This window comes from Actinomadura monticuli, from assembly GCF_041463655.1.
Lineage (GTDB): Bacteria > Actinomycetota > Actinomycetes > Streptosporangiales > Streptosporangiaceae > Spirillospora > Spirillospora monticuli.
This window is the reverse complement of record NZ_JAXCEI010000023.1, coordinates 56,868-109,300: the sequence shown is the minus strand read 5'-3', so window position 1 is coordinate 109,300 and position 52,433 is coordinate 56,868. Positions and strand designations below refer to the sequence as shown.

56 protein-coding genes and 1 tRNA gene (1 of these 57 only partly in view) are annotated in these 52,433 nt (G+C 72.7%); 21 read left to right on the top strand and 36 right to left on the bottom strand.

Going from position 1 to position 52,433, the window contains the following annotated elements; all coding sequences use genetic code 11:
* The first annotated feature begins 131 nt into the window (after nt 1–131).
* Nucleotides 132–377: a GntR family transcriptional regulator gene (locus SM611_RS34395; RefSeq protein WP_371954512.1), complete on the top strand. Its 246-nt coding sequence runs from the start codon at nt 132–134 to the stop codon at nt 375–377.
* Between the two features lie 34 nt (nt 378–411).
* Here the strand turns inward: SM611_RS34395 and SM611_RS34390 are convergent, their stop codons facing one another.
* The 14 genes from SM611_RS34390 to SM611_RS34325 all read right to left on the bottom strand — a co-directional run bounded on the left by SM611_RS34390 (nt 412) and on the right by SM611_RS34325 (nt 9,923).
* The gene (locus SM611_RS34390; protein ID WP_371954511.1) at nt 412–1,041 is read right to left on the bottom strand and encodes a hypothetical protein; all 630 of its coding nucleotides are present in this window, start codon (nt 1,039–1,041) and stop codon (nt 412–414) included.
* 94 nt (nt 1,042–1,135) lie between these two features.
* Entirely contained in the window at nt 1,136–1,780 is a 645-nt protein-coding gene (locus tag SM611_RS34385; protein WP_371954510.1) for a DUF2637 domain-containing protein, read from the bottom strand.
* Nucleotides 1,777–1,992 carry a hypothetical protein gene (locus tag SM611_RS34380; RefSeq protein ID WP_371954509.1) on the bottom strand — a complete coding sequence of 72 codons (216 nt, stop codon included), beginning with the start codon at nt 1,990–1,992 and terminating at the stop codon, nt 1,777–1,779. Before SM611_RS34380 ends, SM611_RS34385 begins: the two co-directional genes overlap by 4 nt.
* Nucleotides 1,980–2,234: a hypothetical protein gene (locus tag SM611_RS34375; protein WP_371954508.1), complete on the bottom strand. Its 255-nt coding sequence runs from the start codon at nt 2,232–2,234 to the stop codon at nt 1,980–1,982. The genes SM611_RS34380 and SM611_RS34375 overlap by 13 nt, the downstream gene beginning before the upstream one ends.
* Complete coding sequence (locus tag SM611_RS34370; protein WP_371954507.1) at nt 2,231–2,677, bottom strand: hypothetical protein; 447 nt, start codon at nt 2,675–2,677, stop codon at nt 2,231–2,233. The genes SM611_RS34375 and SM611_RS34370 overlap by 4 nt, the downstream gene beginning before the upstream one ends.
* A gap of 9 nt (nt 2,678–2,686) precedes the next feature.
* Nucleotides 2,687–3,589 (bottom strand): tyrosine-type recombinase/integrase, encoded by a 903-nt coding sequence (locus SM611_RS34365; protein WP_371954506.1) that lies wholly within the window; start codon nt 3,587–3,589, stop codon nt 2,687–2,689.
* 132 nt (nt 3,590–3,721) lie between these two features.
* A tRNA-Val gene (locus SM611_RS34360) sits at nt 3,722–3,793 on the bottom strand.
* 51 nt (nt 3,794–3,844) lie between these two features.
* Nucleotides 3,845–5,023, bottom strand: a complete 1,179-nt coding sequence (locus SM611_RS34355; RefSeq protein ID WP_371954505.1) for a geranylgeranyl reductase family protein — start codon at nt 5,021–5,023, stop codon at nt 3,845–3,847.
* A complete protein-coding gene (locus SM611_RS34350) occupies nt 5,023–5,658 on the bottom strand; it encodes a dienelactone hydrolase family protein (protein ID WP_371954504.1) in 636 nt (211 codons plus the stop codon). Before SM611_RS34350 ends, SM611_RS34355 begins: the two co-directional genes overlap by 1 nt.
* Nucleotides 5,655–6,074 (bottom strand): CBS domain-containing protein, encoded by a 420-nt coding sequence (locus tag SM611_RS34345; protein WP_371954503.1) that lies wholly within the window; start codon nt 6,072–6,074, stop codon nt 5,655–5,657. Before SM611_RS34345 ends, SM611_RS34350 begins: the two co-directional genes overlap by 4 nt.
* Nucleotides 6,075–6,126: 52 nt before the next feature.
* Complete coding sequence (locus tag SM611_RS34340) at nt 6,127–7,035, bottom strand: proteasome assembly chaperone family protein (RefSeq protein WP_371954502.1); 909 nt, start codon at nt 7,033–7,035, stop codon at nt 6,127–6,129.
* 79 nt (nt 7,036–7,114) lie between these two features.
* Entirely contained in the window at nt 7,115–8,065 is a 951-nt protein-coding gene (gene cbbX / locus SM611_RS34335; protein ID WP_371954501.1) for a CbbX protein, read from the bottom strand.
* Nucleotides 8,062–8,490 (bottom strand): ribulose bisphosphate carboxylase small subunit, encoded by a 429-nt coding sequence (locus SM611_RS34330; RefSeq protein ID WP_371954500.1) that lies wholly within the window; start codon nt 8,488–8,490, stop codon nt 8,062–8,064. Before SM611_RS34330 ends, cbbX begins: the two co-directional genes overlap by 4 nt.
* Nucleotides 8,490–9,923, bottom strand: a complete 1,434-nt coding sequence (locus SM611_RS34325; RefSeq protein ID WP_371954499.1) for a form I ribulose bisphosphate carboxylase large subunit — start codon at nt 9,921–9,923, stop codon at nt 8,490–8,492. Before SM611_RS34325 ends, SM611_RS34330 begins: the two co-directional genes overlap by 1 nt.
* A gap of 199 nt (nt 9,924–10,122) precedes the next feature.
* On the opposite strand from SM611_RS34325, the gene SM611_RS34320 reads away from it, so the two are divergent.
* Nucleotides 10,123–11,028 (top strand): LysR substrate-binding domain-containing protein, encoded by a 906-nt coding sequence (locus tag SM611_RS34320; RefSeq protein WP_371954498.1) that lies wholly within the window; start codon nt 10,123–10,125, stop codon nt 11,026–11,028.
* Here the strand turns inward: SM611_RS34320 and SM611_RS34315 are convergent.
* Nucleotides 10,985–11,161, bottom strand: a complete 177-nt coding sequence (locus tag SM611_RS34315) for a hypothetical protein (protein WP_371954497.1) — start codon at nt 11,159–11,161, stop codon at nt 10,985–10,987. The two genes, SM611_RS34320 and SM611_RS34315, sit on opposite strands and share 44 nt — an antisense overlap.
* A 167-nt stretch (nt 11,162–11,328) precedes the next feature.
* Here SM611_RS34315 and SM611_RS34310 point away from each other — a divergent pair, with 167 nt between their 5' ends.
* Nucleotides 11,329–12,561, top strand: coding sequence for a saccharopine dehydrogenase family protein (locus tag SM611_RS34310; RefSeq protein WP_371954496.1), 1,233 nt, complete (start codon nt 11,329–11,331; stop codon nt 12,559–12,561).
* On the opposite strand, the gene SM611_RS34305 is transcribed toward SM611_RS34310, so the two are convergent.
* Nucleotides 12,533–13,702 carry a GAF domain-containing sensor histidine kinase gene (locus SM611_RS34305; RefSeq protein ID WP_371954495.1) on the bottom strand — a complete coding sequence of 390 codons (1,170 nt, stop codon included), beginning with the start codon at nt 13,700–13,702 and terminating at the stop codon, nt 12,533–12,535. The two genes, SM611_RS34310 and SM611_RS34305, sit on opposite strands and share 29 nt — an antisense overlap.
* Nucleotides 13,699–14,355, bottom strand: coding sequence for a response regulator (locus SM611_RS34300; RefSeq protein WP_371954494.1), 657 nt, complete (start codon nt 14,353–14,355; stop codon nt 13,699–13,701). The genes SM611_RS34305 and SM611_RS34300 overlap by 4 nt, the downstream gene beginning before the upstream one ends.
* A gap of 180 nt (nt 14,356–14,535) precedes the next feature.
* Here SM611_RS34300 and SM611_RS34295 point away from each other — a divergent pair, with 180 nt between their 5' ends.
* Nucleotides 14,536–15,486 carry a phosphoribulokinase gene (locus SM611_RS34295; protein WP_371954493.1) on the top strand — a complete coding sequence of 317 codons (951 nt, stop codon included), beginning with the start codon at nt 14,536–14,538 and terminating at the stop codon, nt 15,484–15,486.
* 122 nt (nt 15,487–15,608) lie between these two features.
* Here SM611_RS34295 and SM611_RS34290 read toward each other — a convergent pair whose 3' ends face one another.
* From SM611_RS34290 to SM611_RS34265, 6 genes are all read right to left on the bottom strand, one after another.
* Complete coding sequence (locus tag SM611_RS34290; RefSeq protein WP_371954492.1) at nt 15,609–16,667, bottom strand: potassium channel family protein; 1,059 nt, start codon at nt 16,665–16,667, stop codon at nt 15,609–15,611.
* A 146-nt stretch (nt 16,668–16,813) separates the two neighbouring features.
* Nucleotides 16,814–17,185, bottom strand: coding sequence for a hypothetical protein (locus tag SM611_RS34285; protein ID WP_371954491.1), 372 nt, complete (start codon nt 17,183–17,185; stop codon nt 16,814–16,816).
* A 70-nt stretch (nt 17,186–17,255) separates the two neighbouring features.
* Nucleotides 17,256–17,735, bottom strand: coding sequence for a peroxiredoxin (locus SM611_RS34280; RefSeq protein WP_371954490.1), 480 nt, complete (start codon nt 17,733–17,735; stop codon nt 17,256–17,258).
* Between the two features lie 17 nt (nt 17,736–17,752).
* Nucleotides 17,753–18,181: a DUF3052 domain-containing protein gene (locus tag SM611_RS34275; protein ID WP_371954489.1), complete on the bottom strand. Its 429-nt coding sequence runs from the start codon at nt 18,179–18,181 to the stop codon at nt 17,753–17,755.
* A 208-nt stretch (nt 18,182–18,389) separates the two neighbouring features.
* A complete protein-coding gene (locus tag SM611_RS34270; protein ID WP_371954488.1) occupies nt 18,390–18,797 on the bottom strand; it encodes a YjbQ family protein in 408 nt (135 codons plus the stop codon).
* A gap of 197 nt (nt 18,798–18,994) precedes the next feature.
* Nucleotides 18,995–19,192: a DUF1918 domain-containing protein gene (locus SM611_RS34265; RefSeq protein WP_371954487.1), complete on the bottom strand. Its 198-nt coding sequence runs from the start codon at nt 19,190–19,192 to the stop codon at nt 18,995–18,997.
* A 318-nt stretch (nt 19,193–19,510) separates the two neighbouring features.
* On the opposite strand from SM611_RS34265, the gene aceE reads away from it, so the two are divergent.
* Nucleotides 19,511–22,291 carry a pyruvate dehydrogenase (acetyl-transferring), homodimeric type gene (gene aceE, locus SM611_RS34260; protein ID WP_371954486.1) on the top strand — a complete coding sequence of 927 codons (2,781 nt, stop codon included), beginning with the start codon at nt 19,511–19,513 and terminating at the stop codon, nt 22,289–22,291.
* Nucleotides 22,292–22,550: 259 nt separating this feature from the next.
* On the opposite strand, the gene SM611_RS34255 is transcribed toward aceE, so the two are convergent.
* Together SM611_RS34255 and SM611_RS34250 are read right to left on the bottom strand one after the other, a co-directional pair.
* A complete protein-coding gene (locus SM611_RS34255) occupies nt 22,551–22,925 on the bottom strand; it encodes a VOC family protein (protein WP_371954485.1) in 375 nt (124 codons plus the stop codon).
* Between the two features lie 712 nt (nt 22,926–23,637).
* Nucleotides 23,638–24,063 carry a MarR family winged helix-turn-helix transcriptional regulator gene (locus tag SM611_RS34250; protein ID WP_371954484.1) on the bottom strand — a complete coding sequence of 142 codons (426 nt, stop codon included), beginning with the start codon at nt 24,061–24,063 and terminating at the stop codon, nt 23,638–23,640.
* Nucleotides 24,064–24,163: 100 nt separating this feature from the next.
* Here SM611_RS34250 and SM611_RS34245 point away from each other — a divergent pair, with 100 nt between their 5' ends.
* Nucleotides 24,164–25,585 (top strand): MFS transporter, encoded by a 1,422-nt coding sequence (locus SM611_RS34245; protein WP_371954483.1) that lies wholly within the window; start codon nt 24,164–24,166, stop codon nt 25,583–25,585.
* Between the two features lie 48 nt (nt 25,586–25,633).
* Nucleotides 25,634–26,047: a hypothetical protein gene (locus SM611_RS34240; protein WP_371954482.1), complete on the top strand. Its 414-nt coding sequence runs from the start codon at nt 25,634–25,636 to the stop codon at nt 26,045–26,047.
* A gap of 516 nt (nt 26,048–26,563) precedes the next feature.
* Here SM611_RS34240 and SM611_RS34235 read toward each other — a convergent pair.
* From SM611_RS34235 to SM611_RS34225, 3 genes are all read right to left on the bottom strand, one after another.
* A complete protein-coding gene (locus SM611_RS34235) occupies nt 26,564–26,980 on the bottom strand; it encodes a VOC family protein (protein WP_371954481.1) in 417 nt (138 codons plus the stop codon).
* Between the two features lie 151 nt (nt 26,981–27,131).
* A complete protein-coding gene (locus SM611_RS34230) occupies nt 27,132–28,367 on the bottom strand; it encodes an HNH endonuclease signature motif containing protein (RefSeq protein ID WP_371954480.1) in 1,236 nt (411 codons plus the stop codon).
* A 1,204-nt stretch (nt 28,368–29,571) separates the two neighbouring features.
* Nucleotides 29,572–30,552, bottom strand: a complete 981-nt coding sequence (locus SM611_RS34225) for an aldo/keto reductase (protein ID WP_371954479.1) — start codon at nt 30,550–30,552, stop codon at nt 29,572–29,574.
* Between the two features lie 121 nt (nt 30,553–30,673).
* On the opposite strand from SM611_RS34225, the gene SM611_RS34220 reads away from it, so the two are divergent.
* Entirely contained in the window at nt 30,674–31,366 is a 693-nt protein-coding gene (locus tag SM611_RS34220; RefSeq protein WP_371954478.1) for a TetR/AcrR family transcriptional regulator, read from the top strand.
* 56 nt (nt 31,367–31,422) lie between these two features.
* Here SM611_RS34220 and SM611_RS34215 read toward each other — a convergent pair whose 3' ends face one another.
* Both SM611_RS34215 and SM611_RS34210 read right to left on the bottom strand, forming a co-directional pair.
* The gene (locus tag SM611_RS34215) at nt 31,423–32,130 is read right to left on the bottom strand and encodes a helix-turn-helix transcriptional regulator (protein WP_371954477.1); all 708 of its coding nucleotides are present in this window, start codon (nt 32,128–32,130) and stop codon (nt 31,423–31,425) included.
* Nucleotides 32,131–32,396: 266 nt separating this feature from the next.
* Entirely contained in the window at nt 32,397–33,347 is a 951-nt protein-coding gene (locus SM611_RS34210) for an alpha/beta fold hydrolase (protein WP_371954476.1), read from the bottom strand.
* Nucleotides 33,348–33,408: 61 nt separating this feature from the next.
* On the opposite strand from SM611_RS34210, the gene SM611_RS34205 reads away from it, so the two are divergent.
* Nucleotides 33,409–34,593, top strand: a complete 1,185-nt coding sequence (locus tag SM611_RS34205; protein ID WP_371954475.1) for a tannase/feruloyl esterase family alpha/beta hydrolase — start codon at nt 33,409–33,411, stop codon at nt 34,591–34,593.
* Between the two features lie 4 nt (nt 34,594–34,597).
* On the opposite strand, the gene SM611_RS34200 is transcribed toward SM611_RS34205, so the two are convergent.
* Nucleotides 34,598–35,626 (bottom strand): PHP domain-containing protein, encoded by a 1,029-nt coding sequence (locus SM611_RS34200; protein ID WP_371954474.1) that lies wholly within the window; start codon nt 35,624–35,626, stop codon nt 34,598–34,600.
* Nucleotides 35,627–35,656: 30 nt separating this feature from the next.
* On the opposite strand from SM611_RS34200, the gene SM611_RS34195 reads away from it, so the two are divergent.
* The 7 genes from SM611_RS34195 to SM611_RS34165 all read left to right on the top strand — a co-directional run bounded on the left by SM611_RS34195 (nt 35,657) and on the right by SM611_RS34165 (nt 41,976).
* Nucleotides 35,657–36,064, top strand: coding sequence for a hypothetical protein (locus SM611_RS34195; RefSeq protein WP_371954473.1), 408 nt, complete (start codon nt 35,657–35,659; stop codon nt 36,062–36,064).
* Between the two features lie 2 nt (nt 36,065–36,066).
* Nucleotides 36,067–36,993, top strand: coding sequence for an alpha/beta hydrolase (locus SM611_RS34190; protein ID WP_371954516.1), 927 nt, complete (start codon nt 36,067–36,069; stop codon nt 36,991–36,993).
* A 75-nt stretch (nt 36,994–37,068) separates the two neighbouring features.
* Nucleotides 37,069–38,244 (top strand): PucR family transcriptional regulator, encoded by a 1,176-nt coding sequence (locus SM611_RS34185; protein ID WP_371954472.1) that lies wholly within the window; start codon nt 37,069–37,071, stop codon nt 38,242–38,244.
* Between the two features lie 141 nt (nt 38,245–38,385).
* Nucleotides 38,386–39,300 carry an ACP S-malonyltransferase gene (locus SM611_RS34180; protein ID WP_371954471.1) on the top strand — a complete coding sequence of 305 codons (915 nt, stop codon included), beginning with the start codon at nt 38,386–38,388 and terminating at the stop codon, nt 39,298–39,300.
* A complete protein-coding gene (locus tag SM611_RS34175; RefSeq protein WP_371954470.1) occupies nt 39,297–40,265 on the top strand; it encodes a beta-ketoacyl-ACP synthase III in 969 nt (322 codons plus the stop codon). Before SM611_RS34180 ends, SM611_RS34175 begins: the two co-directional genes overlap by 4 nt.
* 55 nt (nt 40,266–40,320) lie before the next feature.
* On the top strand, nt 40,321–40,584 hold the full coding sequence (locus SM611_RS34170; RefSeq protein WP_371954469.1) for an acyl carrier protein: 264 nt from the start codon (nt 40,321–40,323) through the stop codon (nt 40,582–40,584).
* 84 nt (nt 40,585–40,668) lie between these two features.
* Nucleotides 40,669–41,976 (top strand): beta-ketoacyl-[acyl-carrier-protein] synthase family protein, encoded by a 1,308-nt coding sequence (locus SM611_RS34165; RefSeq protein ID WP_371954468.1) that lies wholly within the window; start codon nt 40,669–40,671, stop codon nt 41,974–41,976.
* 214 nt (nt 41,977–42,190) lie between these two features.
* Here SM611_RS34165 and SM611_RS34160 read toward each other — a convergent pair whose 3' ends face one another.
* Nucleotides 42,191–42,685, bottom strand: a complete 495-nt coding sequence (locus SM611_RS34160; protein WP_371954467.1) for a DUF3145 domain-containing protein — start codon at nt 42,683–42,685, stop codon at nt 42,191–42,193.
* Nucleotides 42,686–43,015: 330 nt separating this feature from the next.
* On the opposite strand from SM611_RS34160, the gene SM611_RS34155 reads away from it, so the two are divergent.
* Genes SM611_RS34155 through SM611_RS34140 form a run of 4 tightly spaced genes read left to right on the top strand, consistent with a single transcriptional unit; the run spans nt 43,016 to nt 47,740 of the window.
* A complete protein-coding gene (locus tag SM611_RS34155; RefSeq protein ID WP_371954466.1) occupies nt 43,016–44,224 on the top strand; it encodes a S8 family peptidase in 1,209 nt (402 codons plus the stop codon).
* Between the two features lie 38 nt (nt 44,225–44,262).
* Complete coding sequence (locus SM611_RS34150) at nt 44,263–44,787, top strand: RNA polymerase sigma factor (RefSeq protein WP_371954465.1); 525 nt, start codon at nt 44,263–44,265, stop codon at nt 44,785–44,787.
* Nucleotides 44,784–45,233, top strand: coding sequence for a hypothetical protein (locus SM611_RS34145; RefSeq protein ID WP_371954464.1), 450 nt, complete (start codon nt 44,784–44,786; stop codon nt 45,231–45,233). The genes SM611_RS34150 and SM611_RS34145 overlap by 4 nt, the downstream gene beginning before the upstream one ends.
* A complete protein-coding gene (locus SM611_RS34140; RefSeq protein WP_371954463.1) occupies nt 45,230–47,740 on the top strand; it encodes a CHAT domain-containing protein in 2,511 nt (836 codons plus the stop codon). Before SM611_RS34145 ends, SM611_RS34140 begins: the two co-directional genes overlap by 4 nt.
* 27 nt (nt 47,741–47,767) lie before the next feature.
* On the opposite strand, the gene SM611_RS34135 is transcribed toward SM611_RS34140, so the two are convergent.
* The 3 genes from SM611_RS34135 to SM611_RS34125 all read right to left on the bottom strand — a co-directional run bounded on the left by SM611_RS34135 (nt 47,768) and on the right by SM611_RS34125 (nt 50,479).
* Nucleotides 47,768–48,598: a sulfurtransferase gene (locus tag SM611_RS34135; RefSeq protein ID WP_371954462.1), complete on the bottom strand. Its 831-nt coding sequence runs from the start codon at nt 48,596–48,598 to the stop codon at nt 47,768–47,770.
* Between the two features lie 71 nt (nt 48,599–48,669).
* Nucleotides 48,670–49,809, bottom strand: coding sequence for an alkaline phosphatase family protein (locus SM611_RS34130; RefSeq protein ID WP_371954461.1), 1,140 nt, complete (start codon nt 49,807–49,809; stop codon nt 48,670–48,672).
* A gap of 88 nt (nt 49,810–49,897) precedes the next feature.
* Nucleotides 49,898–50,479 (bottom strand): DUF5998 family protein, encoded by a 582-nt coding sequence (locus tag SM611_RS34125; protein WP_371954460.1) that lies wholly within the window; start codon nt 50,477–50,479, stop codon nt 49,898–49,900.
* 86 nt (nt 50,480–50,565) lie between these two features.
* Between SM611_RS34125 and SM611_RS34120 the strand changes: the two genes are divergently transcribed.
* Nucleotides 50,566–50,871, top strand: a complete 306-nt coding sequence (locus SM611_RS34120) for a hypothetical protein (RefSeq protein ID WP_371954459.1) — start codon at nt 50,566–50,568, stop codon at nt 50,869–50,871.
* Here the strand turns inward: SM611_RS34120 and SM611_RS34115 are convergent.
* Nucleotides 50,868–52,433 carry the 3' portion of a bifunctional acetate--CoA ligase family protein/GNAT family N-acetyltransferase gene (locus tag SM611_RS34115; protein ID WP_371954458.1) on the bottom strand. The gene runs 873 nt beyond the window's last position, so only the last 1,566 of its 2,439 coding nucleotides appear in the window; its start codon lies off the right edge, out of view; the stop codon is at nt 50,868–50,870. The two genes, SM611_RS34120 and SM611_RS34115, sit on opposite strands and share 4 nt — an antisense overlap.

Below are 52,433 nucleotides of genomic sequence, written 5' to 3'. Positions count from 1 at the left end.
ACCGGCCACCGAACCGCGCAGGTTGTCTCACAACCCCACACGCTGCCCGTCCCGCAGATCCAGGACCAACCCGACGCACCGATCACCCCCAAAGATCCACATGTGCGGAAAACGGGGCTAGCGTCTGATGGGTGGGAGGAATCGACTTCGAGGGACCGGACCCCCTCTACGTGCAACTGGCGAACCTGATCAGGTCGCGCATCCAGAACGGCACGTACCCGCTCGATCGCCGCATTCCGTCCGTCGCCGAGCTGGTGCAAGAGACGGGCCTGGCCAACACCACCGTGCAGCAGGGCCTGCGCATCCTGAAGGACGAGGGCATCCTGCGGGCCGTCCCGGGACGCGGCACCTTCGCGGTCAAGCCGGACGACGACTGAGATTGGTGTGGCCAGGGGGGTTAAGCGGTATCCGTCAAGGTGATCCGCTGCTCCTCCGTCGATTGGCCCGGCGGTATTCGCGGTACACGCTCACGGAGACCCCGATCGTGGCGACGACGCCGATCACGCAGAGGCTGTAGGTCGCCGTTGCCGACTTGGCCAGCAGTTCGGGGATGCCGCTGAGCAGGATGCCCCAACCGATCACTGGGAGCGCCCGGCCATCCACCCGGGCTTCGGAGGCTTCCATCTGCCGGATGAGAGAGCGCAGCTCCTGGAACCCGGCCTCGTGCTTGCGGGTCACCTCTTCGAGGGCCTTCTTGGTGTCCCTCTCGTGCTTGGCCAGGTCCACCCCCAACTTCCCGACCTTGTGTTCCACGTCGGTGAGCCATCCACGGATGCGCTTCAGTTGCTCCTTTGTCGGCAAGTCTTCCGGCCAGGAGCGGACGGGGATCATGTAACCGGCTGCGGACATCGTGCCGGTACCACGCAGGGTTGCGCTGCCACTGTGGTGCTCACGACGCCAGAAGGTGGCCCGCCTCCATGTCCAGCGGACGAACCAGCGTGTTCCGTCCGGGGAGACGACCAGGGCCCCGATCAAGGCCACCGCGACCCCTGTGCCCTTGTTCACCCATGTCAGGAACGCCGTATCTAAGAGGATGCTCACGTCAGCATCGTACGAACCGGGAGCGTCCACGCAGGGCTTGAAGACGAAGGGCCTGACCCGCCAGTTCGCGGACCAGGCCCCCGCCTCCCCTGTCTCAGGCGGTGCGCAGCTCCCTCAAGACCGAGCTGGCGGTATTGGTCGAGACTCCGAGCGCGACCCGCAGCTTGTCCCGGGAAATGTGCTTCCCGTACTTGTGGCGGTGTTCCTCGTCGGCCGTCTGCGCCAGGATCAGCAGCTCCGCCAGGGACTTGGGGGGCTTCTGACTGGCGGGCTTGCGGGCCTTCTTCTTCGGGGCCTTCCTCACCGGCTCGGGCTCGATCACCGGCTCCTCGTCCTGGACAGGCTCACTGACCTGCTCCTTCTCAGCCGCCTCCGCACTCGCCGGCCTGCTCCCCCGACGCTCGATCAGGGCCACCGCGAGTAGGAAGGCACCGGCCGGAACGCCCGCGCAGATGCGCCCCCAGACGGTCGGCTGGGCCTCGGCGAGGTTGGCCCCGAGCGTGAGGCAGATCGCCCCCGCCAGGACGAGGGTGGGGATGGTGCTCCTCTTGTCCATGCGCTTGTCCCTCCTGATCTCCCCCGCAGCCACGACGGCCAGCAGGTCGATGCACACCGCCGTGGCGTAGCTCATCCAGCCCGTCTGGCCGGACCGCTCCGCCAGGTGGGCGATGTGGCTGAAGCTCCCGCAGGCCGCGATGACGGCCAGCACCCCGATGGGCAGGTGGTCCAGGATCCTCACTGCTCCTCCAGGATCTTGCGGGCGACGGTGTACAGCTCGCTGTCGGAGGCCCCCATCAGGGCCGCGTGCAGGTGCTCCAGCCCCTCCATCGGGATCCACGACGTGCGCAGGACGGCACCCAAGAGGGCCTCGTCCATCTCGGCCACGAAGGCGGGCTCGTGGCCCTTCAGGGCGAGCCGGACGGCCCGGCGCAGCTCGGTCACCTCCCGCACGGGCACCTCCCGGCCTGCTGGCAGGGGCAGTCCAGAATCCGGTCGGTGACCGAGTAGACGGCCTGAGCGAGCCTGAGAAGCCCCTCACCCATCGAGGGGTGCCCGGAGTACCCGGCCGGGCTGGCAGGCCGCCTGTGTCCCGCCGTCTCGACGAAACGGGGCCGGTACTCCTGGACGAGCAGGCCGCCCATCAAGGCGATGCCCGCCAGGTCGCAGATGAGGGCGAGGTAGACGAGGATCACCGGCCCTCCTCCTCGTCGTCGGAGTCGTCCCCGAAGCTCGGGCACGGGCCCTCGTGCGGGTGCGCGCACAGGCCACTCTCGTCGTCGGCCTCGGTGAAGTCGGTGCACCCGCAGGCCGGGCACCGCAGGCCCTCGGTGTGGTCCACCGAGCGGTGGGTGCAGGTGGCGCAGACCGCCGACCGGGAGATGGGGGCGGTCAGGTCCAGCTCGGTCTGCTCACCCTCCTGCGGGAGGCGTCCCATGCTCTGGATCAGGGCCTCCCTGGCGAGGTGGATCGCGACGGACGCCTCGTCCAGGTAGGCCGCGATCTCCGGGCCGTCGCTCAGGTCGCCGACCAGGAACCAGTCGGTGTGGTTCACGGCCTTGGTCAGAGCATGCTGCGCCCGGACGATCTGGCGGCGCAGCGGCGGCTGCCTGTCGGGCCGGGTGTGCCTGTTCGTCATGGAGCCTCCTCAGATCCGGTCGCCCAGCGACAGCCGCTGTCCGGCTACGCGAGCGCGTTGATCAGCGGCGGAGGCCCCGTAACGGTGGGCCATGGAGACCGACTTCCACCCGGCCAGGCGCATCAGGTCGTCCACCGACCCGCCGTTCAGCCGGAAAAAGTGCGACCAGGTGTGGCGGAGCATGTGCGGGAACAGCTCCCGGATGCCCGCGTCCTGACCCCTGCGCTGGATCATCTGGAAGATCCCGCTGGCGGTCAGGTGCGAGCCCTGCGTCCCGAGCCAGAGCCAGTCCAGGTGCGCGAGCCGCTGCTTCTTCCTGGCCTTGAGGTAGCGGTCGAGGGCCCGGCAGGTGACGTGGCCGAACGGGATGGTACGGGCACGGCGGCCCTTCCCGAGGACCTTGACCTCGCGGTAGTCCAGATCGATGTCGTCGAGCTTCAGGGCCGCCAGCTCGCCCCTCCTGAGTCCGGCGTCCATCAGCAGCATGAGGATGGCGGTGTCGCGGAGCTGGACGAAGGTGCGGCCCTCCGTGCTCTTCAGCAGCCCCGCGAGCTGCTCCTGGGTCAGCACGGGGATGGGCTGCTCGGGGACCATCGGGGGCTTCAGGCCCCACATCGGGTTGGGCATGCCGTACTCGCCGTGCCACCACCTGAAGTACTGCTGGACGGCCCGGTACAGGTTGTTGGCGTAGCCAGCCGAGCGGGTGTCCAGGATGTGGATCGTGAAGTCCTGGACGTCGCGTCCCTCGACGTCCTCCCAGTCCTGGCAGTCGGTGTGCTCCACCAACCACCGGGCGAACTTGGTGACCGCACCCACGTAGATCTCGGTGGTGCGCTGGCTCTTGTTCTCCGCCCGCAGGTGCCTGCGGAAGCTGTCGATGTCGGGCTGGTACGTGCTGGTCGTGCTGTGCAAGGTGACGTCCTTACTGCTAAGGAGTCACCCTCTGTGCGGCCTTCTCGGGTAAGAAGCGACGTCTGTCCAGACGTCATGCACAGCGGGTCCTCCCTGCGGAGAGGACGTCCCCGCAGGTCAGACCGGCTGTCGTGGGCGCGGACGGTTTCGAACCGCCGACTCCTCGCTTGTAAGGCGAGTGCTCTACCCCTGAGCTACGCGCCCGCGTTGCCGGGAAAGCGTACCCGGTTCGTGGGGGCTACCGCGAAACGGTATTCAGGAGGCGGGGGTGAGGCGGGTCAGGGCGGCGGCCAGGCGGTCGGAGGCGGTGGGGACGGGGGCGGGGGGCATGCCGCCGGCGAGGGTGAGGGCGAAGCGCATGAGGGCCGGGCGGGTGAGGCCGTGGTGGGTGGCCAGGCGCATCACGCGGGGGTCGTCCATGGCGCGGGTGAGGGCGCGGCCCAGGGTGAAGGGGGCGCCGTTGGCCCGGCGGACGGCGGCGGGGTAGGAGCGGAGGATCTTCTCCGGGAAGGGGCCGTGGTAGGCGGCGGTGATCACCTCGGCGGCGAGGCGGCCCGCTTCGAGGGAGTAGGCGATGCCCTCGCCGGAGAACGGGTTGACCATGCCGCCGGAGTCGCCGGCGAGCAGGAGGCCCGGGAGGTAGTGGGGGCGGCGGCTGAAGCCCATGGGGAGGGCGGAGCCGCGCAGCGGGCCCGTGGCGTTGTCGTCGGTGAGGCCCCAGCTCGCGGGGAGGCGCCGCAGCCAGTGGGTGAGGAGGCGGCGGTAGTCGGGGTGTTCGGTGCGCAGAAGGGCGACGCCGACGTTGCAGGTGCCGTCGCCCATGCCGAAGATCCAGCCGTAGCCGGCGGGGGCGAGGTCCAGCCAGATCTCGAGGTAGGGGTCCTGGTGGCGGGGGCTGCGGTAGTAGCGGCGGCCCGCGATGCCGATGGGGCGGTCGCGGCGGGGGTGCAGGCCGAGGGCGACGGACAGGCGGGACGAGGCGCCGTCGGCGGCGACGACCAGGCGGGCCGGGTGCGTCCCGGTGGCGGTGCGGACGCCGGTGACGCGGCCGCGGGAGCTGAGGGGCGCGGTGACCTTGGTGTTCTCCTGGAGGGTCGCGCCGGCGGAGACGGCCTGGCGGATGAGGAGTTCGTCGAGGTCGGTGCGGGTGCGGGTGAGGCCGTGGCCGGACGGCCAGGGGAGTTCGAGGCCGCGGCCCGCGGCCCTCAGGCGGACGCCTTCGGTGCGGAACCAGCCGGAGAGGTCGATGTCGAGGGAGCGGAGCTCGTCGACGGCGCGGGGCGTGAGGCCGTCGCCGCAGATTTTCTCGCGCGGGAAGGACGTCTTCTCCAGGACGAGGACGTCCAGGCCGGCGCGGGCCAGGTGGCAGGCGGCGGACGCGCCGGCGGGCCCGGCCCCGACCACGATGACGTCGTGCGTCACGGTGTCCGCCATCACAGGGTCCGGTTGAACCAGTCGGCGGCCTGGGTGGTCACCTCTTCGAGGGCGCCCGGCTCCTCGAAGAGGTGGGTGGCGCCGGAGACGATGTGGATCTCGGAGTTTTCGAGCTGCCTGTGCGCCTGCTCGTTCAGCGCCAGGACCTCCGGGTCGGCGCCTCCGACGATCAGGAGGACGGGGGCGTGCACGCGCGGCAGGGACGGGCCCGCGAGGTCGGGGCGGCCGCCGCGGGACACGACGGCGCCGATCCGGGGGCGGGCCGCGGCGGCGGCGAGCGCGGCGGCGGCGCCGGTGCTGGCGCCGAACAGGCCGATGGGGAGGCCGGCGGTGTGCGGGGCGGACTCCAGGCCCTCGGTGAGGCGGTCGATCACGCCGATCAGGCGGAGGGTGAGGAGTTCGATGTCGAAGCGCAGGGCGGCGGTGACGCGGTCGACCTCGTCCTCGTGCCGGGTGAGCAGGTCGATGAGGAGCGTGCCGATGCCGGCGGCGTTGAGGCCCTCGGCGACGGCGCGGTTGCGGGGGCTGAGCCGGGAGCTGCCGCTGCCGTGCGCGAAGAGGACGACGCTGGTCGCGCCGTCCGGTATCGCCAGGTCGCCGGCGAGTTCGGCGTCCCGCAGCCGCAGTGTGATCATGTGTTGGGCGGTTCCGCGCTGATGTCGGCGAGGGCGGAGTGCTCGTTGCGCAGGACGGCCAGGTCGCCGATGGACACCATGCCGATCGGGCGGTCGCCGTCCACGACCGGGAGGCGGCGGACGGCGTTCTCGCGCATCAGCCGCACCGCCGCGTCGGCGTCCTCGCCGGGCGCGACCGTGACGATGTTGGTGCTGCAGATGTCGGCGACGGTCGTGCCGGATATGTCCCGCTGCGCGGCGACGGCGCGGACGACGATGTCGCGGTCGGTCACGAGGCCGCGGAGCCGGCCCTCGTGGACGACGAGGACGTCGCCGATGCCGTGCTGCCGCATGAGGTCCCCGACCTCCACCAGGGACGTGTCCGGGGACACGGCCACGGGCACCGGCGTCATCACCTCGTTCACCTTCTGGGCCATGAGCTGACCTCCCTCCTCGGGCGGTCGCCTACCCAGCGGCGGACGGGATATGTCAGCCGGCGGAGTCGGGTCCGTCCTGCTCGGCGAGGAACCGCTCGAACTGGGCGCCGAGCTCGTCCGCGGTGGGCATGTCCTGCGACTCGGCGAGGAGGTTGTCGCGCTCGGCGGCGCCGGCGAACGCGTCGTACTGCTGCTCCAGGGCCCGGACGACCTTCTCGACCTCATCGTTGCCGTCGACCTGCTCGGCGATGTCGGCGTCGGTGGCGGCGGCCGCCTCGCGGAGCCGGTCGGCGGGCAGCACGAGGCCGGTGGCGGAGACGATCGCCTCCAGCGCGGCGACGGCGGCGGCCGGGTAGGCGGACTGGGCGAGGTAGTGCGGGACGTGCACGGCGAACCCGACGGCGTCGTGCCCGGCCTCGCCGAGCCGCAGCTCCAGCAGCCCGGCGGCGCTGCCGGGGACCTGGACCTTGTCGAACCACGAGTTCTTGCTGATCAGCTCGGGCCGGGTGGCGTGCGCGGTGGTGCCGACGGGGCGGGTGTGCGGGACGCCCATCGGGATGCCGTGGAAACCGACGACGACGCCCACGCCGAGCTTCTCGACCAGATGCACGACGGACGAGGTGAACCCCTCCCACAGCCGGTCGGGCTCGGGCCCGGACAGCATCAGGAAGGGGCTGCCGGCCTCGTCGCGCAGCAGCCGGACGACGAGTTCGGGCGCCTCGTAGGACGACCAGTGGTCGCGGTCGAACGTCATCGGCGGCCGGCGGGCCCGGTAGTCGATCAGGGAGTCGACGTCGAAGCGGGCGATCACGCGGTGCTCAAGGGACTCCAGGAGGTGATCGCGCACGAGCTGCCCGGTGGATCCGGCGTCCACGAAGCCGTCGAGGCTGTGCAGCAGCACCGGACCCGTCATCTCCGGCAGGTCGGCGTCGAGCTCGTACAGATCCTCAGGGTTAAGCAACTTCTCCCCCACCTCTACATGTCGTAAGCCCAACATTAGGACATGCGGAGGCTCATCCCCGGATCGGACGTGACTCGGGTCACCCGAAGACGCGGCTGGCGAGGAAGTCGTCCGGGTGGAGGGTGGTGAGGTCGTCGCGGCCCACGTCGCCGCCGGCCGCGAGCAGGCGGTTGGCGTGGCGGAGGCGGGCCCGTTCGACGGCGTTGCGGACGGAGCGGGCGTTGGCGAAGCGGGGCTGCGCGCGGCGCCGGGAGAGGTAGTCGCGGAAGACCGCCTCGGTCTCGGGGGCGAGGACGTAGCCCTCGCGTTCGGTCATCAGGCGGCCGATGGCCTCCAGCTCGTCCGGCTCGTAGTCGGGGAAGTCGATGTGGTGGGCGATGCGGGAGCTCATGCCGGGGTTGGACGCGAAGAAGGAGTCCATGCGGTCCTTGTAGCCGGCGAGGACGACGACGAGGTCGTCCCGCTGGTTCTCCATGACCTGGAGGAGGATCTCGATGGCCTCCTGCCCGTAGTCGCGCTCGTTCTCGGCCCGGTACAGGTAGTACGCCTCGTCGATGAACAGGACGCCGCCCATGGCCCGTTTCAGGACCTCCTTGGTCTTGGGCGCGGTGTGCCCGACGTACTGGCCGACGAGGTCGTCCCGGGTGACGGACACGAGGTGGCCGCGGCGGACGTAGCCGAGGCGGTGCAGCAGTTCGGCGAGCCGGACGGCGACGGACGTCTTGCCCGTCCCGGGGCTCCCGGTGAAGCACATGTGGAGGTTGGGACGTCCCGAGTCGATGCCGAACCGGGCGCGGACCCGGTCGACGAGCAGCAGCGCGGCGATCTCCCGGATGCGGGTCTTGACGGGGGCGAGGCCGACCAGTTCGGTGTCCAGCGCGTCCAGGACGGAGTCCACCTGGGAGTCGGCGCGCTCCTTGGCGAGGTCGATGCGGGCTCCGGGCGGGAGCGGCTCCCCGGTGGCGGGAGCTTGGGAGGAGTCCACCGGGGAGCCGTTCTGGCGCATCCCGAAGCCGGGGCGTTCGCTCAACGTCCCGCCCCGTAGCGGTCGCCCTCGGGGCGGTCGAGCGCGTACGGGTGGAGCGTGTAGCGGATGCGCCGGTCGGACGTCTCCTCGCGGTCGAGCCGGAAGCCGGGCTCCTCGGCGGGACGCTGCACGATGAACTGGAGCGCGGTGGTCTGCCGTCCGTAGCGGGCGTCGTAGGCGTTCAGCCGGATGTAGCGGTCGGGGTACGCCTTGCGGCACTCGTTGATCTCGTACAGGACGCCGGCGGGGTCGGCGAGGTCGAACATCGGCAGGCCCCACATCTCCCAGTAGGAGTTGCGCGGGTGCGGGTCGTCGGTGAACTCGACCGAGCACGGCCAGCCCTGGCCGAGGGCGTAGGCGACCTGCTTGGCGATCTCGTCGTCGGTCAGTTCGGGCAGGTAGGAGAAGGTTCCTTGCGTGATTCGCATCAGACGCTCACCGGGGTCTCGACAACGTCGGGGGTGTCCGTGGACTCGTACGTGAAGGTGATGTCGCCCCAGGTGGACAGGGCGACGTCCAGCTCGCGGCTCTGCTTGGCGGCGGCGCGCAGGATGTCGGGGCCCTCGGCGAGGTAGTCGCGGCCCTCGTTCCGCGCCTTGATCATCGCCTCGAGCGCGACGCGGTTGGCGGTGGCGCCGGCGGCGATGCCCATCGGGTGGCCGATCGTCCCGCCGCCGAACTGGAGGATGGAGTCCTCGCCGAGGTAGTGCAGGAGCTGGTGCATCTGCCCGGCGTGGATGCCGCCGGACGCGACGGGCATCGTCCCCGGCATCGACGCCCATTCCTGGTCGAAGTAGAGGCCCTTCACCGGGTCGGCCTCCACCTTGTCCAGGCGCAGGGTGTCGTAGTAGCCGCGGACGCTGTTCGGGTCGCCTTCCAGCTTGCCGACGACCGTCCCGGCGTGGATGTGGTCGACGCCCGCGAGCCGCATCCACTTGGCGATGACGCGGAAGTTCACGCCGTGCGACTTCTGCCGCGTATAGGTGGAGTGCCCCGCGCGGTGCAGGTGCAGGATGACGCCGTTCCTGCGCGCCCAGTTCGCCATCGACTGGATCGCCGTGTAGCCGATGGTGAGGTCGATCATCACGATGACGCTGCCCAGTTCCTTGGCGAACTCGGCGCGCTCGTACATGTCCTCCATCGTCGCGGCCGTGACGTTGAGGTAGTGGCCCTTCACCTCGCCCGTGGCGCCCTGCGCCCTGTGGACGCCCTCCATGCAGTAGAGGAAGCGGTCGCGCCAGCGCATGAACGGCTGGGAGTTGATGTTCTCGTCGTCCTTGGTGAAGTCGAGGCCGCCGCGGAGGGCCTCGTAGACGACGCGTCCGTAGTTGCGCGCCGAGAGCCCGAGCTTAGGCTTGACCGTGGCGCCCAGCAGCGGGCGCCCGAACTTGCCCAGGTACTCGCGTTCCATGACGATGCCGTGCGCAGGCCCCTGGAACGTCCTCACGTAGTGGGTCGGGATGCGCATGTCCTCCAGGCGGAGGGCCTTCAGCGCCTTGAACCCGAAGACGTTGCCGATGATGGACGACGTCAGGTTCGCGATCGACCCCTCCTCGAACAGGTCGAGGTCGTAGGCGATGTAGGCGATGAACTGGTTCTCCTGCCCGGGGACGGGCTCCACCTTGTAGCACTTGGCCTGGTAGTTCTCGTAGGCCGTGAGGCGGTCCGTCCACACGACCGTCCACGTGGCGGTGGACGACTCGCCCGCGACGGCCGCGCCGGCCTCCTCCGGCGGCACGCCGGGCTGCGGCGTGATCCGGAAGGCGGCGAGGATGTCGCTGTCCTTCGGCTCGTAGTCCGGACGCCAGTAGCCCATCTCCGCGTAGGGGATCACGCCCGCCGACCATCTGCCCGAGCCCATCGCCGCTCCTTCCCGGACGGCAGGGACGCGGCGCTCCGCCCCAGGTGAAGGACGGCATGTCCCAGGGGATCGGAGCGGAGCACCGCGTCCCGGCCGCGTGCAACCGTGACGCCTCGAAGCTTCGCCTCCCGACACTTGCGATGTCCATCAAGTGTTCTACGGTGACCATTAAGCATTCACTTGATTGAGGAGGCCGGGCATGACGGAGGCGCGGCTGCGGACGTTCGTCGCGCTCGCCGACACCGGGTCGGTGCGGGCGGCGGCCCGGCGGCTGTACGTGACGGAGTCGGCGGTGTCGGCGGCGGTCGCGGCGCTGACCCGCGATCTCGGGGTGCCGCTCGTCCAGAAGGTGGGCCGCGGCATCCGGCTGACCCCGGCCGGAACGGTCTACGCCGGGTACGCGCGGCAGGTGCTCGGGCTGCTGGAGCAGGGGCGGGCGGCGGCGCGCGGCGCGGCCGACCCGGGGCGCGGGCCGCTGCGGCTGGCGGCGGTGACGACGGCCGCCGACCAGATCCTGCCCGACCTGCTCGCCTCGTTCCGGGCCCGCTGGCCGGAGGTGGAGCTGGCGCTGGAGGTCGGGCCGCGCCGCCAGGTGTGGAGCAGCCTCGCCGCGCACGAGGCCGATCTGGTGCTGGCCGGGCGCCCGCCCGCCGAGGTCGCGGCGACCGTGCTGGCGAGGCGTCCGAACGAGCTGGTCGTCGTGGGCGCGCCCGGCCTCGCGGACGGTTTCGCGCTGGCCCGCACGCCCTGGGTGATGCGGGAGCCGGGCTCGGGGACGCGGGCGACCGCGGACGCCTACCTGGCCGAACGCGAGGTGGCGCCGCCCCGGCTCGTGCTCGGCTCGAACGGCGCGGTCGTCGCGGGCGCGGCGGCCGGGCTCGGGGTGGCGCTGGTGTCGCGGGACGCGGTCGGCGCCGAACTGGACGCCGGGCGCCTGACGGTGATCGACGCGCCGGACATGCCGCTCGACCGCCCCTGGCACGCGGTCGCCGGCGCCGCCCCCACGGCGACGACGCTGCTGTTCGTCCGGCACCTCCTGGACGCGCCGGGATGGGAGCCCGCTAGGGCAGGCTCCACAGGGGCACCGACAGCAGCCCCAGGCTGACCGCGATCAGCACCATGGCGACCGAGCGTCCGCCCTCGTCGGCGTGCGGGCTCCTCCCCCGCGTCAGCAGCACCACGAAGAACGCGAGGAACCCGGCGGCGACCACGTCCATCGCCACGGCCAGCCCCGTCACGACAGCACCGGCCTTGTCACGACACCACCCGCCTTTGTCACGACACCACCAATCCCGTCATCGAAGCAACCCTAGAGGAGTGCGGTCCCTCACATCGGCGGTCCACCGTGCGTTTCGGGTCGCGAACACGCGACAGAATCGAGTTCGGAACCGTGGAGAGGGGCATCATGACCGCCGACCGCTCGTACGACCCTGCTCGCCCACACGACCCTGCTCGCCCACACGATCCTGCTCGCCCGTACGACATCGTCCTGTTCGGCGCCACCGGATTCACCGGCGGCCTCACCGCCGAGTACCTGGCGGAACACGCCGCCACGGGGACGCGCTGGGCGCTCGCCGGACGCAACCGGGCCAAGCTCACGGCCGTCCGCGACCGGCTGGCGGCGATCGATCCGGCCTGCGCCGACCTGCCGCTGCTGCAGGCCGACACCGCCGACACCGCCTCGATCGACGCCATCGCCGGATCGGCGCGCGTCGTCATCACCACGGTCGGCCCCTACGTCCAGCACGGCGAGCCCCTGGTCGCGGCGTGCGCGCGTGCCGGAACCGACTACGTCGACCTCACCGGCGAGCCCACGTTCGTCGACCGCATGTACGTGAAGTACCACCAGGAAGCGGTGCGCAGCGGGGCGCGGATCGTGCACGCCTGCGGGTTCGACTCGATCCCCCACGACCTCGGCGCCTACTTCACGGTCAAGCAGCTTCCCGAGGGCGTCCCGCTGCACGTCGAAGGGTTCCTGCGGATCCGCGCGGACGCGTCCGGCGGCACTCTGCACTCGTTCATCGGGATCTTCGGGGACCCCGCGGGCATGAGGCGCGCCGAGCGCGAGCGCCGCGCCCTGGAGGAGCGACCCGCCGGCCGCAGGGTGCGCATCGCGCGCGGCCCCGCGCCGAAGGCCCGGGTCGGGGACGGCTGGACGCTGCCGCTCCCCACCATCGACCCGCAGATCGTCGCCCGGTCGGCGGCGGCCCTCGACCGCTACGGCCCCGACTTCTCCTACGGCCACTACCTCGCCGTCAAGCACCTCGCCACCGCGGGCGCGCTGGCGGCCGGCTCGGGCGCCGTGTTCGCCCTCGCCGCGCTGCCGCCGACCCGCAGCCTCCTGCTCCGGCTCCGCGCGCCCGGCGAGGGCCCGTCGCCGGAGCGGCGCGCCCGCAACTGGTTCAGCGTCAAGTTCGTGGGCGAGGGCGGCGGCCGGCGCGTCGTCACCGAGGTCGCGGGCGGCGACCCCGGCTACGGCGAGACGGCCAAGATGCTCGCCGAGTCGGCGCTGTGCCTGGCCCACGACGACCTTCCCGCGACGTCCGGGCAGGTCACGACCGCGACCGCGATGGGCGACGCGCTGATCGACCGGCTCGTCAAGGCCGGCATCACCTTCCGGGTGCTCGACTCGCGCTGACGCGGCGGTGCCCGGGGATCGGGATGACGGCCTCCACGATCGTCCCGGCGCCGGGCCTGCTCTTCACCGCGACGCGCCCGCCGAGCAGCTCGGCGCGCTCCCGCATGCCGCGCAGCCCGTAGCAGTCGGGGCGCACCCCCTTGACCAGGCCCCCGGCGAGGACGTCCCGGACGGAGAACCCGGTCCCGTCGTCGGCGACCCGCAGCCGGACACGGTCGAGGGAGTGCTCCAGCAGCAGGTCGACGCAGGTCGCGGACGCGTGCCGCAGGGTGTTCCCCACCGCCTCCTGCGCGATCCGGTACAGGGCGGTCTGCACGTGGTCGGGCAGCTCGTCCTCCAGCTCGCCCTCGACGGTCACCGTCACGTCGATCGCGCCGGACGGGCCGGGCCCGTCGCCGGCCTCCCGGGCGAGGGTGGCGAGCGCCGCCGACAGGCCCAGGTCGTCCAGGACGGGCGGGCGCAGCCCCCCGATCGCCGCGCGCGTCTCGGCGGCGGACAGCTCGCACAGCCGCCGCGCCATCATGATCTGCGCCAGCGCCTCCGGGTGGTGCTCGGGCAGCGCCCGCTCGGCGGCCGACAGGTGGAAGCCGAGGCTGGCGAGCCGCTGCGCGATGCCGTCGTGGATCTCGCGGCTCAGCCGGGACCGCTCCGCCTCCTGCGCCTCGACGGCCCGCTCGGCGAACCGCTCGGCCGCGTGCTCGCGCTCGCGCGCGGTGCGCAGCCGGCGGCACGACGACAGCACCGGCGCGAACAGCCCGGCGAGGGCGGTGACGAGCGCGAGGTCCTCGGGGGGCGTGGGGCCGGCGGACCGGACGTCCATGACCGCGATCACGCCGCCGTCGCCGTGCACGGGGATCGCGGCGCCGCGCCCGTCGGGGTGCGGGCGGGCGCGGCCGTGCGCGGCGACCCAGCCCGCGTCGCCCTCCCCCAGCGGGACGGGCGGGCCCGACCATTCGAGGGCGCGCTCCTCCTCGTCCAGGACGTACACGTCGCAGAACGTCAGCGCCCGCGCGGACCGGACGACGAGCCCGGCCAGCTCCTCGGCCATCCGCGGCAGCTCGCGGTCGGAGCAGGCCACGGCCACGACGCGCACGAGCAGGTCGGTGCCGCGGCCGGCGAGCAGTTCCAGCGGGGACGTCACCGGAACAGGCCCTCGCGGAGCGCGACCGCGATCGCCGCCGACCGGTCGGTCACCTCCAGCTTGCGGTAGAGGGCGCGCAGGTGGCTCTTCACGGTCTCCTCGCTCAGCACGAGCCGCGCCGCGATCGCCTTGTTCGACAGGCCGCCGACCAGCAGCGACAGCACCTCGCTCTCGCGCTGGGTGAGGCCGCGGTTGGCGCCCGGCCAGAACTCGCCGCGGGTCAGCCGGGCCGCGGTGACGGCCATCCGCCCGGCGAGCGTCGAGTCGACGACGGTCTCGCCGCGGGCGACCTCCTCCAGCCGCCGGACGAGTTCGGGGCCGTCCACCCGCTTGAGGAGGTAGCCGCCGGCCCCGGCCCGCAGCGCCTCGAAGACGTACTGCTCGTCGTCGTAGACCGACAGGAACACGACCCGCGCCTCGGGGACCCGCCCGGTGATCAGGCGGCACAGGTCGAGGCCGCTCTCCGGGCCGAGCCGCACGTCCAGCAGGACGACGTCCGGGCGCAGCGCGGTCACCAGCCGGGCCGCCTCGTCCCCCGTCCCCGCCTGCCCGACGACGCGCACGCGCCCGGCGAACCCGGCCAGCATCGCCTGCAGCCCGGCGAGGATCATCTCGTGGTCGTCGACCAGGACGACGCGTACGGGGGCGCTCATCCCGGCACGATAACAACCGGAAGCTACTCATCAGTAGCCCCCCGCGGAGAGCGCCTCCGGCTTTTCACCCCCGCTCTCCCCTGATTGGGGGACGAACCCCCGCCGAACCCCCCGTACTCTCCTGTACGAAAATTGAATTCCGCAGGACGGAGGAGCAAGGTGCCCCATCGGATCGTGCATATGCTCCGGGCGCGCGGAGCCGGCCGGCGCCCCGTCATGCTCGCCATCGCGGGGGACAGCGCGGCGGGCAAGACCACCCTGACCAGGGGGCTTGTGCAGTGTCTGGGGGCCGACCGGATGACCGCGGTCTGCGTGGACGACTACCACCGCTACGACCGCTCCGAACGGGCCGGCAAGCCGTTCACGGCGCTGCACCCCGACTGCAACCACGTCGACATCATGGAGCAGCACCTCCAGCTGCTGTCGATGGGCGAACCGATCCTCAAACCCGTCTACGACCACTCGACCGGCGAGCTCGTCCGGCCGGAACTGGTCGAGCCCCGCGACTTCGTGATCGTCGAGGGCCTGCTGCCGCTGCACACCCGGATGGCGCGGGCCTGCTTCGACATCACCGTCTACCTCGACCCGCCCGAGCCGCTGCGGCACTCCTGGAAGGTGCGCCGCGACTGCGACAAGCGCGGCTACAGCCCCGATCAGGTCATGGCCGAGCTGGCGCGCCGCGAACCGGAGAGCGCCGCCTACATCCGCCCGCAGCGCAAGCACGCCGACATCGTCGTCCGGTTCGCGCCCGTCGCCGGGCGCCTCGACCCGCCCGGCACGCCGCTGTCCGCCGAACTGCTGCTCCGCCCGACGATCGACCACCCCGATCTCGCGGACGTCCTGGACGGCGGCGCCGGCGACGCCGAGACCGCCATGCACCTGCGGCTGCACCGCGACACCGACGGGCGCCCGGTCGACGCCCTGCACGTGCACGGGTACGTTTCGCCCGAGGAGTCACAGGTCGTCAAGAAGGCCATCTGGGAGCGCCTCGGCCCGCGCGCCGGCGCCGCGCTGCCGGCCCCGGACGCGCTCGGCCGCCTCGGGGACGCCGGCACCAGCGACCCCTTGGCGATCACCCAGCTCCTGCTGCTGTACCACCTGCTCGACGCCGACCACCGCCAGGCGGCGTGAGAGGTTGAACTCCGCGTGCGCGCGGGGAGGCCCCGAGGCTTCGGACCTGTGCCTCGGGCCGCGCGCAGGCGGCAGCCGGGAGGGCGCCCAAGCAGGCGCGCGGGCGCCCTCCCGGCAACTCCTCAGAGCTCCCCCCACGGGATCACCGGGCGGTCGGGGGCGACCACGGCCAGCGACTGGCCGCCGCGGATCATCTCGTCCGGCGCGGCCGTGAGCCGGAACCGGGCGTTCGGACGGTGCGACTCCCCCACCGCGAGCAGCGTGCTGCCCCGCCGGAGCAGGAAGATCGCCACATCGACGCGGGACCATTCCCCGGCGTCCGCCGGGACGTCCACGCGGTAGAGGGTGCCGTCGGTGTCCAGCGTGCTGGCCAGATTGTGGTAGATCGCGGCGACGCCCGGGTTGCGGATCGCGACGGCCACCACCGCCGGGTCGTCGATGTCGACCGGCTCGATGTCCGCGCTGACCAGGCTCAGCGCCTCGGTGATCTCCGCGCGGCGGCCGCCGTCGCGCAGCCCCGCCAGCAGGTGGACGGGCGGCTCCCCGTTGCGCCGCAGGTAGGCCGACACGCCCAGCATCACGCGCACCGTCTCGTCGTCGGAGCGCGCCACCACGAGGGCGGTCCGGGCCCTCTGCAGGCACGCCCGCTCGTACGCGGTGTCGTCGTTGGCGACCACGTCGTAGAGGCCGGGGTCGGGGTTCTCCCCCTGCAGTTCCTCCGGCCAGAAGAGCGCGACGACGGGCGTCTTCACGAACTGGGGGTCGGCGCGCAGCTGGCTGACGATGGCCCGCAGCGCCTCGCGCTCGTAGCCGATGACCACGACATGGCCCCGCTTGTGCAACTGCGCCCGTCCGTTGGCGATCATCGCCCTGCCCTTCCCCATCCAGAGCGTCAGCTCGGCGAACATCACGAGCCCCGCGGTGAGCCCCGCCACGACGATGATCACGCCGCCGATCCGGCCGCCCGTCGTGGCCGGGGACAGATCCCCGTACCCGGTGGTGGTGCCGCTGACGATGAAGTACCAGGCGTAGTCGAGCGGGTGCTTGATCTCCGCGCCCGGCTCCTCGAACACCGCGATCAGCAGCCAGCCCGACAGGAAGGCGGCGGCGAGCACCAGCGCGGGCATGCGCCAGGACCGCCCGGTGATCCGGTTGACCAGGCGCATCAGCACGATCGGCATCCGCGCAGCGTTGCAGTGGACAAATCCGGACGTCAACCCGCGAAAACCCGGAACCACCGTTACACTGCGTGACGACCCCGGCCGGACACGGGCCACAGGCCACGGCCCGTGGCGCAGGCGCGCGGGTCAGTGGGCCGGGCCGCGCTTCAGTGGGCCGGGCCGCGCTTCAGGACGCGCGACAGCGCCGCCGCCACCTCCTCCGAGAGGCCGCCGTCGGACGGCCGGTCGGCGCCGGCGGCCGGACGCTCCGCGACGGAGTGCACCAGATCGACACCGCCGGGGTCGTCCCGGACGGCGTCGCGGGTGTGCCCGCAGTCGCGGCACTCGACCTCGCCGAGCCGGCACACCAGGGCGGCCGAGCCGCAGGCCGAGCAGCGGTCCAGGTCGTCCGCCCAGCCGTGGGCGGCCTGGCAGCCGGGGCAGACCAGAACCTGGTGGTCCGCCCGGACCCCGCGCCGCCACGGGCTCGCGCCGCGCGCGGGATCGGTCTGCCGCGCCCCGCAGCGGAAGCAGGGCATCACACCTCCAGAGGTGCGGGGACCGGTTCCGGCCATCCGTCTCGGACGCGCCGGAACCGGTCCGTTTCGCTCAGAGCCCGGCGAGCGCCTTGCGGTACTCGTCGATGTCGCGTGCGTCCGGGATCGCGTTCACGACCTTCCACCGGACCACGCCCTCGGTGTCGATGACGAAGGTGCCGCGCAGCGCCAGCCCCTTGGCCTCGTCGAAAACGCCGTATCGCCGTGCCGTTCCGCCATGCGGCCAGAAGTCCGAAAGCAGCGGGAACCAGAACCCCTCCCGGTCCGACCAGGCCCGCAGCGCGAACATCGAGTCGACCGAGACGGCGAGCACCTGCACACCGCCGTCACCGCCGGCGTCACCGCCACCGCCGGCACTCCGGAACTCGTCCCTGAGCAGGGTCAGCTCCCCGGTGCACACGCCGCTGAACGCCAGCGGATAGAAGACGAGAAGGACGTTATTCTCGCCGCGGAACCCCGACAGCCGCACCGGGGTGCCGTGCTGGTCCGTCAGCTCGAAGTCCGGCGCCTCGGCGCCCACGTCGACGGTCACGTGGCTACCGTCCCCGGCTACTTGCGGACCTTGGGTGCGACCAGCCGCGTGCCTGACCACTCCTTGGCGGCGCTGACGCTGCTGGTCTGCGAGAGCCCGGCCGTCTGCGCGGCCTCGCCGATGTCGCTGGGCTCCACGTGCCCGTCCCGGCCCGCCTTGGGCGTCAGCAGCCAGATGTTGCCGCCGCCGGTGAGCGGGATCATGGCGTCGGTCAGGCCTTCGAACAGGTCGCCGTCCTCCTCGCGCCACCACAGCAGCACGATGTCGACCACGTCTTCGTAGTCCTCGTCGACCAGCTCGTTCCCCGTAAGTTCCTCGACGGATCGACGAAGCTCCTCGTCGACGTCGTCGTCGAAGCCGATCTCCTGCACCACCTGGCCCGCCTTGAGGCCGAGCCGTTCGGCCAGGCTGCGCTCAGACTGCGCCTGACCCGCGGTCGCGCTCACGAAAGTCCTCCCATTGTCGTCAGTCCGCACGGTGCCGTGCTGTCTTTCCCAGCCCCCCGGGACGGGTGGCCCGCCCGCACCTGTGCGGTGTTTGCGGGACAGTCCACACAAGTGAGGGCCCCTAGCGCAAGTGTCTTCCCGGCTTTTGGTGGGCTCATTGGCCCGAATACGCAGATCGGCGTGACCGGGACTCCACGTAGCGTGACCCTCATCCCGCGAGAAAGGACAGGCGGACCTGCCGGTCGGGATTGTCCACGTTGAGGTCGACGAGGGCGACCGACTGCCACGTCCCGAGGGCGAGCCGCCCGCCGACGACCGGCAGGGTCGCGAACGGCGGGACGAGGGCGGGCAGCACGTGCGAGCGCCCGTGCCCCCTCGCTCCGTGCGCGTGCTTCCAGCGGTCGTCCGCGGGGAGCAGGTCGCGCAGCGCGGCCAGCAGGTCGTCGTCGCTGCCGGCCCCCAGCTCGATGATCGCCACGCCGGCGGTGGCGTGCGGGACGAAAACGTGCAGCAGCCCGTCGCCGCCCGCCGAGGCGGCGAACTTCTCGCATTCGGCCGTGATGTCGTGCACGACCTCACTCGTACCGGTGGCCACCCGGACCACGGTGCTCTCCATGATCCCGTGTCTACCCCATCCGCGGCCCCGGACGCGTCCGCTCCCGCACGGATCTGCCCGCACGGATCTGCCCGCGCGGGATGACCGCACGCGCTGATCGCACGCGCTGATCGCACGGTCCCACCGCACGACCGGGCGGATCGCACGGGCGTCGCCGCGCAGAGGTCGCCGCACGGGCCCACGGGCCGGGTGCTCGGCTAGTGCGGGAGGTGCTCCCGGGACTCGATGACCGCATCCGGCCCCGGGTAGACGAGGGTCTCGTGGCCGTCGTCGAACCTGACCAGGTACGGCGGGCCGCCGTCCGTGCCGCGCACCTCGATGATCTCGCCCGTCCGGTCCGGCTGCCCCACGACGGCGCCGTGAACGTGCAGCCGGTCTCCGATTCGTCCGTTCATCACTTACCCCCAAGCTCGTTCGTCCGCCACCGGGACGGACCGTGCCGGGCATCTCGTGCTCGTTCCTCCCAGCCTCATACGTTCCCCGGACCCGGTCGGGGGAACGCCCGCCGGGACCGAAAAAAGGGACGCGTCCGGAGGCCGGCACCCCGGCTGACCGGGGCGAATGGTTACCGGTTGGTAGAGATGCGTTAGCCGCCATAAACGGCGACGATGGGATCACCAGACGAGCGACCGACAGTCTGCCGGGGACCGGTGGCCTCCCGCGCGGCGGCCACGGGTCTCACCAGCAAAGACGGTAAGGACAGAGGGGACCCCGTGGCTTCCGGACGTCAACGCTTTTCGATCATCAGCGACGGCCTGCCGAGCCAGCTGCCCGACATCAACCCGGACGAAACCCGGGAATGGCTGGAATCGCTGGACACGGTCATCAAGACCGAGGGCCGCGGCAGGGCGCGGTACGTGATGCTCCGCCTCCTGGAGAGGGCCCGCGAGCTCCAGGTCGGGGTGCCCGGCCTGCGCAGCACCGATTTCATCAACACCATCCCGCCGGAGCACGAGCCGTGGTTCCCCGGCGACGAGCACGTGGAACGGCGCATCCGCGCCTACATCCGCTGGAACGCCGCGATCATGGTGTCGCGCGCGAACCGTCCCGAACTCGGTGTGGGCGGGCACATCGCCACCTACGCCTCCGCCGCCTCCCTCTACGAGGTGGGCTTCAACCACTTCTTCCGCGGCAAGGACCACGGCGAGTCCGGCGACCAGGTGTTCATCCAGGGGCACGCGGCCCCCGGCATCTACGCCCGCGCCTTCCTGGAGGGACGGCTCCCCGAGAGCAGGCTCGACGGGTTCCGGCAGGAGAAGTCGCATCCCGGCGGCGGACTGTCGTCCTACCCGCACCCGCACCTCATGCCGGACTTCTGGGAGTTCCCCACGGTCTCGATGGGCCTCACCGCGATCAACTCGGTGTACCAGGCCCGGTTCAACCGGTACCTCTACAACCGGAAGATCAAGGACACGTCCCGCTCGCACGTGTGGGCGTTCCTCGGCGACGGCGAGATGGGCGAGCCGGAGTCGCTCGGCGCGATCGGCCTCGCCGCCCGCGAGGAGCTCGACAACCTCACCTTCGTCGTCAACTGCAACCTCCAGCAGCTGGACGGCCCGGTGCGCGGCAACGGCAAGATCATCCAGGAGCTGGAGTCGTTCTTCCGCGGCGCCGGTTGGAACGTCATCAAGGTCATCTGGGGCCGCGACTGGGACCCGCTGCTCGCCCAGGACGTCGACGGCGTGCTCGTCAACCAGATGAACACCACCCCCGACGGGCAGTTCCAGACGTTCTCCGTCGAGTCCGGCGAGTACATCCGGGAGAAGTTCTTCGGCGCCGACCCGCGGCTGCGCAAGATCGTCCAGCACCTGTCGGACGACGAGCTGCGCAAGCTGTCGCGCGGCGGGCACGACTACCGCAAGGTGTACGCGGCGTTCAAGTCGGCCCGCGAGCACGTCGGGCAGCCGACCGTGATCCTCGCCCACACCATCAAAGGCTGGACGCTCGGCTCCGACTTCGAGGCCCGCAACGCCACCCACCAGATGAAGAAGCTCACCAAGGCCGAACTCAAGGAGTTCCGGGACCGCCTCTACCTGGACATCCCCGACTCGGCGCTGGAACAGCCGCTGCCGCCCTACTACCACCCGGGCGAGGACTCCGACGAGATCCAGTACATGCGCGAACGCCGCGCCGCGCTCGGCGGGTTCCTGCCGAAGCGCGTGGTGCGCGCCAAGCCGCTCAAGCTGCCCGGCGACCCCGTCTACGCCGAGATGAGGAAGGGCTCCGGCAAGCAGAACGTCGCCACGACCATGGCGTTCGTCCGGCTGCTCAAGGACCTGATCAAGGACGAGAACATCGGCGCCCGGTTCGTGCCGATCGCCCCGGACGAGTACCGCACGTTCGGCATGGACTCGCTGTTCCCCACGTCCAAGATCTACTCACCGCACGGGCAGACCTACGATGCCGTCGACCGCAAGCTCCTCCTCTCCTACAAGGAGTCCGAAAGCGGCCAGATGCTGCATGAGGGCATCAGCGAGGCCGGCTCGATGGCGTCCACCATCGCGGCGGCCACCGCGTACGCCACGCACGGCGAGCACATGATCCCCGTGTACATCTTCTACTCGATGTTCGGGTTCCAGCGGACCGGCGACCAGATGTGGGCGCTCGGCGACCAGATGGGCCGCGGGTTCCTGCTCGGCGCCACCGCGGGCCGCACCACGCTGACCGGCGAGGGCCTCCAGCACGCCGACGGCCACTCCCCGCTGCTCGCGGCCTCCAACCCGGCCTGCGTCCACTACGACCCGACGTGGGCGTTCGAGCTGGGCCACATCGTGCGGGACGCGCTGCGCCGCATGTACGGGACGTCCGAGGGGCACCCGAACGGCGAGGACGTCTTCTACTACCTCACCGTCTACAACGAGCCGTACCAGCAGCCCGCCGAGCCGGAAGACCTCGACGTCGACGGCCTCCTCAAGGGCCTGTACCGGTACCAGGCGGCCGAGACCGGCAACGGGGAGGCGCCGCGCGCGCAGATCCTCACGTCCGGCGTCGGCGGCCGGTGGGCGCTGGAGGCGCAGCGCCTCCTCGCCGAGGACTGGGGCGTCGCGGCGGACGTGTGGTCGGCGACCTCGTGGAACGAGCTGGCCCGCGAGGCCCGCGCGTGCGACGAGTGGAACCTGCTGAACCCCGACGCCGAGCAGCGCGTCCCGTACGTCACCCGGACGCTCGACAACGTCGCCGGGCCGATCGTGGCGGTATCGGACTTCACCCGCGCCGTACCCGACCAGATCGCCCCGTGGGTGCACGCGGACTTCACCGCGCTCGGCACCGACGGTTTCGGCTTCTCCGACACCCGCGCCGCCGCCCGCCGCTTCTTCCACGTGGACGCCGCGTCGATCGTCCTCGCGGTCCTGACCCGGCTGGCCAGGAACGGCGAGGTCAAGCCCGAGACCCTGGCCCAGGCGATCGACCGCTACCGCCTGAACGCCTCCGTCAGCGAGGTCTTCGCGGGCGGCGTCGGAAGCGCCGAGAGCAACAGCGGCGGGGACGCGTGATCCACCTGGGGGCGACCCCCGGACCCCCGTCACGAGCCGGTCGATCCTCACGCCACGCTGCGGATGTGCGTGACCGTGCGGGTTCGCGAAGTGTCGCTGCGGCCGGCCGGCTCGGCGGGCCGTGCGACCTACGGGCGCTGGAGCGCCTTCCGGCCGCCCGGCTGTGCGCGGGTTGAGGTCCGGCCGAGAGCGGTGATTGCGGAGGTGTAGGCCGCGATCACCGGAAGGGCCCCGAGGTTCGCCTCGGGGCCCTTCGCATTCAGGACGCCGGGGGCGTGAACACGCCGAACGTGTTGCCGGACGGGTCCTGGAGGTAGGCGAACTTGAGGCCGTTGCTCGTGGTCAGCGCCGGCATGGCGACCTTGCCCCCGTGCTTGACCGTCTGCTCGCAGGCGGCCTCCACGTCCTCGACCAGCACGAGGAACATCGCGTGGTTGCGGGACGCGTCCGGCTCATGCGAGATGCCGCCGCTCGGCATATCGGCACCCGGGTAGCTGACCAGGTCGTAGCCGTCCGCGTCCGGGTCGAGCGCGAACTGCCAGCCGAACATGTCGCCGTAGAAGCGGCGCGCCTCCTCCGGCGCGTCCGTCCCGACCTGGAACCACGTGACGGTGTTGAACGCGGGAACGCTCATCGATCTCCTCCTTCGAACGCTGGCACGAGCGTCCCGGAGCCTCGCGACAACCCCCTGTCGGTGTTTGCGGGCAGGATTCCGCACGGTGAAGAGAACCCCGCCCACACGATGGTGCGATGGCCGTCCGTCCGGTACCCCATGCGTCGGCCAGGGCGTCCACGACCCGGAGCCCGCGGCCGCACGCCGCGCGCCGTCATCGGCTACCTCCAGCAGGCAGAAGTCGCCGCCGAGCAGGCTGACCGTCACCCGTCCGCCCTTGCCTGAGGCCGTGCGGGTGATGGCGTTGCGGACGGTCTCGCTCCCGACCGTCACCAGGTCGTCCAGCGCGGGATGCCCCGGAGGCAGCAGGTCGCGCAGTCAGCCGGCGATGACGTTCCCCAGATGACTGACGTACTCGGCGTACCCCGAGCCCGGGGTCGCGGGGGCCGTCAGGACGACGCGCGGACGATCGGGCGGGTCTCGCAATGAGCGGCGTGTCCGCGACCGGCCCGCCGTGGATCCGGCCGAGCAGGAGCTCGGCCGACCGCCTGCCCATCGCCTCCGTGGCTGGTGCACGTCGGGGGCCCCGGGTGGGAACGCAGCTCCGCACCCGCGTCCTCGAACCCGACGGAGGCCAAGCTGTCGGACGCGGCGAACACCACGTCCAGCGACGGCTCCACGGTGAGCAGCCGCTGCATCTCCCGCGCACCGGCGGCGGGCCCAGAGCACTCGCTCAGAACAGGCCGTTGGTCTTTTCGAGGTAGCCGGCGATGAGGTCGAGCTGGTCGTCGGTGTAGCCGGCGTTGACCTTCTCCAGGTGGCTGACGTACTCGGCGTACCGGTCGACCAGCGGCTGGACCTTGGTCATTTCGAGTTCGAGCCGCGCGCTGCGCCGGTCCTCGGGATCCGGGACGCGGCGAACGTATCCGGCACGCTCCAGGCGGTCGATCACCCGGCTGACGGTGCTGGTGGAGATGCCGGTGGCGTCGCTGAGCTGCTTGGCGTTGCGGATGTCGTCGCGCAGCACGAGCAGGTGCAGGGCCTGGGTGTCGGTGACCACCAGCCCGGACTCTCTGGCGATGCGGTCGTTGCCCAGCACCGCGTTCACCAAGGCCACCTGGAACGCGCGCTGGATGCGGTCGCCATGTGAACTCGCCATCGGACCCCCTTGGCAGTATCGTCCCATCGTGGGATAATCGCAGTACGCAACTAACCCACGATGGGAAAGTCGCACGTCGATTCTAGTTGGAGGCGGCGCGGTGGGAAGCTTCTCGGAACGCGGCCGGACGGCGGCAGTGGTGGTGCTGCTGCTGGCGTCGTTCATGGACCTGATGGACAACACCATCGTCAACGTCGCCCTTCCCTCGATGGAGCGCTCGCTGCACACCACCGCGGCGCAACTGGAGTGGGTCGTGTCGGGCTACGTGCTGACCTTCGCCGCCATGCTGATCGCGGGTGGGCGGCTGGGCGACATGTTCGGCCGGCGCACCGTGTTCATGGTCGGCGCGGCCGGGTTCACGCTGGCGTCGTTGTGGGCCGGGCTCTCCTCTTCGGGCACCGAACTGGTCGTGGTTCGGCTCGCGCAGGGCCTGTTCGCGGGAGCGATGGTGCCGCAGGTGCTCGGCACCGTGCAGGCCCTGTACCCGCCCGAGGAGCGGGCGGGCGTGTACGGGATCGCGGGAGCGGTCACCGGCCTGGCGGCGGTCGCCGGGCCGCTGCTGGGCGGCGCGTTCGTGTCCGGCGACGTGTTCGGCCTCGGATGGCGGACGATCTTCCTCGTCAACGTCCCGGTCGGTGTCCTCGTGCTGATCGGCGCCTTCACTCTCGTCCCGCAGACGAAGGCCGACCATCCGCTCTCGCTGGACGTCCTCGGCACGGTGCTCGCCGCCGGGGGCGTGGTGGCCCTGGTCTATCCGCTCATCGAGGGCCGCCAGGCGGGGTGGCCCTGGTGGACGGTGGGCCTGTTCGCGCTCGCACCGGTCCTGCTCGCCGCGTTCGTTCTCCACGAACGAGGCCGGGCCCGCGGCGGGCGTGCCCTGCTGTTGCCGCTCCGCCTGTTCGGCGACCGCGGATTCAGCGCCGGGCTGACCGTTCAGCTCTCCTTCCAGGCCAGCGTGATCGGGTTCCTGTTCGTCCTGAGCATCACCGTGCAGTCGGGCTTCGGCTTCTCCGCCTGGCAGGCCGGGCTCGTGGTCCTCCCGTTCAGCATCGCGGCCGCGATCACCAGCGGGGCCGCCGCCGCTCTGGTCGCCAAGGCCGGCAGGACGCTGGTCGGCATCGGCGCACTGCTGCAGTCGATCGGTGCCGCATGGTCGATCGAGGTCGTCGCCGGCGGTTCCCACCCGAGCGTGGCAGGGCTCATCGGGCCGATGGCCGTCGCCGGCGCCGGGCTGGGCCTCGTCCTGGTCCCGCTGACCGATGTCGTCCTGGCCGCGGTCCCCACCGACGACGCCGGGTCCGCCTCCGGCACGCTCTCGACGTTCCAGCAGGTCGGCGGGGCGCTCGGCATCGCGATCGTCGGGACGGCGTTCTTCGACTCGGTCTCCTCCAGCCGCGACCTGGGCGACGCCTTCGGCGTCGCCGCATGGATCGTGGTCGCCCTCGGCCTGCTCGCCACCCTGGCCGGCCTTCTGCTTCCCCACGCCAGGCCGACCGTCACCGCTCCGAACGCGGCCGACTGACCGCCCGCCTCCCCGCGTCCCCCCAGGTCGCACACGAAAGGAGAAACGATGTCCAGCAGGCTCAGCCCCGAAGACAGGTTCAGGATCCAGGTGGCGGCGCACGGCGTCGTCGCGCTGATGGCCTCCAGCGTGCCCGGCGCTCTCACCTCCCCCCGGGCCGGGATCGCCGCGGCGAAGGCGATGTCCACCGCGACCGGCCTCACCGGCGAGGTCCTGGCCGAAAAGCCCCCCAGGCTGCCGTTCAAGGGCAGCGTGGCCGAGATCGCCAAGACGGTCCTGCCCGCACTCACCAGATCGGTGCGGATACTCGACCGGGTCCAGGACGGCGAGGGCGAGAACTTCCGCCGCACGATGCGGATGATCGCCGAGTCCGCCGGGAACGCCAACACGGGCGCCCCGACCCCGGCCGAGGCGGAGATGCTGCGCAAGATCGAAGACGCCCTGCGGACCACCGCGTCATGAGCCGGGCCAGACCCCTCCGCGCGGCCGGACCGTGCTCGCAGGGACGACCCCGTGTAGCCCGACGACGGCGATATGACCTTCCGCGAGGCTCCCGCCAGCTCGCTTCCGGCGACACGCGGCGCGCCGAGTGACTGCTGCCTGAGTTCCGGCGGAGGAGAAGACGGCGCTGCCGACGCTGCAAGGCGTCGGCCGCCGGATGCCATGGCGCGGGCATCGGCCCTCACCCGCCACGACTTCACCGAACCCCCCATACCCACCTGAATCGCTGGGGTGGGTGGGGAGAAGTCAGGCGGATGGGCTTCTAGGTAAGCGAGGTGGCGACCGATCGAGGCGGCGGCCGGTGGCTAGTACGGCAGCCGCAGTTAGTGATCCCGGTTCGGTTACCGCCCGGCCGTGAGCTCGCGTGGACCGTGATCATGGTGGGGGTGGAGGTCGATCCGCCGCCTGCACGCCCGCTACCACCAGCCCCACCACCCCTGGCGGCACCGCCTCACACCACGCGCCTTGGCCTGGCTCTCACTGCCCCAGGCGGCTGCTGACGAACGCCGCGAGCGCCTCTTGGGACGGGTGTCCCCAACCGACGCAGAACGGATGCCCGGCCGGGTCCGCATACACCTGGTGACCCTCGTCAGCATCGAAATCAGCAGCTGCTTGGAGCAGCCGGGCGCCCAACGCCATCACTTCGTCGTGCGCGGCTCGCGGGTCGTCGACGTGCAGATCGAGATGCACCTGCTGGGGAATCCCATGCGGCCAGTCAGGCGGAACATGGTTCGGCGCCAGTTGCACGCCTATCCGCCACTCTCCAGCGGCGTCGATGACGCTGTGCCACTCGGCGTCCTCAAGGACGTGCCCGCCAAGAACGCCGGCCCAGAACGCGCTCTCGGCATGCAGATCGGCCGCGTCGAACACGATCACCTGACGCACCATGTTCATGACGCGAACCCTACGGGAGACAGCGCCCACCAGGTAGATCGTTCCGGGCTCGGGAAATCTCGCGAGAGGGCGGGCAACCAATAGCGACCCAATCGCCGGTCACTCCGCCAGCCCGAGATCGCGAACTGCGGCTGCCGTACTAGGTGTACAACTAGGCGGCTTGGAGCCAGGGTGGCGGGCGGACGGACACCATGCCGGACGGTGCCGCGATCCGGTAGGTGTGGCGTCCGTCAGGGCCAGTGGTGATGTGGATCTTTTCCGCGTTGGCATGTTTCCAGCGGTTATGCCATCCGCAACACAGTGCGAGCCGGTCGATGTCGGTGGGGCTGCGGCCGAGGGCCCAGCCGTAGACATGATCAACCTCGCACAGCGTCCCGGGCACCTCGCATTCATGGACGGCGCAGGTCGGATACAGACTTTCGAGGACCTGGCGCTGCGCGGCCGTGGCGAACCGGACCCGGTGGCCCAGGTAGAGCGGCAGGTTCCCGCGTCCCAGCAGCAGGGGCGAGACTCCGGCGGCCAGCGCGATGCGCCGGGCCTGCTCTGCCGGGATCGGCGTCCCATCGGTCAGTCGCGCCGGAGCGGTGCCGCCCGTCAGGGTATCCAGGTCGCAGATGACGGTGACCTTGGTGGCCCTGTGCCCGTCCGACAGGACTGCGGTGAGTGCGGCGGCGGTGCGTTCCGGTAGGTCGCGGGGGTCGTCGGTTCCGGCGGGCTTGGCCAAGGGCGCGAGGGTACCGTCCCAGAGCGCGGCGTCTTCGGCGTTGAGCCGGCCCTTGATGTAGCGGCCGCCGTCCAGTGAGCGTGTCGAGTCGATCCACGACCGCTCATACCCCCGCGCCACGTCCTCGGGGGCCTTCTCGCGCCCGTCGCGTTCGGCGATCACGTCACGAATCCGGCGACCGAACGAAGCGACCTTTCCAGCGGAGAAGCCCTGGTCGACCATGCCGAGCAGGGTGGTCTCGGCTGTGGCGCAGTCGTGGCCGCCAAGGCGGGCGGTCGCTTCGGCGATGGTGGCGGCGTACCCGGCCGACAGTTCACCGGCGGCCCACCGCCGCGTCACCTCCGCCAAACGGTGGCGCTGGCGGGCCACGGTCAACCGCTCTTTGGCGCGGGTCTCGCGCATGCCCAGGCGGGACCGCAGCCAGGACCGCGTGGAGGGAAAACCCCACCGCTGCACCTCCCGAGCGCCATCGACCACGCCGATGAGGCCGACCAGAGCGGCCTCCTGCAGATCACCGGCGGCGGCGAGCCCCTCGGCCAGCTCCAGGCAGGCCGCTGCCGAGTCGGGGACGGCCCGGGAGGCGAGTTCAGCGGCGATCGCCGAGGCCGCGTTCACCAATTCCATGGTGGACGCCGCAGCGAGATCGACCCCGACCGCTTCCATGGTCCCAATTTCACCCGCCACAACCCAGAAACCGCATCGAATACCGAGATGACATCGCCATTTCTCAAGCACCGAAAGCCACCAAACTCCACCCATAAAGGCAATTCGGAAGCTCCGGACACCCCTCCTCCGCAGACGGCTCCGAAGAAGGAGGGCCGGGCGTCCCATCCTCGGGCAGCGGGCCCAATGGTCGGGCCATTGATCGATGTCGGCTCTTGGATGGGTGGGGGCGGCGCGTCGGGCAGAGGGCAGGCGGAGCCTGCCCGACGAAAGCTGCGCTCAGGGGCCGCAGAGGCTCCGAAGTCAAGGGTGGCCGAAGGCCATCGAGAAGCGACGCGAAGCGCCCTTGACTTTGGAGGGGCGGCCCCGTACGCAGCGCCGCCCCCACCACGATTCCACGAACACGGCCCATGCAATTCGGAACATTCCAGCCGCACTAAACAGGACTTCACGAAAACCTGAGACGTTTCAGGCCATCGAGCTCGTGATCAGGTGGACCTGCCGCGACAGGTTCGGGCGTCGGCGTAGAACGTGAAGCGCTTCGGCGGCCCGCCGTTGACCGAGGCCTCCACCAGCGGCACCGAGTCCATCTGCGCCACGGCACACGGCCGATGTCGCCGTGAATCCGATAAGGCTCACCGCTGACTGCCGCGACCATTCGGCGTGGCCCTTCTCGCCGGCCGCTCGCCAGTGCGGCACGGAGAGAGTGCTTGTCCTGCCGGATGGCTGTGGTCCGCGCCTCATGGAAGACGGGAGACTGTTGCAGTGGCGTATGGGTTCTCCGATACGCCCGCGATACACCGGGAACTCCGGCCCGACCATACGGCCGGTCGGCCAGGCAACCGAACGGCCCATCGAAGACACCGAGACGGTTGCCCGACGGGCTCCCCGGCCAACAAAGCGGAAACCGCTCTCAACCAAGGGCGGCCACATGGCCGAGCCCGCCGCCCGGTATGCCGGCGTCCGGAAAGGTGATCAGCTCGTGGCACTCGTCGAGCCTCTCGTCCGCGAACCGGGCTCCGGCGGCGGAACGGCCGGCGTTGGGCCGGGCGCCCTGGCAAGCGGCGGCACGCTCACCTCCGCGATCCGGCGCGGACGCGGGCTGCGTCGAGCAGCAGGTCGGCAGCAACGACAGGCTGTGGGAACCGAGGCTGAACGAAGGGCACGACGAGAGTCGAGGTGGTCCGCTGGACTCCCAGGGCGGTCAGACCCAGGTGGGGAGGGATTGTTCGGCGTAGCGGGCACCGTAGCCGCCGGTCGGCAGGATCTGGGCGATGGCGTCCAGGTCCTCCTGGGTGAGGGTGAGGTCGACGGCGGCGGTGTTCTCTTCGACGCGCTTGGGGCTGCGGGTGCCAGGGATGGGGACGATGTCCTCGCCCTGGGCCAGGACCCAGGCCAGCGCCAGCTGGGAGACCGTCGCGTCCTTGGCGGCGGCCAGCTCGGTGAGCCGCTCGACGGCCTCCAGGTTCTTCTCGAAGTTCCCCGGCTGCCAGCGGGGGTCGCCGTTGCGCATGTCGGTCGGGTCGTAGGACCCGGCGGGCTTGGCGGTGCCGGTGATGAAGCCGCGACCCAGCGGGGAGTAGGACACGAACCCGATGCCGAGTTCGCGCAGCACCGGGAACAGCCGCTCCACGTCGCGCTCGAACAGCGAGTACTCGGTCTGGAGGACGGAGACGGGCTGGACGGCGTGCGCGCGGCGGATGGTCTGCGGGCCCGCCTCGCTCAGCCCGAAGTACTTCACCTTGCCCGCGTCGATCAGCTCCTTGACCGTGCCGGCGACGTCCTCGATCGGCACCTCCGGGTCGACGCGGTGCTGGTAGAGCACGTCGATGTGGTCGACGCCCAGGTAGCGCAGGCTGTTGTCGGCGACCTTGCGGATGTTGTCCGGGCGGCTGTTGAGGCCGGAGATCCTCCCGGAGGACAGGTCGAAGCCGAACTTGGTCGCCAGGACCACCTCGTCGCGGAAGTCCTTGACCGCCCGGCCGACGAGGATCTCGTTGGAGCCGGTGCCCAGGCCGTAGAGCTCGGCGGTGTCGAAGAAGGTAACGCCCAGCTCGTAGGCGCGCCGGATGGCGGCGATCCCCTCCTGCTCGTCCCCGGGACCGTAGGCCATCGTCAGGCCCATCGTCCCGTAGCCGATCGCCGAGGTGACCAGCCCTTGGCCGCCCAGAGTGCGCTTCCGCATGACCAACTCTCCCTCACGTAGCCGCAAACAACGAACCGAACCGTTCGGTATGGCCCTGCACCACACTACCCACTCGTCCGAGGGCATCAAACCGAACGGTTCGGTTGGCTAGGCTTGGGCCATGGCCAGCACCGCCGACTCGACCCAGGACCGGATCGTCGCCGCCGCCCGCGACGAGTTCGCCCGGCACGGGATCGCCGGCGCCCGCGTCGACCGGATCGCCAAGGCCGCCCGCACCAGCAAGGAACGCGTCTACGCCTACTTCCGCAGCAAAGAGAAGCTGTACCAGCACGTGGCAGCCGCCGAACTCGCCGCCGCGGCGGATGCCGTCCACCTGGACCCCGCGGACCTGCCGGCCTATGCCGGGCAGCTGTTCGACTACTTCACCGCTCACCCCGACCGGTACCGGTTCATCGCCTGGGGGCGCCTGGAACTGGCCCCAGACCCCCCGGGCTCCCCGGAACCCGCCGACGCCCCGGAACCCGCCGACGCCCCGGAATCCGTCGGCGCTGCCAGCCCCTATCGCGACGCCATCCTCGGCAAGATCGAAAAGATCCGCCGCGCCCAAGCGGCAGGCGACCTGGACCCCTCATGGGACCCCGTCGACATCATGGCCGTGGTCTCCCAGATCGCCCACACATGGCTCGACCAGGCCGAACTGGCCGCCGTCGCCCGGCACACCGCCGACGACCCCTCGTCGTCCGCCCGCCGCACCGCCGTCATCCGCGCCGTCGCCGCAGTCTTCCCGCCCGCTCCCGCCGCGATTCCCGACCGCGCCGCCAAGGCTCCTGACGACCCCCGGCGCGGTTGCTGACTGCCCCGCCGCGGCTGCTGACCACCCTGCCGGACGGGCCTCAGACGAGACGAGTCTCAGACGAATTGCAGGGGACGGACGACGTAGTCGGCGGGGATGTCGTCGTGCATGGTCTCGGCGCTGCGATCGGGGGCCGGCTCCTCAAGCAGGACGGCGCGGCGGACGCGGTCGGTGCGGAAGATGCGGCGGCCGCCCCGCATCCGGCACCAGGCGGTCAGGTACCAGCCCTGGCCGGACGCCGTGAACGTGACGGGTTCGACGTCGCGCTCGGTTTCGGTGCCCGTACGGTCGATGTAAGTGAGCCGGACGACACGGCGGGTCAGGACGGCCTCCTCCAGCACGGCCGGCACGGACGCCGGGTCGTCGTTCCCGGCGGGGGCCATGAAGCGGATGCGGGCCGCCAGCTCGCGGGCCGAGGCGCCGTCGTCCGCCGACATCGCGGCGACGATCTTGTGCAGCGCGGTGCGGGCGGAGCGGGAGTACGGCGAGCCGCCCGCCCTGGACAGGGTGATCGCGACGGCGACGGCCTCGGCGGGGCTGAAGTTCAGCGGCGGCAGCGTCCGGCTCTTGTCGAGCGTGTAGCCGCCGCCCCGGCCGACATCGGCGAAGATCGGCACGCCGGCCTGCTGGAGCGCGCTGATGTCGCGCTCGATCGTGCGGACGCTCACCTCGTACCGCGCGGCCAGTTCGCGCGCGGCGAGGCGGCGCGGCGCGCAGGCGCGCAGCTCCTCCACCAGGGCGTACAAACGGTCGGTGCGGTTCACGCGGCGAACCTACGCGCCGGGTCCGACAATTCTGAACGCCGAGGCCCCTGCGACGCTGGAGACCCTGCGGGCTAAAGAATCCCGACGCTAGGAGAAGCGCCAGAGCGCACCTTTCCGCTCGTTCCATCGCCAGATCTGTTCGTCCCCCGCGCAGACGAGGGTCGCCGAGTCGGAGGTGTACGCGAGCCGGAACGTCGCGACCGGTCCGCCGTCGAGGACGACCGGCCGGGGATTGCCGAGTGGCGGGGTCCGCCGTCTCTCGGGTCCTAGAGGGCGCGGAGGAAGCCGAGCATGGCCTCGTTGACCTCGGCGGGCCGTTCCTGCTGCGTCCAGTGGCCGCAACCGGACAGCCAGACGGTGTCGCGGAGGTTGGGCACGAAGTCGGTCATGGAGTCGATCACCTGGTGCGCGCCGACGGCGACGAGGTCGCGGTCACCGGCGATGTAGAGCGCGGGCGGCCCGATGGGGGCGCGGTGCCAGGCGGCGGTGAGCTCCCAGTTGCGGTCCATGTTGCGGTACCAGTTGATCGGGCCGGTGAAGCCGCTGTCCGCGTACTCCTCGACGTAGGCGTCGATGTCGGCCGCGGTGAGCCAGCTGGGCAGCTTCTCCGGCTCGGGCAGCACGTCCAGGAGGCCGCCGCCCTCGGGCGCGGTCATCGCCGAGCCCGGACCGTCGCCCGACACGCCGTAGAACATCCGGCGGAACGTGGCGGCGCGGTCACGGTCGAGTTCGGCCTCCGGGACGTCCGGCGACTGGAAGCGAACGATGTAGTAGCCCTCGCCGAACATGCGGCGCATGGACGCGATCGGGGGGCGGCTGCTGCGCGGGCGGTGCGGGACCGACATGCCGATCACCCCGCGCACCTTGTCCGGGCGCATCTGCGCGACGGCCCACGCGACGGGCGCGCCCCAGTCGTGGCCGGCGACGACGGCGCGGTCCGCGCCCAGGGCGCCGATGAGCCCGACCGCGTCGCCGGCGAGGTGCAGGATCGTGTACTGGCCGATGTCGTCCGGGCCGCCCGTCCGGGCGTAGCCGCGCTGGTCGGGGGCGACGGCGTGGAAACCGGCCTCGGCGAGCGCGGTGAGCTGGTGGCGCCAGGAGTACCAGCACTCGGGGAACCCGTGCAGCAGCAGCACGAGCGGCCCCTCGCCCGCCTCGGCGACGTGCATGCGCAGGCCGCTCTCCGACGTGACGAAGCGGTGCGTGATGTCGGTCATCGATACCCCTCGCGGTGGGCGGGACCGTGGCGAGCCCAACGCTAGCCCCACGCAGAAGCAGGTGGCCGCCTGCCTCGACGACCTCACCACCGCCGGGACGGTCGGCTCGGGGCACACCGTCCCGGCCGACTGGGCGGGCCTGCACGCCGCCGGAACGCGCAACCCGTCCGGCGTCCCCGGCATCCAGCTGGACGGCTATTTCCCGGACACCTCGACCTTCAACGCCAACCACGGCTGGAACCACGACGCGCAGTTCGTCATCCGCCTGCCCGAGCGCTGGAACGGCGGCCTCGTCGTCGCCGGGTCCCCCGGCAACCGCCGCCAGTACGCCAACGACGTCACCATCTCCGACTGGGCGCTCGGCAAGGGCTACGCCTACGCGGCGACCGACAAGGGCAACAGCGGCGTCGAGTTCTACAAGGACGGCCGCCGCCCCGGCGACGCCGTCGCGGAGTGGAACGACCGCCTGACCCAGCTCACCCGCGCCGCCAAGAAGGTCGTCGCGAAACGCTACGGGCGGACGTCGCGCCGCACCTACGCGGCGGGAATCTCCAACGGCGGCTACCTCGTCCGCTGGCAGCTGGAGAACCGTCCGCAGCTCTACGACGGCGGCATCGACGCGGAAGGCACCCTGTGGCGCGCCCGCGGCCCGAGCCTGTTCACCTACCTGCCCGCCGTCCTGCGCGCCTACCCGTCCTACGCGGCCACCGGCGACGCGTCCGCCCACGAGGCGCTCCTGAAGGCCGGCCTCGCGCCCGGCTCTGAATTCCTCTGGCCGTTCCACGACCAGGTCTACTGGGAACTCACCCAGCGCATCTACCGCGAGGAGTTCGACCCGTCCTACACGGGCGAAGAGGCCGACTACAACTACGCCGACCGCCCGGAGGAGGTCCACCGCGCGGTGGCCCGGGTCTCCCTCACCGGCGAGATCCGCAAACCCCTGATCACTCTCCAGGGAACCTACGACTCGCTACTGCCGATCAGCACCGACTCCGACGTCTACGCGAAACTCGTCCGCGCCCGCGGAAAGGCTCCCTACCGCTACTACCGCCTTGAGGCCGCCAACCACACCGACGGCCTCTACGACGTCTACCCGGACCGTCTCCGCCCCCTGCTCCCCTGCATGCGGACGGCCTTCACCGCCCTCGAATCGTGGACGGACGGCGGCGCGACACCGCCGGCGAGCGCGACTCTCCCCCGCCCGGCGACCGGCGACCTCGTCAACACCTGTTCCCTGGCGGGCTGACCGGTCACGCGTTCGCGCGCGTCCACGCGACCAGGTCCCCGGCCGGGAGGGTGTTGACGATCATCGACGCCGGCACCCCGCACCGGGCCGCGCGCTCGCAGCCGAGGGGCTGCCAGTCGAGCTGGCCCGGCGCATGGGCGTCGGAGTCGATCGAGAAGCGGCAGCCGGCCTCGACGGCGAGGCGGAGCAGGCGCTTGGGCGGGTCCAGCCGCTCCGGCCGGGAGTTGATCTCGACGGCGACGTCGTAGGCGGCGCAGGCGTCGAAGACGAGGGCGGCGTCGAACTCCGACTCGGGGCGCAGGCCCCCGCGCCTGCCGCCCGCCTTCACGATCCGCCCGGTGCAGTGGCCGAGGACGTTCACCCGCGGGTTCGCGACCGCGGCGACCATCCGCTTCGTCATCGCGACGCGGTCCATGCGGAGCTTGGAGTGGACGCTGGCGACGACGACGTCCAGCCGTTCGAGCAGCCCGGGGTCCTGGTCGAGCGTGCCGTCCTCCAGGATGTCGACCTCGATGCCCGTCAGGACGCGGAACGGCGCGAGGTCCACGTTCAGCGCGGCCACGACGTCGAGCTGGCGGCGGAGGCGGTCGGCGGACAGGCCGTTCGCGACCTTCAGGCGCGGCGAGTGGTCGGTCAGCGCGAGGTACTCGTGGCCGAGGCCGCGGGCGGTCTCCGCCATCTCCAGGATGGGCGAGCCGCCGTCGGACCAGTCGCTGTGGGTGTGCAGGTCGCCCTTCAGCGCGGCGCGCAGCGCGGCCGCCGCCTCGTCCAGCGGCTCGCCCTCGGTGGCCTCCAGGCGGCGCAGGTAGACGGGGGTCTCGCCGCGCAGCGCCTCCTCGATCACCAGCGCGGTGACCTTGCCGATGCCGGGCAGGGCGGTCAGCGTGCCCTCCCCGGCGCGGGCCGCCAGCTCGTCCGGGGACGTCCGCTCGGCGAGGTCGGCGGCCGTGCGGAACGCCCGCACGCGGTAGGTCGGCTCGCGGGCGCGCTCCAGCAGGAACGCGATCCGGCGCAGCGCTTCGACGGGCTCCACGCCTCGCACCGTACCCAGGTATGACGGGACGTGCTGCTCGCGGACCCGCTCGGGCTGGTCCTCACCGCCGGGCTCACCGCCGGGACGGTGTCGCTGCCGACGACCGAGACGATGCGGCGCGGCATCGTCGTGTCGGACGGGACGAAGCTGTCCATCGCGGTCGCGGTGAAGGCGCCGCGCGTGTGGGCGGGCCGGGCCGTGGGCGACTGGATGCGGCACGTGCCCAACGTCCGCTTCGCCAGGGGTGGGCTTCGGCGCGGATCCCTACTCCGGCGGCTTCGGCGTGGCCCGGACGGCGGCCTCGCCGCCCGCGTGAAGATCTTGGATGGTAGAAACGCACGATGCCGCCGCACCGCACGACGCCGAGGACGTCCGTCCGGCGGCCGCTCTCCCGGCGGCCGCGCAGGGCCCTGGCGGCGACCGCGTGCATCGGCGTGATCATGCTCACGACGGCCGGGACCGGGCACGCCGACCCCTACGCCGCGCCCGTTCCCGTCCCCGTGATGGCGCCCTCGACGCTGGACGTCCGGTTCGCCGCCGAGCGCGGCGCCATCGAGAGGGCGCTGCGGACGGCGCAGGCGGTCGGCGACGCGGACCGCGGCCGGGCGCTCGGCGCGTTCCTGCGGCCCGGGCGCCGTTTCCTCTACTTCGACCCGCGCGGCGGCGGGCGGGCCATCGAGGTCATCGGCGACATCACCCGGGCGCGGCGGGTCGCGATACTCGTCCCGGGCGCCGACACCACGCTGTCCGCGTTCGACGGGCGGGGCGGCAAGCCCTGGTCGACGCCGGGCGGCGGCGCGCGCGCCGTCTACGCGCAGGCCCGGTCCCTGTCGCCGAGTCCCGGGCTGGCGGTCGTCGCCTGGCTCGGATACGCGGCGCCGAAGACGTTCAGCGGCGAGGTCCTCACCGACGACCGGGCCTCCGAGGGCGCGGGGAAGCTGCGCCACTTCATGGCGGGCCTGCATCGCGTCAACCCGGGGGCGAGCGTGGGGCTGCTGTGCCACAGCTACGGGTCGGTGGTGTGCGGGCGCGCCGCGCTGGACGGCCCCGACACCGCGGCCTGGCGCCAGGTCACCGACATCGCCCTGTACGGCAGCCCCGGCACGACGGCGTGGTCGGCCTCCATGCTGAGCGGCACGGCCCGCGTCTGGGCGGGACGAGGAGCGACGGACTGGATGGAGGACGTCCCCCACGTGCGCGTCTTCGGGCTCGGGCTCGGCGCCGACCCGGTCTCCCCCGCGTTCGGGGCGCGGGTCTTCGACGCCGGATCCGGCGGCCACAGCGACTACCTCGCCCCCGGCTCGCCGTCGCTGCGCAACCTCACCGACATCGCGCTCGGGCGCGCCTCCAGCGTCACACCGGGCTGACGCGTTCGCCGGGTTGAGGGCGGGTCATCGCGGGTTGAGGGCGGGTCATCGCCGCCTTGGTGGCACCCTTGGGTTGTGGACACCGCGAGCGAGGCCGTAATCCGCGACCAGACCACCCAGCGCCTGGAGAAGGCGATGGGGACGTTCGGCACCGCGGCCCTGACCAGCATGGAGGAGCAGCTCCCCTGGTTCCGGCGCATGCCCGCCGACCAGCGCTCCTGGATCGGGCTCGTCGCCCAGGCCGGCATCGCCGCGTTCGTCGAGTGGTTCAAGAACAACGAGAAGACGCGCCCCGCCATCGCCGGCGAGGTGTTCGGCACCGCGCCCCGCGAGCTGCTGCGGTCCATCAAGCTGCACCACACCATCGACATGATCCGCGTGATCATCGAGGTGGTGGAGACCCGGCTGGACGAGCTGGCCGCGCCCGGCGGCGAGGCCCAGCTCCGCGAGGCCATCCTCCGCTACACGCGGGACGTGGCGTTCGGCGCCGCGCAGGTCTACGCGCGCGCCGCCGAGACGCGCGCCGCCTGGGACGCGCGGCTGGAGGCGCTCGTCGTCAACGCCGTGCTGCGCGGCGAGGTCGACGACGGCATGCACTCGTGGGCCGCCGCGCTCGGCTGGACGTCCAAGCCGGTCACCGTCATCGCCGGGTTCACCCCCGAGGACGAGGAGCCCGAGGTCACCATCGACCAGATGCAGCTGGCCGCGCGCCGCGCCCGCGCCGACGTGCTCGCCGGCGTCCAGGGGCACCGCGTCATCGTCATCATGGGCGGCGAGATCGACCCCGTCGAGGCGGCCCGTCCGATCGCCGCGAAGTGCGGCCCCGGGCCCGTCGTCGTCGGCCCCCAGGTCGCCGACCTCTACAGCTCGACGTTCTCCGCCCAGGCCGCCGTGGCCGGGCTCCGCGCCGCCGCCGGATGGCCCGACGCGCCCCGCCCCGTCCAGGCGACCGAGCTGCTGCCCGAGCGGGCCCTGGACGGCGACGACGACGCGCGCCGCTACCTGGTGGACAGCGTCTACAACCCGATGCTCGCCGCCGGCGCCCCCCTCCTCGACACCCTCACCACCTACCTCGAGCAGGGCTCGTCGCTGGAGGCCACCGCGCGGCTGCTGTTCGTCCACCCCAACACCGTCCGGTACCGGCTCCGCCGCGTCACCGAACTGACCGGCCTGGCCCCGACCGACGGCCGCAACGCCTTCACGCTCCGCATCGCGCTCGTGCTGGGCCGGTTCGAGACCCGCGCCGTGTAGCAGCGCCGTTTCCGCCGAGCCCCTTCCCCATGTTCACCAGTGTTCGGGGGCCGGCGTTGTAGGGGTCGTACAAAGGGGTCAGGGGAAACTTCGTTCTGATCGGTATCGAGTCCGGCGGCCATCAACGGCAGGCTGGACGCTGTGATACTCCTCGCATCGCCCGGCCAGGGCGCCCAGACCCCCGGCTTCCTGCAGCCATGGCTAGAGATACCCGGAGTCGCCGACCGCCTCGCCTGGTGGTCGGCCGTCACCGGGCTCGATCTGGTCAGGTACGGGACCGAGGCGGACGCCGAGGAGATCCGCGACACCGCGGTGGCGCAGCCGCTGCTGGTCGCCGCCGCGCTCGCCGCGTTCGAGGTCCTCTACGAGGACCGGCTGCCGGACGCGGTCGCCGGGCACAGCGTCGGCGAGCTGGCCGCCGCCGCGATCGCCGGGGTGCTCTCCCCGGAGGCCGCGCTGGTGCTCGTCCGGGAGCGGGGCAAGGCGATGGCCGAGGCCGCCGCCGTCACCGAGACCGGGATGACCGCCGTGCTCGGCGGCGACCCGGAGGAGGTCCTCGCCGCCATCGACAAGCACGGGCTCACGCCCGCCAACGTCAACGGCGCCGGCCAGATCGTCGCCGCCGGGACGATGGGGCAGCTCGCCGAGTTCGCCGACGAGCCGCCCGCGAAGGCGCGGCTCCGGCCGCTGTCGGTCGCGGGCGCGTTCCACACCGAGCACATGGCGCCCGCCGTCGACACGCTCCGCCGCCTCGCGTCGGGCGCGCCCGTCGCCGACCCGCGCACCACGCTGCTGCAGAACCGCGACGGCGCCGTCGTCGAGGACGGCCGCGAGTTCGTCGGCCGGCTCGTCGACCAGGTCAGCGCGCCCGTCCGCTGGGACGCGTGCATGACCGCCATGCGGGACCTCGGCGTCACCGCGATCATCGAGCTGCCGCCCGCCGGGACGCTGGCCGGCCTCGCCCGGCGCGAGCTGAAGGGCGTCGAGCTGGTCGCCCTCAAGTCGCCCGCCGACCTGGACAAGGCCCGCGCGCTGATCGAGGCGGACGCGTCATGACCGCCGCACTCCAGATCCCCGCGATGACCGCCGGCTCCCGCGTCCTGGCGTTCGGCGACTACCGCCCGGCCCGCGTCGTCACCAACGACGACCTCGCCGCCAAGGTCGACACCAGCGACGAGTGGATCCGCAGCCGCGTCGGCATCGTCCAGCGGCACATCGCCGCCGACGACGAGGGCATCGTCGAGCTGGGCGTGCACGCGGGCGCCAAGGCCCTCGCGGGCAGCGGGCTCGCCCCGTCCGACATCGACCTCGTGATCCTCGCGACCTGCTCCGCGGAGTCGCCGATGCCGGGCCACGCCGCGCAGGTCGCGCACCGCCTCGGCATCGACGCGCCCGGCGCGTTCGACCTGAACGCGGCCTGCGCCGGCTTCTGCTACGCGCTCGCCACCGCCAGCGCCGCCGTCCGGACCGGAAGCGCCCGCAACGCGCTGGTGATCGGGTCGGAGAAGATGTCCCAGTGGATCGACTGGACCGACCGCTCCACCTGCATCATCTTCGCGGACGGCGCGGGCGCGGCGGTCGTCGCCGCCAGCGAATCCGCCGGCATCGGCCCGGTCGTGTGGGGCAGCGCCGGCGACAAGTACGACAAGATCATCATCGAGGACCGGAACTCGTTCATCCGCCAGGAGGGGCAGGCGGTGTTCCGCTGGGCCACCACCGCCATCGCCCCCGTGGCGGTGGAGGCGTGCGAGCGCGCCGGCGTCAAGCCGGAGGACCTCGCCGCCATCGTCCCGCACCAGGCGAACCTGCGCATCATCGAGGCCATCGCCCGCAAGGTGAAGGCCGCCAACGCCGTCGTGGCCGACGACATCGTCCACACCGGCAACACCTCCGGCGCCTCCATCCCGCTGGCGATGTCACGCATGATCGAACGCGGCGACGTTCCGTCCGGCGCCCCGGCCCTGCTGGTCGGGTTCGGCGCCGGACTGTCCTACGCTGCCCAAGTCATCCAGATCCCGTAGGCCGTCACGCCGCTCGCAGGCTCTGGACCAACCCACCGAAGGAGAACGCAGAACCATGGCAGTCGCCACCGAACAGCAGATCCTGGACGGCCTCGCCGAGATCATCGACGACATCGTCGGCATCGACAAGGCCGAGGTGACCCCCGAGAAGAACTTCATCGACGACCTCGACATCGACTCGCTGTCGATGGTCGAGATCGCCGTCGCCGCGCAGGACCAGTTCGGCGTCGAGATCCCCGACGACGAGCTGCGCAACCTGAAGACCGTCAAGGACGTCATCAACTTCGTCCAGAACCTGCAGACCACGGCCAAGAGCTAGATCCGCGGGGAAGGCGCGCCGCCGCTCCGGCCGGAGGCGGCGCGCCCGACCTCCATCCCCCCACCGTCCGCAAGGAGCACCCACATGAGCAAGAGCCAGACCAGAGTCGTGGTGACCGGTCTCGGTGCAACGACACCTCTCGGCGGAGACCTGCCGTCGACCTGGTCCGCCCTGCTCGCCGGGGAGTCCGGGGTCCGCCCTCTGGAGTGGGAGGGCGTGGAGGACCTGCCGGTCCGGTTCGCCGCGACGCTGAAGGTCCAGCCGGAGGAGGTCATCCCGCGCCAGTCGATGCGCCGCCTCGACCGCAACCAGGCGATCGCGCTGATCGCCGCGCGCGAGGCCTGGGCGCACGCCGGGTTCGCCCCGCCCACCGGCGGCAAGCCGCAGAAGGGCATGGAGAAGGCCGGCGTCGACGGCGGCCACACCGTCGACGGCGAGCGCCTCGGCGTCGTGTTCTCCAGCGGCATCGGCGGCCTGCACACCGCCCTCAACAGCTACGACGTGTTCCGCGAGAAGGGCTGGTCGCGGGTCTCCCCGTTCACCGTCCCGATGCTGATGCCGAACGGCGCGTCCGGGCACGTCGGCATCGAGTTCGGCGCGATGGCCGGCTCGCACGCCCTGGTCAGCGCCTGCGCGTCCAGCGGCGAGGCCGTCGGCTACGCCATCGACATGATCCGCGCGGGCCGCGCCGACGTGGTGATCTGCGGCGGCACCGAGTCGTGCATCCACCCGCTGCAGATGGCCTCGTTCGGCGCCATGCGCGCGATGTCGACCCGCAACGACGAGCCGGAGCGCGCGTCCCGGCCCTACGACAAGAACCGCGACGGGTTCGTCCTCGGCGAGGGATCCGCGGTGCTGATCCTGGAGTCGGAGGAGCACGCCCGCGCCCGCGGCGCGCGGATCCACGGCATCGCGGCCGGCTGCGGCTACTCCGGCGACGCCTACGACATCGTGCTGCCCGACCCGAGCGGCGCCGGGCAGGCCAAGGCGATGCAGCGCGCGCTGAAGGACGCCGGGCTGGAGCCCGCCGACATCGTGCACATCAACGCGCACGCCACCTCGACCCCGGCCGGCGACGTGGCCGAGCTCGCCTCCATCAAGGCGGGGCTCGGCGAGGACGCCGCCCGCCAGGTCGCCGTCACCGCCACCAAGTCGATGACCGGGCACCTGCTCGGCGGCGCCGGCGCGCTGGAGTCGGTCTTCACCGTCCTCGCGCTGAAGGAGGGGCTCATCCCCTTCGTCGCCAACCTGGAGGACCTCGACGACGAGGCCGACCTGGACATCGTCCGGGACGAGCCGCGCAAGATCTCCGACGGCCCGGCCGCGGCGCTGAACAACTCGTTCGGCTTCGGCGGCCACAACGTCTCGGTGGCCTTCCAGCGCGCGCTCTGACCCGCGCACACGCGGGACGACGCAGGACACGCGTAAGGGAACGGCCCGGCGGCTTCACAGCCGCCGGGCCGTTCCCTTTCTCGTCACGTTCTCGTCAGGCGGCGCGCGCCGCGGGCATGTGGCCGTCCGGCCTTCGGTGGAGGCGGGGCGCGCTCGTTGCGGGGCGGGCACGCTCCGGGCCGCCCGGGGCCGGCGGGGCCCGCCGGGCCGGGCCTCAGACGGCGGCGTGCAGCCAGCGGACGGGGGCGCCGTCGCCGGCCCTGCGGAAGGGCTCCAGCTCGTTGTCCCACGGGGTGCCGAGGAGGCGTTCGAGCTCGTGTTCCAGCGTGATCTTGCCGACGGCGGCGTTCGCCATGACGGAGCGGAGCCGGTCCTCGGGGACGAGGATGTCGCCGTTGGCCCCGATGACCCCGGAGAAGACCCCGAGGGACGGGGTGAAGCTGAACCGGACGCCGTCGGTGCCGGGCGTCGGGTCCTCGGTGGCCTCGAACCGCACGAGTTTCCAGTTGCGCAGCGCGGAGGTGATCCCCGCGGCGGTGCCCGGCCTGCCCTCCCAATGAAGCTCGGCGCGCAGCGTTCCCGGCGCGGCCGCCTGATCTGCCCACTCAAGGGAAACGGGCACACCGAGAACACCTGCGGCGGCCCACTCGATGTGCGGGCTCAGCGCAGGCGGCGCGGAGTGGACGTAAAAGACGCCACGTGCGGTCACCGGACCTCCTGGATCTGTACCGAGGCTCGTCTTCCCCTACGGCCTCGTACGTCCCAAGTCGGCGTCCGCGTCCCTCATTGTGCATCATCGGCCCGTCTCGCACCACCGGGAGACCGTTGTTTATTGAACGCTTGACCATGCGATGCGCGCCGTTCACCGGGCCCGGGCGACAAGGGTAGGCCCTCGGCGGCCGGTCCGCGGCGAAAGCCGGCAACGCGGTACGGCCGCGCCCGGCCACGGCCGACGGCGACTCTCCGTCCGTTTCCGGTGACCCGGCGTCGCCGATCCGGCACTATGAGCGCGGGCGGCAGCGGGCGAGAGCGAGGACCGATGTTCGATCAACGGGCGCGGCTGGACCGGGTGCTCGCGCGCCATCCCGACGCGCAGGTCGTGGAGCCGCTGCCGGGGCGTCCGGCGCTCGTCCGCCGGGACGAGATCCTCGTCGCCGGGCACGACGCCGGCGCCGCCGAGTCCCTGGTCCGGCGCTGGTTCGACGCGCGGCGGGACGAGGGCGGCGTCGCCCGGCTGCGGCTGCGCGCCCCCTCGAAGGTGGACGTCTGCGAACTCGCCGCCCTCCTCAGGACGGACGGCCGGTTCCGCGCGCTGAGCGCGTCGCCGAACCACCTCGTCCTCGGCCAGCCGATGTGGTGGAGCGGGCCCGCGGACCTGCCCCGTCCGGCCGCGCCGCTGCCGGCGCCCCGGGCGGCCCCGGCGCGGGCGGCGGCGCGGCGGGACGTGACGGTCGCGATCCTGGACACCGGGCTGTCGCCGCACCCCTGGTACGCCGAGACCGGCTGGTACCGCGAGCAGCGCGCGGAGGTCGCCGAGGTGCTGGACGCCGACCTCGACTACGACCTGGACGCCCAGGCCGGGCACGGCACGTTCATCGCGGGCGTGGTGCTGGCGCAGGCGCCGGCCGCGCGGCTGCGCGCCCACCGGGTCATCGGCGGCGACGGCGTCGGCGACGAACTGGACGTGATCCGGGCGCTGCGCCGGATCGCGGAGCGGGGCCGCGCCGACGTCGTCAACATCTCCCTCGGCTGCCACACCTACGACGACCGCCCGTCCCCGGTCCTGGCGCGGGCGGTCGCCGCGCTCGGCCGCCGGACGGTCGTGGTGGCGTGCGCGGGCAACGCGGCGACCGACCGCCCCTTCTGGCCGGCCGCGATGAAGCCGGTCATCGGCGTCGCGGCGCTGGACGGCGGCGACCGCGCCTGGTTCTCCAACCACGGCTGGTGGGTGGACGCCTGCGCGCAGGGCGTCGACGTGGCCAGCACGTTTGTGTCGTTCGACGGGACGCGGCCGCGCGTGCGCGGCATCGATCCCGACCTGTTCCAGGGGTACGCGACGTGGAGCGGGACGTCCTTCGCGGCGCCCGTGGTCGCGGGGCGGATCGCCGGCCGGGCCGCGGCGGACGGCGTCGACGCGGTCACGGCGGCCGACCGCGTCCTCGATCCGGCGTCGCATCGGGTCCTGCCAGACCTGGGCGTGGTCGTAAAGTCGGAAAAAGATACTGACGGTCAGCGCTCGATGGCATAGGGTCAACGAACAGCGGGGGGCCTCGGGAGGAGACTTCGGTGGCCCACAGGGACGGAACGGACGAACTGGTGGTCCGGGCACGCGACGGCGACGGTGACGCGTGGGCCCGGCTGGTCGAGCGACACAGCGCGCTGCTGTGGTCGATCGCCCGCTCGCACGGGCTGAACGACGCCGACTCGGCCGACGTGGTGCAGACCACGTGGCTGCGGCTGGTGGAGCGGATCGACGCGCTGCGCGATCCGGCCGCGACGGGGTGCTGGCTGGCCACGACGGCGCGGAACGAGAGCATGCGGCTGGTGCGGCGCAAGAGCCGCGACCTGCCGATGGTTCCCGCGCCCCGGCGGCCGGAGCCGGGCCCCGAGCGGATCGTCGCGGCGCGCGAGCGGCTCGGCCGGGTCGGCAGCGCGCTCGACACGCTGCCGCGCCGCTGCCGGACGCTGCTGCGGCTGTTCGCGCTGGCGCCGAGCCACGCCGAGCTGGCCGCGGCGCTCGGCATCCCGGTCGGCAGCGTCGCGCCGACCCGGGCGCGTTGCCTGGACGCCCTCCGGAGGCTCGTCCCGTGAACGACGACGAGCTGATGTCCGGGGTCCGGGACGCGTTCGAGATCCTGGATCCCGTCCCGGCGGAGGTGCTGGCGGCGGCGCGCGCGTCGATCGTGTGGCGGACGCCGTCCGCGACGCTGGCGGAGTTGGCGCACGACCGGCCCGGCCGAGCCGCGGCCGGGGTGCGCGGCGCGGCGGGCCGGACGCTGACGTTCGCGTGCCCCGGGTCGACGGTGGAGATCGAGGTGGCCGAGCGCGGCCGGGAACGGGAGATCACCGGGCGGCTCGTCCCGTCCGCGGCGGCGGTCGTCGAGGTCCGGCACCGGGACCTGCCGCCGGACGGGATCACGGCGCGGGCCGAGCCGGCCGGGCTGTTCTGCGTCCCGCGCGTCCCGGAGGGCCTGGTCAGCCTCGTGTTCCGGCTGGCGGACGGGTCCTCGATCGTGACGAGCTGGATCCGCCTGTGACCGGGCCGGACGAGCGCGCGCTGCTGTGGACGGCCGCGATGGACCCGGCGACGGCGCTGGCGCGGGCCCTCGCCCTGCTGGAGGACGGCGGCCTGCCGGAGGACGGCGGCGTCCTCGCGCTCCGGGTGGCCGGGCTGGCGGCCAAGGAGCTGGGGCGGCTGGACGAGGGCCTCGGCTTCCTGCACCGTGCGCTCGAACTGGCCGAGGGCTATGCGGCGGCGCAGGTGCGGATGAACCTCGTCGGCCTGCTCACCGCGCGCGGCGCCGTCGCGGAGGCGCTGGCCCACGCGCGTGCGGCCGAGACCGTCCTGGAGGGCCCGGACGCGGACCGGCTCGCCGCGAACACGGCGTGCGCTCTGGCGCGTGCCGGGCGGCTGGACGAGGCGCGCGAGGTGGCCGCCGGCGCCCTGCCCCGCCTGCGCGGCGGGCACGAGCCGGCCGTCTTGAACGGTCTGCTCACCAACCTGGGTCTCGCGCTGGCCTTTCGCGGCGACTACGACGGCGCGGAAGAGGCCCTGTCGGAGGCCGTCGCGGTCGGCGAGGCGGCCGGGCTGGGTCATCAGACGGCGATGTCGAAGGGCAATCTGGCCTTCGCGGTGTCGCGGCGCGGGGACGTCCCGCGCGCGCTTCGCCTCTACGCGGAGGCCGAGCCGGGGCTGACCGGTGAGCGCCTGGCGCAGTGCCGGTTCGACCAGGCGGAGACCCTCATCATGGCCGGTCTGCCGGGTGAGGCGCGCCCCGTCCTCGCCGCCGCCCTGGACGCGGCCATGGAGAACGGGTACGGATGCGACGTCGCCGACGGTTTCCTGCTCCTCGCCCACGCCGAACTGGCCGACGGCGACCCGGAGCAGGCCACGGACGCGGCCGAGCACGCCCGCACCATGTTCGCCGAGCAGGAGCGCACCGGCTGGATGCTGCTGGCCGAGCACGTGCTGCTCAAGGCCAGGTGGGCGTCCGGTGAGCGGTCCACCGTGCTGCTGCGGTCGGCGGCGGCGACGGCCGGACGGCTGGAGGGCGGCGGCTGGCCCGACGCCGCCGACGAGGCCCGCATCGTCGCCGCGCGCGTGGCGCTGGCGCTCGGCAGGCCCGCGGGGCACCTGCTGTCGTCCGTCGGACGTCCGGGCGGCCGTGCGTCCACCCGGATCGCCGGCTGCCACGCGCTCGCCCTCGAACGCGCCGCGCGGGGCGACCAGGGCGGCGCGGTGGCGGCCGTGCGGGCCGGGCTCCAGGTCACCGAAGAGCATGCCGAGGCGCTCGGCGCGCTCGACCTGCGCGCCCGCGCGGCCGGTTTCGCGACCGAGCTGGCCGAGCTGGGCCTCGCCCTGGCCCGGTCCGCGCGGGAGCTGCTCGCCGTGGAGGAGCGGCGGCGGGCGATCGCGCGGCCGGTCCGGGTCCGTCCGCCCGGGGACCCCGAACGGGCCGCCGCGCTGACCGCGCTGCGCGCCCTCAGCGCCGACCACACGGCCGACACCGCCCGTGGCGGCGTGCCGTCCGTCCTCTCGCCGGACATGGCCGACCTGGAGGCGCGGATCAGGTCCCGGACGCGGCGCCGCCCGTCCGGCGCGTCCCCGCCCCGCTCCGCCGAGGCCGCCGAGATCGCCGCGGCGCTCGGCGACCGCGCCCTCGTCGAGATGATCGCGATCGACGGCGAGCTGCACGCCGTCACCATCGCGGGCGGCCGGCCCCGGCGCCACCGGCTGGGGGCCTGCGACGGCGTCGGCCTCATCCGCTTCGCGGCGCGCCGCCTCGCCGAGCGGGACGACCCGCAGGCGCTCGCCGCCCTCACCGGCGCGGCCGAGCGCCTCGACCGCGTCCTGCTCGCCCCGCTGGCCGCCGCCCTCGGCGACCGCGACCTGGTCATCGCCCCGACCGGCGCGCTGCACGGCCTGCCGTGGGCGGCGCTCCCCTCGCTCGCGGGGCGCCCGTTCACGGTCGTCCCGTCCGCGGGGGCCTGGCTCCAGGCGAGCGCGGTCCCGCCCTCCGGCGGGCACACCGTGCTCGTCGCCGGCCCCGACCTGCGGCACGCCGGACGCGAGGTCGCCGTCCTGCGCGGCCTGCACCCGCGGGCCCGCGTGCTGGCCGGGTCCGACGCGCGCGCGGAACCCGTCCGGGACGCCCTGGACGGCGCCGCCCTCGCCCACATCGCCGCCCACGGCGAGTTCCGCGAGGGCAACGCCCTGTTCTCCCGGCTGCGGCTCGCCGACGGCCCGCTGATGGTGCACGACCTGGACGCGCTGACCGTCCCGCCGCGCCTGATCGTCCTGTCCGCCTGCGACATCGGCCGCGCCGACGAGGGCGACGCCGTCCTCGGCATGGCCGGCGCCCTCCTCGCACTCGGCGCCGCCACGGTGATCGCCAGCGTCACCCCCGTGCGCGACGAGGCCACGCCGGAGTTCATGTCCGCGTTCCACGCCGCCGTCAGGGCGGGCCGGTCCCCGGCGCGGGCGCTGGCGGACCTCCCCCGTACCCCGGCCACGACCGGTTTCCTGGCCATGGGCGCCGGCTGACGCGGGCCGCGGCCCCGCCCGGACCCGTCAGCCGTCGCCGGTGGCCACCGGGTTGGACGGGTCGGTCACCCAGTTCGACCAGGAGCCGACGTAGAGGGCGGCCGGGATGCCGGCGAGGTTGAGGGCGAGGATCTCGTGGGCGGCGGTGACGCCGGAGCCGCAGTAGGCGCCGACGTCCAGGGCGTCGGTCGCGCCGAGCTTCGCGAAGCGCTCGCGCAGCAGTTCGGGCGGCAGGAAGCGGCCGTCCACGCCGACGTTCCCGGACGTGGGGGCGTTCCGCGCGCCCGGGATGTGCCCGGCGACCGGATCGACGGGCTCCTGCTCGCCGCGGTAGCGCTCGGCGGCGCGCGCGTCGAGGAGGACGCCCGCCGTGGCCAGCTCGGCGGCGCCCTCGGCGTCCAGGACGGGAAGGCGCCCGGGGTTGGCGATGAAGTCGCCCGGCTTCACCTCGGGTTCGGCGTCGCTCACCCGGTGCCCCGCCTCCACCCAGGCGCGGTACCCGCCGTCCAGTACCCGGACCCGCTCGTGCCCGAAGTAGCGCAGCGACCACCAGACGCGGGCCGCGGACATGGAGTCGGCGTCGTCGTAGGCCACGACCAGGCCGTCCCGCGAGACCCCGGCCCGCCGCATCGCCGACTCGAAGACGACGGGGTCCGGGAGGGGATGGCGGCCGCCGGGGCCGGGCGGCCCGGCCACGTCGCGGTCGAGGTCGACGAACACGGCGCCGGGCAGGTGCCCCCTGCGGTAGGACTCGATCCCCGGCGGCCCCGCCAGGTGCCATCGGACGTCCAGCAGGACCACGGGCGTCTGCCGCCGGAGCAGCCGGTCCAGCGCGGGCACTTCGATGAGAGGGTGCACAGGGCCAGTTTGACCGTCGATGCCCGGATTCGGGAGGGGCGAAGGCTGGTTCATCTCACATCCGCGGGGTGTCAGGGGCGGGACGTGGTGAGCAGCGGGACGAGTTGCTCGGCCGGAACGAGGGAGCCGTGCATGCCGACCATCCGGTTCAGCCACGGTTCCCGCTCGGACGCGACGATCGCGAGGTCGGCGTGCGGCACGGCGACCACGTCGCCGACGCGCTCCGCCATCCCCTCGCCGAGCGGGCCGAACCAGCCGTCCGCCACGGCCTTCTCACGCGGCACCACCCAGGCGCGGTCGCCGAGCATCGCCGTCCAGGCGGCGAGGACGTCGCCGTGGGCGCCCGGCTCGCTGTAGACGTAGCGGCAGCGCGCGTCGCCGCCGAGGAGGGCGACGCCCTCCTGCAGCTCGGGAACGGCATCGACGTCCACCCGCTCGGACGGGTCGACCATTCCGTGGTCCGCCGTCACGTACAGGGCCGAACCGGGCGGCAGGACGGCCGCGATCTGCTGGGCGAGCGTGTCCACGAACCGCAGCTGGTGCCGCCAGTCGGCGGAGTCGACGCCGAACCGGTGACCGGTGCCGTCGAGGTCCGCGTGGTAGGCGGTGACGTAGGCGCGGTCGCCCCGGCACAGCGCCATCTCGGTGCGGCCGACGAGCTGCCCGAGGCCCTCGGCGGACAGGTACTCGGCGCCGCGGGCGGTCGCGCGGCTCAGCCCGGACCGCCTGTACTGGCGGAGCGACACGTAGCCGACCTCGACGCCGTCCGCCGCGGCCCGCTCGTACGCGGTCGGGACCGGCTGGAACACCGCCGGGTCGGGGTCGTCGTCCTTCCAGTGCAGGCAGTTCAGCAGCCGGCCGGCGCCGGGGATCGCCACCTGCAGGCCGAGCAGGCCGTGCGCGCCCGGCGGCGCGCCGGTGCCCAGCGAGGCGAGGCTGGTCACGGTCGTCGCCGGGAACCCGGCGGTGATCGGGCCGCCGTCCATCGCGTTCAGGTAGGGCGCCTCGTCCGGATGCTCCTTGAGCTGCTCCCAGCCGAGCCCGTCGACGAGCAGGACGCAGGCGCGCGGCAGGCCGGGCAGGCCCAGCACGTTCACCGCGTCCGGGACGCCCAGCGAGGCCAGCACCGAGCCCGGCAGGTCGGCGAGGGCGCCCGCCCCGTACCGCGGAACCGGCGCCTCCGGCACCGCTCCCGCTCCCGCCCCCGTCACCGGGCCGCCCACCTCGTGGGGGGACCCCCCACACCCCCTGACGAGCAGACCACCCGGCGCCCTCCGCTCCGCCGGCGCTCCGCTCCGGTCACCGGGCGGTCGCGGCGGACAGTTCCTCGGCGAACGCCAGCACCTGGGCCACCGCGTCCGCGCCGTCCGCCGCCTCGCTGACCCGCAGGGACAGGTCGTCGGCCGTGACGCTGCCGGTGTAGCCGTGGTCGGCCTCGCAGTTCTCGTCGCCGCACGTCGCCGGCTCGAGGTCGATGTGGGCGATGGCGCCCCAGCCGATGGTCAGCACGACCTCGGTGGGCGGCACGCCCGGCACGTAGGACGCGGGGTCCGGGACGACCCGCGTCACCGCGACCGACTGGACGCGTTCCAGCTTGACGGCCTCGGTGGTGGTGGACGCGTGCGGCTGCGCCATCCCCTCGCCCGGCGGGTGCTCGTCGGTGTGGCACACCAGCAGCCGGGCCGCGGACAGCACGAGCACCGTCACGTGCCGCCGGACCTCCATCGCGGGGTCGAACGTCGCCTCATGGTGAACGACGTAGGCGACGACTCGCTCGTCGCCTACGGCCGACTCGACCGCGTCCGCGACCAGGGCCGGGTAGTAACCGCTGCGCTCGATCGCCGTGCGCAACCCGCTTGCGGTCGCTCGGGTTTCCCTCATGGCTCCCATCCTGCCCTGTCCGGGGCGGACGCGCACATGAGCGCCCCGGCGCGGTCATCCGCCCGCCTGGCGGGTAGGGGCATGGCATGGACGAGCATCCACTGCCGACCCCGCCGCCGGTGCCGCCGCCCACCCCGGACCCGGCCCCCACGCCGCAGCCGCCGGTGCCGCCCGAGCCGCCGCCCGGCCCCGCGCCGCGGCCGCCCGGCCCCGTCCCGCCGGGCCCGTCGCCCGAACCGGTCCCGCCCGGCCCGCCGCCGGAACCCGTCCCGCCCGGGCCCGCTCCGGAACCGACGCCGCCGGCGCCGCCCCCGGAGCCCATCCCGCCGGGCCCGGAACCCGACCCGGTCCCGCCGACCCCGGACCCACGTCCGCCGGCCCCGCCCGGTTAGAGGCGGCGGGGGGCCATTTCGGCGCGGGGGCCCAGGGGGCGCTCCAGGGTCAGCCTGACCTCGCGCACCGTGACGCCCGTTCCGTCCACCATGACCGGGTTCAGCTCCAGCCGCGCCACCTCGGGCAGGTCGTAGCCGAGGCGGGACGCGCGCAACAGCAGCCGCTCAAGGGCCTTGACGTCCACGGGCTCCGCGCCCCGGTGGCCGAGCAGCAGCGGGGCCGTGCGGATCGCGCGGACCATCTCCGCCGCCTCCACGTCCGCGAGCGGCGACAGGCGGTAGGCGCGGTCGTCCAGCAGGTCGGCGGTCTCGTCGGCGATGCCGAACGAGATCAGCGCGCCGAACGAGGGGTCCTCGCTGACCACGACGCGGGTCGGCACCCCGGCCCCGCCCTCGGCGACCTCGATGCCGTAGCAGGCGAGCAGTTCCGCCGCCCGCTCCGGCGCGACGTCGACCGGGCCGCCGTCGCCGAGCCACTCCGCGACGAGGACGCGCGCGCGGTCGCGGTCCACGTCGTCGAAGACCGGCATGCGGCCCGCGGGGCGCCGCCGCCACTGCGCGTACCTGATCACGTAGGCCAGCGCGCGGACGGCGTCCTCCGGCGAGGGGTAGGACGGCACCGACCCCTCGGCGGGCATCCCGTCCGGTCCGGGGACGCGCAGGTCGGCGGGCATGCCCTCGGTGCCCAGGTAGGTCGCCACGATCGGCTTGCCCGCGCCGGCGGCCAGCCGCAGGATCTTCTCGGGGACGCGGACGTCGTAGCCGCCGATCGTCGGCGGCGTGAACAGCGCCACGACCGCGTCGACCGTGTCGTCGGCGAGCGCGCCGGCGAGGGCGGCCTCGTAGTCGTCGGCGTCCGCGCGGGGGCCGAGGTCGACGCGCGGACGGACGTCCAGGCCGAGCGCGGCGGCCTCGTCCTGCGCGAGCAGGCCCAGCGAGTTGGAGTTGTCGATGACCGCGATGCGGTCGCCGGCCGGGAGCGGCTGGTAGGCCAGCACCTGCGCCACATCGAACAGCTCGGACAGGTCCTCCACCCGGATGACGCCGGCCTGCTCGAACAGCGCGCTGACCGCGTGGTCCGGGAGCGTGAGCGCGCGCGCGGCGTGCCCCAGCGGGACGCCCTGGGTGCTGCGGCCGCTCTTCACCGCGACGATCGGCTTGCGGCGGCCGAGCCTGCGCGCCAGCCGCGCGAACTTGCGGGGGTTGCCCAGCGACTCCAGGTACAGCAGGACGGCCTTGGTCGCCGGGTCCTCCTCCCAGTACTGCATGAGGTCGTTTCCGGAGACGTCCGCCCGGTTGCCCGCCGAGACGAACGTCGACAGGCCGAGGCCGCGTTCGGCCGTCCGCTGCAGGATGGCGATGCCGAGCGCACCGGACTGGGAGAAGAAACCGACCGGCCCCCGTCCCGGCATGGTCGGCGCCAGGGTCGCGTTGAGCCGCACGTCCGTGTCGGTGTTGGCGATGCCCAGGCAGTTGGGTCCGACGACGCGCATCCCGTAGGCGCGCGCAAGGCTCACCAGTTCCTTCTGGGCGGCACGTCCCTCCTCCCCCACCTCGCCGAA

Coding starts and splice junctions, on each gene's coding strand:
- SM611_RS34370 (WP_371954507.1), bottom strand. CDS start 2,677: ATGACGAACAGGCACACCCGGCCCGACAGGCAGCCGCCGCTGCGCCGC.
- SM611_RS34355 (WP_371954505.1), bottom strand. CDS start 5,023: ATGGCGGACACCGTGACGCACGACGTCATCGTGGTCGGGGCCGGGCCC.
- SM611_RS34350 (WP_371954504.1), bottom strand. CDS start 5,658: ATGATCACACTGCGGCTGCGGGACGCCGAACTCGCCGGCGACCTGGCG.
- SM611_RS34345 (WP_371954503.1), bottom strand. CDS start 6,074: ATGGCCCAGAAGGTGAACGAGGTGATGACGCCGGTGCCCGTGGCCGTG.
- SM611_RS34330 (WP_371954500.1), bottom strand. CDS start 8,490: ATGCGAATCACGCAAGGAACCTTCTCCTACCTGCCCGAACTGACCGAC.
- SM611_RS34325 (WP_371954499.1), bottom strand. CDS start 9,923: ATGGGCTCGGGCAGATGGTCGGCGGGCGTGATCCCCTACGCGGAGATG.
- SM611_RS34320 (WP_371954498.1), top strand. CDS start 10,123: ATGACGGAGGCGCGGCTGCGGACGTTCGTCGCGCTCGCCGACACCGGG.
- SM611_RS34310 (WP_371954496.1), top strand. CDS start 11,329: ATGACCGCCGACCGCTCGTACGACCCTGCTCGCCCACACGACCCTGCT.
- SM611_RS34300 (WP_371954494.1), bottom strand. CDS start 14,355: ATGAGCGCCCCCGTACGCGTCGTCCTGGTCGACGACCACGAGATGATC.
- SM611_RS34295 (WP_371954493.1), top strand. CDS start 14,536: ATGCTCCGGGCGCGCGGAGCCGGCCGGCGCCCCGTCATGCTCGCCATC.
- SM611_RS34290 (WP_371954492.1), bottom strand. CDS start 16,667: ATGCCGATCGTGCTGATGCGCCTGGTCAACCGGATCACCGGGCGGTCC.
- SM611_RS34285 (WP_371954491.1), bottom strand. CDS start 17,185: ATGCCCTGCTTCCGCTGCGGGGCGCGGCAGACCGATCCCGCGCGCGGC.
- SM611_RS34270 (WP_371954488.1), bottom strand. CDS start 18,797: ATGGAGAGCACCGTGGTCCGGGTGGCCACCGGTACGAGTGAGGTCGTG.
- SM611_RS34265 (WP_371954487.1), bottom strand. CDS start 19,192: ATGAACGGACGAATCGGAGACCGGCTGCACGTTCACGGCGCCGTCGTG.
- SM611_RS34255 (WP_371954485.1), bottom strand. CDS start 22,925: ATGAGCGTTCCCGCGTTCAACACCGTCACGTGGTTCCAGGTCGGGACG.
- SM611_RS34250 (WP_371954484.1), bottom strand. CDS start 24,063: ATGGCGAGTTCACATGGCGACCGCATCCAGCGCGCGTTCCAGGTGGCC.
- SM611_RS34240 (WP_371954482.1), top strand. CDS start 25,634: ATGTCCAGCAGGCTCAGCCCCGAAGACAGGTTCAGGATCCAGGTGGCG.
- SM611_RS34235 (WP_371954481.1), bottom strand. CDS start 26,980: ATGAACATGGTGCGTCAGGTGATCGTGTTCGACGCGGCCGATCTGCAT.
- SM611_RS34230 (WP_371954480.1), bottom strand. CDS start 28,367: ATGGAAGCGGTCGGGGTCGATCTCGCTGCGGCGTCCACCATGGAATTG.
- SM611_RS34225 (WP_371954479.1), bottom strand. CDS start 30,552: ATGCGGAAGCGCACTCTGGGCGGCCAAGGGCTGGTCACCTCGGCGATC.
- SM611_RS34220 (WP_371954478.1), top strand. CDS start 30,674: ATGGCCAGCACCGCCGACTCGACCCAGGACCGGATCGTCGCCGCCGCC.
- SM611_RS34210 (WP_371954476.1), bottom strand. CDS start 33,347: ATGACCGACATCACGCACCGCTTCGTCACGTCGGAGAGCGGCCTGCGC.
- SM611_RS34190 (WP_371954516.1), top strand. CDS start 36,067: ATGCTCACGACGGCCGGGACCGGGCACGCCGACCCCTACGCCGCGCCC.
- SM611_RS34175 (WP_371954470.1), top strand. CDS start 39,297: ATGACCGCCGCACTCCAGATCCCCGCGATGACCGCCGGCTCCCGCGTC.
- SM611_RS34170 (WP_371954469.1), top strand. CDS start 40,321: ATGGCAGTCGCCACCGAACAGCAGATCCTGGACGGCCTCGCCGAGATC.
- SM611_RS34165 (WP_371954468.1), top strand. CDS start 40,669: ATGAGCAAGAGCCAGACCAGAGTCGTGGTGACCGGTCTCGGTGCAACG.
- SM611_RS34155 (WP_371954466.1), top strand. CDS start 43,016: ATGTTCGATCAACGGGCGCGGCTGGACCGGGTGCTCGCGCGCCATCCC.
- SM611_RS34125 (WP_371954460.1), bottom strand. CDS start 50,479: ATGAGGGAAACCCGAGCGACCGCAAGCGGGTTGCGCACGGCGATCGAG.
- SM611_RS34120 (WP_371954459.1), top strand. CDS start 50,566: ATGGACGAGCATCCACTGCCGACCCCGCCGCCGGTGCCGCCGCCCACC.